This is a genomic window from Collinsella sp. An268 (genome assembly GCF_002159765.1).
Classification (GTDB): Bacteria; Actinomycetota; Coriobacteriia; order Coriobacteriales; family Coriobacteriaceae; genus Coprousia.
Genome location: NZ_NFJH01000009.1, coordinates 57,672 through 112,335, shown reverse-complemented (window position 1 = coordinate 112,335; position 54,664 = coordinate 57,672). Strand labels below are relative to the sequence as shown.

General features: G+C 65.9%; 55 protein-coding genes, 1 tRNA gene and 1 pseudogene (1 of these 57 running past the window's edge). 15 read left to right on the top strand and 42 right to left on the bottom strand.

From position 1 onward, the window contains the following. The 7 genes from B5F70_RS08190 to B5F70_RS08160 all read right to left on the bottom strand — a co-directional run. Positions 1–241: hypothetical protein (locus tag B5F70_RS08190; protein WP_143753945.1), on the bottom strand; the 241-nt coding region annotated here is incomplete at its 3' end. Between the two features lie 181 nt (positions 242–422). Further along, positions 423–1,052, bottom strand: a complete 630-nt coding sequence (locus tag B5F70_RS08185) for a recombinase family protein (protein WP_087205075.1) — start codon at positions 1,050–1,052, stop codon at positions 423–425. A gap of 92 nt (positions 1,053–1,144) precedes the next feature. Further along, a complete protein-coding gene (locus B5F70_RS08180; protein ID WP_087205074.1) occupies positions 1,145–1,927 on the bottom strand; it encodes a Cof-type HAD-IIB family hydrolase in 783 nt (260 codons plus the stop codon). 86 nt (positions 1,928–2,013) lie between these two features. Beyond that, positions 2,014–2,565 carry a hypothetical protein gene (locus B5F70_RS08175; protein WP_087205073.1) on the bottom strand — a complete coding sequence of 184 codons (552 nt, stop codon included), beginning with the start codon at positions 2,563–2,565 and terminating at the stop codon, positions 2,014–2,016. A 141-nt stretch (positions 2,566–2,706) separates the two neighbouring features. Further along, positions 2,707–3,390 carry an orotate phosphoribosyltransferase gene (gene pyrE / locus B5F70_RS08170; RefSeq protein WP_087205072.1) on the bottom strand — a complete coding sequence of 228 codons (684 nt, stop codon included), beginning with the start codon at positions 3,388–3,390 and terminating at the stop codon, positions 2,707–2,709. Between the two features lie 147 nt (positions 3,391–3,537). Continuing rightward, the gene (locus B5F70_RS08165) at positions 3,538–4,497 is read right to left on the bottom strand and encodes a nucleoside hydrolase (protein ID WP_087205071.1); all 960 of its coding nucleotides are present in this window, start codon (positions 4,495–4,497) and stop codon (positions 3,538–3,540) included. A gap of 55 nt (positions 4,498–4,552) precedes the next feature. After that, positions 4,553–5,494: a ribokinase gene (locus B5F70_RS08160; RefSeq protein WP_087205070.1), complete on the bottom strand. Its 942-nt coding sequence runs from the start codon at positions 5,492–5,494 to the stop codon at positions 4,553–4,555. 261 nt (positions 5,495–5,755) lie between these two features. Here B5F70_RS08160 and B5F70_RS08155 point away from each other — a divergent pair, with 261 nt between their 5' ends. Beyond that, on the top strand, positions 5,756–6,385 hold the full coding sequence (locus B5F70_RS08155) for a TetR/AcrR family transcriptional regulator (RefSeq protein ID WP_087205069.1): 630 nt from the start codon (positions 5,756–5,758) through the stop codon (positions 6,383–6,385). Here the strand turns inward: B5F70_RS08155 and B5F70_RS08150 are convergent. The 3 genes from B5F70_RS08150 to hypB all read right to left on the bottom strand — a co-directional run bounded on the left by B5F70_RS08150 (position 6,348) and on the right by hypB (position 10,436). Beyond that, positions 6,348–6,827, bottom strand: coding sequence for a hydrogenase maturation nickel metallochaperone HypA (locus B5F70_RS08150; protein ID WP_241145950.1), 480 nt, complete (start codon positions 6,825–6,827; stop codon positions 6,348–6,350). The genes B5F70_RS08155 and B5F70_RS08150 overlap by 38 nt on opposite strands. 16 nt (positions 6,828–6,843) lie before the next feature. Next, positions 6,844–9,636: an FAD-dependent oxidoreductase gene (locus B5F70_RS08145; RefSeq protein ID WP_087205068.1), complete on the bottom strand. Its 2,793-nt coding sequence runs from the start codon at positions 9,634–9,636 to the stop codon at positions 6,844–6,846. 113 nt (positions 9,637–9,749) lie between these two features. Then, complete coding sequence (gene hypB / locus B5F70_RS08140; protein ID WP_087205067.1) at positions 9,750–10,436, bottom strand: hydrogenase nickel incorporation protein HypB; 687 nt, start codon at positions 10,434–10,436, stop codon at positions 9,750–9,752. Positions 10,437–10,613: 177 nt separating this feature from the next. On the opposite strand from hypB, the gene B5F70_RS08135 reads away from it, so the two are divergent. Next, complete coding sequence (locus B5F70_RS08135; RefSeq protein WP_087205066.1) at positions 10,614–11,600, top strand: DUF5692 family protein; 987 nt, start codon at positions 10,614–10,616, stop codon at positions 11,598–11,600. A gap of 298 nt (positions 11,601–11,898) precedes the next feature. Here B5F70_RS08135 and B5F70_RS10535 read toward each other — a convergent pair whose 3' ends face one another. The 7 genes from B5F70_RS10535 to B5F70_RS08105 all read right to left on the bottom strand — a co-directional run bounded on the left by B5F70_RS10535 (position 11,899) and on the right by B5F70_RS08105 (position 18,076). Then, entirely contained in the window at positions 11,899–12,090 is a 192-nt protein-coding gene (locus tag B5F70_RS10535; RefSeq protein WP_241145949.1) for a hypothetical protein, read from the bottom strand. Between the two features lie 11 nt (positions 12,091–12,101). After that, positions 12,102–12,905 carry an alpha/beta hydrolase family protein gene (locus B5F70_RS08130; protein WP_087205065.1) on the bottom strand — a complete coding sequence of 268 codons (804 nt, stop codon included), beginning with the start codon at positions 12,903–12,905 and terminating at the stop codon, positions 12,102–12,104. A gap of 32 nt (positions 12,906–12,937) precedes the next feature. After that, positions 12,938–13,405, bottom strand: coding sequence for a hypothetical protein (locus B5F70_RS08125; RefSeq protein WP_087205064.1), 468 nt, complete (start codon positions 13,403–13,405; stop codon positions 12,938–12,940). Between the two features lie 4 nt (positions 13,406–13,409). Then, on the bottom strand, positions 13,410–14,066 hold the full coding sequence (locus tag B5F70_RS08120) for an HAD family phosphatase (protein ID WP_087205063.1): 657 nt from the start codon (positions 14,064–14,066) through the stop codon (positions 13,410–13,412). Positions 14,067–14,207: 141 nt separating this feature from the next. Beyond that, positions 14,208–16,835, bottom strand: a complete 2,628-nt coding sequence (gene clpB, locus B5F70_RS08115) for an ATP-dependent chaperone ClpB (RefSeq protein WP_087205062.1) — start codon at positions 16,833–16,835, stop codon at positions 14,208–14,210. A 185-nt stretch (positions 16,836–17,020) separates the two neighbouring features. Beyond that, positions 17,021–17,296 carry a hypothetical protein gene (locus B5F70_RS08110; RefSeq protein ID WP_087205061.1) on the bottom strand — a complete coding sequence of 92 codons (276 nt, stop codon included), beginning with the start codon at positions 17,294–17,296 and terminating at the stop codon, positions 17,021–17,023. A 60-nt stretch (positions 17,297–17,356) separates the two neighbouring features. Then, entirely contained in the window at positions 17,357–18,076 is a 720-nt protein-coding gene (locus tag B5F70_RS08105; protein ID WP_206383530.1) for an HAD family hydrolase, read from the bottom strand. Positions 18,077–18,594: 518 nt separating this feature from the next. Between B5F70_RS08105 and B5F70_RS08100 the strand changes: the two genes are divergently transcribed. From B5F70_RS08100 to B5F70_RS08090, 3 genes are all read left to right on the top strand, one after another. Beyond that, a complete protein-coding gene (locus B5F70_RS08100; RefSeq protein WP_087205060.1) occupies positions 18,595–19,038 on the top strand; it encodes a hypothetical protein in 444 nt (147 codons plus the stop codon). A gap of 72 nt (positions 19,039–19,110) precedes the next feature. Further along, on the top strand, positions 19,111–19,599 hold the full coding sequence (locus tag B5F70_RS08095; protein ID WP_087205059.1) for a sigma-70 family RNA polymerase sigma factor: 489 nt from the start codon (positions 19,111–19,113) through the stop codon (positions 19,597–19,599). Continuing rightward, complete coding sequence (locus B5F70_RS08090; RefSeq protein WP_087205058.1) at positions 19,596–20,510, top strand: hypothetical protein; 915 nt, start codon at positions 19,596–19,598, stop codon at positions 20,508–20,510. Before B5F70_RS08095 ends, B5F70_RS08090 begins: the two co-directional genes overlap by 4 nt. Positions 20,511–20,556: 46 nt before the next feature. On the opposite strand, the gene B5F70_RS08085 is transcribed toward B5F70_RS08090, so the two are convergent. The 5 genes from B5F70_RS08085 to B5F70_RS08065 all read right to left on the bottom strand — a co-directional run bounded on the left by B5F70_RS08085 (position 20,557) and on the right by B5F70_RS08065 (position 23,574). Continuing rightward, a complete protein-coding gene (locus tag B5F70_RS08085) occupies positions 20,557–20,910 on the bottom strand; it encodes a cyclophilin-like fold protein (protein ID WP_087205057.1) in 354 nt (117 codons plus the stop codon). A 78-nt stretch (positions 20,911–20,988) separates the two neighbouring features. After that, positions 20,989–21,825, bottom strand: coding sequence for a transporter substrate-binding domain-containing protein (locus B5F70_RS08080; protein WP_206383529.1), 837 nt, complete (start codon positions 21,823–21,825; stop codon positions 20,989–20,991). 35 nt (positions 21,826–21,860) lie between these two features. Continuing rightward, complete coding sequence (locus tag B5F70_RS08075) at positions 21,861–22,607, bottom strand: amino acid ABC transporter ATP-binding protein (protein ID WP_087205087.1); 747 nt, start codon at positions 22,605–22,607, stop codon at positions 21,861–21,863. Between the two features lie 12 nt (positions 22,608–22,619). Further along, positions 22,620–23,294 (bottom strand): amino acid ABC transporter permease, encoded by a 675-nt coding sequence (locus B5F70_RS08070; RefSeq protein ID WP_087205056.1) that lies wholly within the window; start codon positions 23,292–23,294, stop codon positions 22,620–22,622. Then, positions 23,287–23,574 carry a hypothetical protein gene (locus tag B5F70_RS08065; protein WP_239463206.1) on the bottom strand — a complete coding sequence of 96 codons (288 nt, stop codon included), beginning with the start codon at positions 23,572–23,574 and terminating at the stop codon, positions 23,287–23,289. Before B5F70_RS08065 ends, B5F70_RS08070 begins: the two co-directional genes overlap by 8 nt. A 215-nt stretch (positions 23,575–23,789) precedes the next feature. Here B5F70_RS08065 and B5F70_RS08060 point away from each other — a divergent pair, with 215 nt between their 5' ends. Beyond that, the gene (locus tag B5F70_RS08060) at positions 23,790–24,542 is read left to right on the top strand and encodes a YdcF family protein (RefSeq protein ID WP_087205055.1); all 753 of its coding nucleotides are present in this window, start codon (positions 23,790–23,792) and stop codon (positions 24,540–24,542) included. Between the two features lie 81 nt (positions 24,543–24,623). Here the strand turns inward: B5F70_RS08060 and B5F70_RS08055 are convergent, their stop codons facing one another. From B5F70_RS08055 to B5F70_RS08040, 4 genes are all read right to left on the bottom strand, one after another. After that, a complete protein-coding gene (locus B5F70_RS08055; protein ID WP_087205054.1) occupies positions 24,624–24,923 on the bottom strand; it encodes a cysteine-rich small domain-containing protein in 300 nt (99 codons plus the stop codon). Positions 24,924–25,133: 210 nt separating this feature from the next. Continuing rightward, the gene (locus B5F70_RS08050; protein WP_087205053.1) at positions 25,134–25,886 is read right to left on the bottom strand and encodes a carboxymuconolactone decarboxylase family protein; all 753 of its coding nucleotides are present in this window, start codon (positions 25,884–25,886) and stop codon (positions 25,134–25,136) included. Positions 25,887–26,040: 154 nt separating this feature from the next. Further along, complete coding sequence (locus B5F70_RS08045; protein ID WP_087205052.1) at positions 26,041–27,015, bottom strand: AEC family transporter; 975 nt, start codon at positions 27,013–27,015, stop codon at positions 26,041–26,043. After that, entirely contained in the window at positions 27,012–27,473 is a 462-nt protein-coding gene (locus tag B5F70_RS08040) for a cyclophilin-like fold protein (protein WP_143753944.1), read from the bottom strand. Before B5F70_RS08040 ends, B5F70_RS08045 begins: the two co-directional genes overlap by 4 nt. Before the next feature lie 77 nt (positions 27,474–27,550). Here B5F70_RS08040 and B5F70_RS08035 point away from each other — a divergent pair, with 77 nt between their 5' ends. Continuing rightward, the gene (locus tag B5F70_RS08035; protein ID WP_087205050.1) at positions 27,551–28,441 is read left to right on the top strand and encodes a LysR family transcriptional regulator; all 891 of its coding nucleotides are present in this window, start codon (positions 27,551–27,553) and stop codon (positions 28,439–28,441) included. Positions 28,442–28,648: 207 nt separating this feature from the next. Here B5F70_RS08035 and B5F70_RS08025 read toward each other — a convergent pair whose 3' ends face one another. The 4 genes from B5F70_RS08025 to B5F70_RS08010 all read right to left on the bottom strand — a co-directional run bounded on the left by B5F70_RS08025 (position 28,649) and on the right by B5F70_RS08010 (position 31,212). After that, positions 28,649–28,846 carry a hypothetical protein gene (locus B5F70_RS08025; protein ID WP_206383528.1) on the bottom strand — a complete coding sequence of 66 codons (198 nt, stop codon included), beginning with the start codon at positions 28,844–28,846 and terminating at the stop codon, positions 28,649–28,651. A 146-nt stretch (positions 28,847–28,992) separates the two neighbouring features. Then, positions 28,993–29,460, bottom strand: coding sequence for a flavodoxin (locus B5F70_RS08020; protein ID WP_087205048.1), 468 nt, complete (start codon positions 29,458–29,460; stop codon positions 28,993–28,995). Positions 29,461–29,835: 375 nt separating this feature from the next. Beyond that, positions 29,836–30,858, bottom strand: coding sequence for an aldo/keto reductase (locus B5F70_RS08015; protein WP_204556899.1), 1,023 nt, complete (start codon positions 30,856–30,858; stop codon positions 29,836–29,838). A gap of 21 nt (positions 30,859–30,879) precedes the next feature. After that, the gene (locus B5F70_RS08010; protein ID WP_087205047.1) at positions 30,880–31,212 is read right to left on the bottom strand and encodes a putative quinol monooxygenase; all 333 of its coding nucleotides are present in this window, start codon (positions 31,210–31,212) and stop codon (positions 30,880–30,882) included. A 259-nt stretch (positions 31,213–31,471) separates the two neighbouring features. Here B5F70_RS08010 and B5F70_RS08005 point away from each other — a divergent pair, with 259 nt between their 5' ends. From B5F70_RS08005 to B5F70_RS07995, 3 genes are all read left to right on the top strand, one after another. Continuing rightward, positions 31,472–32,113 (top strand): TetR family transcriptional regulator, encoded by a 642-nt coding sequence (locus B5F70_RS08005; RefSeq protein ID WP_087205085.1) that lies wholly within the window; start codon positions 31,472–31,474, stop codon positions 32,111–32,113. Positions 32,114–32,231: 118 nt separating this feature from the next. Next, a complete protein-coding gene (locus B5F70_RS08000) occupies positions 32,232–33,077 on the top strand; it encodes an MBL fold metallo-hydrolase (RefSeq protein ID WP_206383527.1) in 846 nt (281 codons plus the stop codon). Positions 33,078–33,100: 23 nt separating this feature from the next. Next, positions 33,101–33,727: a histidine phosphatase family protein gene (locus B5F70_RS07995; protein WP_164476601.1), complete on the top strand. Its 627-nt coding sequence runs from the start codon at positions 33,101–33,103 to the stop codon at positions 33,725–33,727. 74 nt (positions 33,728–33,801) lie between these two features. Here the strand turns inward: B5F70_RS07995 and B5F70_RS07990 are convergent, their stop codons facing one another. Continuing rightward, positions 33,802–34,383 carry a xanthine phosphoribosyltransferase gene (locus B5F70_RS07990; protein WP_087205046.1) on the bottom strand — a complete coding sequence of 194 codons (582 nt, stop codon included), beginning with the start codon at positions 34,381–34,383 and terminating at the stop codon, positions 33,802–33,804. Positions 34,384–34,810: 427 nt separating this feature from the next. Between B5F70_RS07990 and B5F70_RS07985 the strand changes: the two genes are divergently transcribed. After that, entirely contained in the window at positions 34,811–35,689 is an 879-nt protein-coding gene (locus B5F70_RS07985; protein WP_087205045.1) for a LysR family transcriptional regulator, read from the top strand. On the opposite strand, the gene B5F70_RS07980 is transcribed toward B5F70_RS07985, so the two are convergent. Then, positions 35,686–35,931, bottom strand: a complete 246-nt coding sequence (locus B5F70_RS07980) for a hypothetical protein (protein WP_087205044.1) — start codon at positions 35,929–35,931, stop codon at positions 35,686–35,688. The genes B5F70_RS07985 and B5F70_RS07980 overlap by 4 nt on opposite strands. A gap of 268 nt (positions 35,932–36,199) precedes the next feature. Continuing rightward, positions 36,200–37,450 carry a hypothetical protein gene (locus B5F70_RS07975; RefSeq protein ID WP_241145948.1) on the bottom strand — a complete coding sequence of 417 codons (1,251 nt, stop codon included), beginning with the start codon at positions 37,448–37,450 and terminating at the stop codon, positions 36,200–36,202. 190 nt (positions 37,451–37,640) lie between these two features. Between B5F70_RS07975 and galE the strand changes: the two genes are divergently transcribed. Both galE and B5F70_RS07965 read left to right on the top strand, forming a co-directional pair. Further along, positions 37,641–38,702 (top strand): UDP-glucose 4-epimerase GalE, encoded by a 1,062-nt coding sequence (gene galE / locus B5F70_RS07970; RefSeq protein WP_087205043.1) that lies wholly within the window; start codon positions 37,641–37,643, stop codon positions 38,700–38,702. Positions 38,703–38,835: 133 nt separating this feature from the next. Next, positions 38,836–39,849 (top strand): polyprenyl synthetase family protein, encoded by a 1,014-nt coding sequence (locus B5F70_RS07965; RefSeq protein ID WP_087205042.1) that lies wholly within the window; start codon positions 38,836–38,838, stop codon positions 39,847–39,849. A 99-nt stretch (positions 39,850–39,948) separates the two neighbouring features. Here the strand turns inward: B5F70_RS07965 and B5F70_RS07960 are convergent, their stop codons facing one another. The 3 genes from B5F70_RS07960 to B5F70_RS07950 form a co-directional block, all read right to left on the bottom strand. Then, on the bottom strand, positions 39,949–40,749 hold the full coding sequence (locus B5F70_RS07960) for a VTT domain-containing protein (RefSeq protein WP_087205041.1): 801 nt from the start codon (positions 40,747–40,749) through the stop codon (positions 39,949–39,951). Between the two features lie 164 nt (positions 40,750–40,913). After that, positions 40,914–42,680, bottom strand: coding sequence for a HAMP domain-containing sensor histidine kinase (locus tag B5F70_RS07955; RefSeq protein ID WP_158094968.1), 1,767 nt, complete (start codon positions 42,678–42,680; stop codon positions 40,914–40,916). Further along, positions 42,677–43,504, bottom strand: a complete 828-nt coding sequence (locus B5F70_RS07950) for a response regulator transcription factor (protein ID WP_241145947.1) — start codon at positions 43,502–43,504, stop codon at positions 42,677–42,679. The genes B5F70_RS07955 and B5F70_RS07950 overlap by 4 nt, the downstream gene beginning before the upstream one ends. Before the next feature lie 260 nt (positions 43,505–43,764). Between B5F70_RS07950 and B5F70_RS07945 the strand changes: the two genes are divergently transcribed. Then, positions 43,765–44,667, top strand: coding sequence for a peptidoglycan-binding protein (locus tag B5F70_RS07945; protein ID WP_204556911.1), 903 nt, complete (start codon positions 43,765–43,767; stop codon positions 44,665–44,667). A gap of 60 nt (positions 44,668–44,727) precedes the next feature. Next, positions 44,728–44,801: transfer RNA gene (locus tag B5F70_RS07940), tRNA-Gln, on the top strand. 421 nt (positions 44,802–45,222) lie between these two features. On the opposite strand, the gene B5F70_RS07935 is transcribed toward B5F70_RS07940, so the two are convergent. The 6 genes and pseudogenes from B5F70_RS07935 to B5F70_RS07910 all read right to left on the bottom strand — a co-directional run. After that, positions 45,223–47,061 carry a carbon starvation CstA family protein gene (locus tag B5F70_RS07935; protein WP_087205039.1) on the bottom strand — a complete coding sequence of 613 codons (1,839 nt, stop codon included), beginning with the start codon at positions 47,059–47,061 and terminating at the stop codon, positions 45,223–45,225. Positions 47,062–47,432: 371 nt separating this feature from the next. Further along, positions 47,433–49,430, bottom strand: coding sequence for an acyltransferase family protein (locus B5F70_RS07930; RefSeq protein ID WP_241145946.1), 1,998 nt, complete (start codon positions 49,428–49,430; stop codon positions 47,433–47,435). A gap of 367 nt (positions 49,431–49,797) precedes the next feature. Beyond that, positions 49,798–51,055, bottom strand: a pseudogene (locus B5F70_RS07925) (divalent metal cation transporter). A 12-nt stretch (positions 51,056–51,067) separates the two neighbouring features. After that, positions 51,068–52,951 carry a CBS domain-containing protein gene (locus tag B5F70_RS07920; RefSeq protein WP_087205037.1) on the bottom strand — a complete coding sequence of 628 codons (1,884 nt, stop codon included), beginning with the start codon at positions 52,949–52,951 and terminating at the stop codon, positions 51,068–51,070. Positions 52,952–53,232: 281 nt separating this feature from the next. Then, positions 53,233–54,408 carry a polysaccharide deacetylase family protein gene (locus B5F70_RS07915; protein WP_158094967.1) on the bottom strand — a complete coding sequence of 392 codons (1,176 nt, stop codon included), beginning with the start codon at positions 54,406–54,408 and terminating at the stop codon, positions 53,233–53,235. Positions 54,409–54,651: 243 nt separating this feature from the next. Beyond that, positions 54,652–54,664: the final stretch of a polysaccharide deacetylase family protein gene (locus B5F70_RS07910; RefSeq protein ID WP_241145945.1), read on the bottom strand. Its footprint extends 1,373 nt past the window's final position; only the last 13 of its 1,386 coding nucleotides appear in the window; the start codon falls outside the window, past its right edge; the stop codon is at positions 54,652–54,654.

The window sequence follows — 54,664 nt, the reverse complement described above, 5'->3', positions numbered from 1 at the left end:
AGGTGTAGCCGGCGGGCAGGCCGAGTGCACTCGGGTCGATGTTGCCGTTCTCGTCCGCGACCGTGGCGACCTTCTTGCCGTCGTAGGAGAAGGTCACGTCGATCTGGGCGGCGACGCGCGCATTCGCGGCACTGCCATCTCCCTCGGCGTAGACCGAGCTCACCGTACCAACCACCGGGCTCAGTGCCAGCACGGCGCTCAAGCCCGCCGTGATCGCGATGTGCTTACCTTTGATTTTCATGTAACGCGTCCTCCTTAGCCGCTGCCAGAAAAGCAGACTTTTACATAAGAGAGGGTTAAGATTGACGCGTTTCCAAGGGGGATTCCTATCTATCGTGCATACCTGCACCTTTGTGCGGAGCCCTTGAGGGAGAAAAAAGAAAGGGAAGCGTAAAGACTCGGTGTAATAAAAGTCTAGGTTTTTAGACAGTTTCTTCGCAGTTTGCTAACACGTGCAAGTCTTGCTTAAGCCATTTGTCCAGCGTAGCACGGCTAATGCCGAGTCGTTCGGCAGCTGCCATTTTTGTGGTGGCGCCGGCACGGACCTCATCCAAAACCGCCTCTGCGCCATCGGGACGCCGCTTCTCAGGCCGCCCGAACCGCGCGCCCCGTGCTCTGGCGGCGGCGATGCCCTCGGCTTGACGGCGCCGGATGTTCTCGCGCTCCACCTGGGCCACATACGAGAGCAGCTGCAGCAGCAGGTCCGATATGAACTTCCGCGTCACATCGTTTTCCACCGCGCCGCGGGCGCGCGTGTCGAGCAGCGGCATGTCGAGCACCACGATGTCGATATGCCGCTCATAGGTCAGCCGACGCCACTGCTGGATGATCTCATCGTAGTTACGGCCCAGCCGGTCGATGCTCGTCACCACCATCACGTCGCCCGGGGCAAGCTTGCGCATCAAGCTGAGGTAGCGCGGACGCTCGAAGCTCGCTCCCGTGAAGTAGTCGGTGTAAATCCGACGTTCCTCAAGAGGAAACGCCCGTAGCGCATCCAATTGGCGATCGACATTCTGATCGCGCGTCGAGACCCGCGCATAGCCGTACTGCATCGTAACAACCTCCTGTCAACGGGAATATGACAGGAGCATTGTCCCCGGGGACAGCGAAGTCGCATGAGGTGCGACGGCGGAGCGGAACCGCGTTATATGAGGCCGAGGTCCTTGCAGGCGACGTATAGGCCGTCCTCGTCGATATCGGGTGCGACGTGGGTCGCCGCCGCCTTGACCGCATCGGACGCGTTGCCCATCGCGACGCTTACGCCCACGCACCCGAACATGGGCACGTCGTTGCCGCCGTCGCCAAATGCGATGCAGTCCTCGGGCGCGATGCCCCAGCGCTCGAGCGTGGCCGCGATACCGGCGGGCTTGCCGCCGCCTGTGGGAATCACATCGCAGGACGCGTCGCACCAGCGCGTGTGCGTCACGTGTGCGCACGCGTCGGCAAACACGTGCTCCTCGCCCGGATCGACAAACGCGCAGAGCTGATACACCGGTTCGTCGTCGATGTGCGAAAGGTCCAGCACCGGGGTGATCTCCGCCACATTCGCCTCGGCGCGGGAGACGCGCTCGCTGCGGCGGTTGACAAACGTCCGGCTGAGCTGCATGACCTGCAGATCGAAGAGACCCGCATCCGCCTTTTCGGCAATGGCGTGCACATCGCGCACATCGAGCGGCACGTCGCGATATACGGTGCCATCGGCCGTGTAGCAATACTGACCGTTGAAGGTCAGATAGCCATCGAAGGGAATCTCCTCGGCAAGGCTGCGGATCACCTGCGGCACCCCATGGGACGAGCGTCCTGTGGCGATGAACAGCCGCACGCCAGCCTGGCGAAGGCGACGCAGGGCCTCGCGTGCCGAAGCGGCCACCCCATGCGTGCAAAAGCTCACCAAGGTACCGTCGATATCGAAAAACGCCGCCCGCACCGCAAGCGCCCCTAAGATACGAGGCGGGGCGCCGACCGCAGCCGACGCCCCGCCGTCATCTCAGTTGCATGCGCCCCGATAGCGCGCTAGCTCATGAGCGCGTTGGTGAGCTCGGTGGCTGCACTCTCGTCTGCGCTCCACTCGCCCTCGTCGTCCTGCGAGTACGTAAAGTTGCAGGTTACGTCTTTGAGCTCGGCGGCGTTGGTGATGTCCAGCATCATCTGCCCGGCGGCGGCGTACAGGTCGTCCTCCGTAATCGTCGAGAGGTCGACCGTCGACATGTAGTCGGCAAACTGGAGATTGAACTCGTTCACGATGTCGCCCATCGACTTCACCTTGAGGGTGACGGTCGCCGTGGCGGTGGTGTCCTCCACCACGATCTCGTCGATGGAGTAGTCAAAGCCGTCGAGATACGCCTGCGCGAAGGCGGACGCATCGATGCCGAGCTGGTCGAAACTGTCGCCCGCGCTCTCCTCCAGTCCCTCGATGAAATCTTCCTCACCGCTCTTGACCTCGTCGAACTGCGTCGTCAGGTCCTCGCGGATGAGCTCCTCGACCGACGGGCCGCCGCAGCCGCTCAGCACCAGAAGGCAAGCGGCGAAGAGCGCCATCAGGGCTACGGTGAACTTCTTTCTCATGGGTCCTCCCCAAAACGAGCGCTCATGTCGAGCGCGACCAGTCCCGCGCGCGCACCGCCCCGGCGCCGTCGGTCCAACGGGTGCCGCCTGCATGCAGCCGCCCCGACAGATCCAAGACCAGCGCCCGCGCCGGCCTCTTCCCTATTCCTTGGCGCCGTACTCGGCGTAATACGCGTCGAGCGCCGCCTTGATTCGATCGTCGATCACCACGCGGCCGTCGACCTCGCGGTTGTAGAGCACCTCGCACACCTCGGCCATCGACACGATCGACGCCACGGGGAACCCGTACTTGGCCTCGATCTCCTTTTGCGCCGTCGTAACCCCGCCCTTGCCGACCTCCATGCGGTTGAGGCTCACGATAAGGCCCTTGACCTCGACGTCGGCCGCCGCCATCAGCTTGGGGTACGTCTCGTCGATGGACTTGCCCGAGGTGGTGACGTCCTCCACCATCACCACGCGGTCACCGTCTTTGAGCTCGTAACCGAGCATGCCGCCCTTGTCCGCGCCGTGGTCTTTTACCTCCTTGCGGTCGGAGCAGTACCTGACCTCCTTGCCGTAGAGGTCGTGGAGGGCGATGGCCGTCACGACCGCCAGCGGAATGCCCTTGTACGCCGGGCCGAAGACGACGTCGAAGTCGAGGCCGAAGTTGTCGTGGATCGCCTGGGCGTAGTACTCGCCGAGACGCTTCAGCTGCGCGCCCGTCACATACGCCCCCGCGTTCATGAAAAACGGCGACTTGCGGCCGCTCTTGAGCGTGAACTCGCCGAACTTGAGCACGTCGGACTCGACCATAAACTCGATAAACTCCTGCTTATAAGCCTCCATGCACGGGCTCCTTTCATATATGTACCAGTGCATCTAAGGGTACCAGACTCACCCTCGCGCGCGTGCGGGGACGCGCCTCTCGGCGCCCCTTTGGCGCGCAGGGCCGCCGCGTCCCGGATGCGCACCCGGCGGCGGCAGCGCGCCGCGTCACCCGAGCGCCCGGAGCATCCGCTCGCAGAACCGCTCCACAAAGCGCGGCGCGTCGACGCTCACCGCCACCCGCGAGGACTTCTGCGGGTCGTGCAGGCGCAGCGGGTCGCCGATGGTGCGGCCCCGGAACGGCCCGTCGAGATCGACCTTGAGGTTGATGTCGAGCATGCCAGCGAGCGCGGGGTCGAGCGCGATCGCCACCGCAAGCGGGTCGTGCAGGGCGCACCCGCCGAGATAGCCCTGGTGCTCGAGGTAGAAGTTGAAGTAGTAGCCCACGATATCGGCAAACGCCGCTCCCGCCGGCGTGCCGAGCGCGCGCCACCGGGCGAGCTCGTCGAAGGGAAGGATCGTCTGGTGCGTGACGTCGAGGCCCACCATGGTCACCGGCACCCCCGAGCGCAGGACGGCATCCGCCGCCTCGGGGTCGTTGGCGATGTTGGCCTCGGCGCCGGGCGTGACGTTGCCGGGAATGGTGAGGGCGCCGCCCATGAAGACGATACCGCCGATCGAGCGCATGGCCTGCGCATCGCGCTCGATGGCGCGGGCGAGGTTGGTCAGCGGACCGGTGGGCACGTAGATGAGATCGCTGCCCCACGTGCGCGCGGCATCCAGCAGAAAGTCGACCGCGGCGCCGCCCGCGGCATCGGGCGCGCCCATGCCCGCGCGCGCCGGGACGGGCAGCTCGACGCCGCCGATGCCGTTGTCGCCGTGCACATCGACCATCGTGGCATACGGCTCCCGCGCCGCAAGCGCCCGGTCCGCGCCGGCCACGACCGGCACCTCGGGATGGCCGAGGAGTTCGAGCACGGCCAGGCAGTTCGCGACCGACTGCGCGCAGGGCACGTTGCCGAACACCGTCGTGATGCCGATGAGCTCCGCCTCGGGGCTCGCCAGCGCATAGGCGAGCGCCATGGCGTCGTCGACACCCATATCCAGATCGAGAACGAGCTTCTTCATCTCGGTTCCTCCCCCTGCGTCCTCACCGCCCCATGCCGGCGCGGCGCCGTATTCGCTACCAGCCCATCATCCAGGCGACCACCTCGTCCCACGTGGGGATGGACGGCTGCGCCCCCAGGCGCGTGACCGCGAGCCCCGAGGCGAACGACGCCTGCACCATGCATTCGAAGATGAGCTCGCCGGCGGCGCGCGCGGCGGCGAACACGCCCAGGTAGGTGTCACCCGCGCCCGTGGTGTCCACCGCCTCGCAGCGCTGCGCGGGCACGCGCATGAGCTCGTCGTCGATACGTGCGACCGACCCGGCGGACCCGAGCGTGATCACGCCCATGCCGCCGTCGGTGAGCTCCTCGAGCCTGTCGAGCGCCGCCGTGCAGGAAGTGTCGTCTGCAGGCGCGATCCCCGTGATGGCCGCGCACTCGGTCTCGTTTAGGCACACGAGATCGACCTCGCGCCACGCCTCGTCGGGAAGCTCGCAGGCGGGGGCCGGGTTGAAGATGGTGAAGAGCCCGTGGCGGTGCGCGCGCACGATCGCCGCCGCCGTGGTCGCGAGGTCGCACTCGCCCTGGGCGATGAAGACGCTGCCCATGGGGGCGGCGCCAGAAGTCACCAGCTTATCGATCGCGCGCTCGACATCCTCGGGCGTGCGCACCGCGTTCGCGCCCGCCGAGAGCACGATGCGGTTGTCGCCGCCGCTGCGCAGGATGGTCGCGGTGCCTGTGGGAACGTCGGCGAGGCGGGCCACGTTCGCGCAGTCGACGCCCGCCTCCTCGAGGCCCGCCGTGAGCTCGCGGCCAAAGCCGTCGTCTCCCACCGCCGCGATCATGTAGGTCCGGGCCCCGCGGCGCGCCGCGGCGACCGCCTGGTTTGCGCCCTTGCCTCCCGCCGCCGTGAAGAAGTCACGGCCGGCGATCGTCTCGCCCGCCTCGGGGATGCGCTCGCACGCCACCGAGAGGTCCATGTTCATGCTGCCAAACACCACGACGCTACGCTCGTCCATAACGGCCCCCTCATCCCGGCGCTCGACCGCCCAAATGGGCGGCCACTCGGCTTCCTCCATCATACGCGCGGCGCACGCGTCCGGCCGCCGCGACTCGGGCAGACGGTCGGTCTCACAGGCGGATGGCCGGGACCCTCCGCGTCGCGCCCCGGGGCGTCCCCAACCGTTGCGGCGAATATTGACGCGACGTAAATATCACGGCAAACTAAAAGGGTAGTCCGCCCTCAAGCTGGGGGCACGCGCCCCGATGGGGAGGTCACCATGGCCGATACGCATGAGCATAGCCGCACCCGGCATTCTCGCGACGAGCGCCGCGACGAGATCCTGCGCGCTGTGATCGACGTCTGCGCCGAGCAGGGGCTCGCCCGTCTCTCCGTCTCGAGCGTGACCGCGCGCGTCGGCTGCACGCGCTCGCTGTTCTACCATTACTTCCCCAGCAAGGAAGCCGCCTTCGATGCGGCCCTCGAGCTCACCATCGACGCCTTTATCGACCGGCTGCGCGCGTGGGACCGCGAGCGCATACCGGGCGATATCGAGGGCGCGCTCGATGGCATATCCGCCCTGCTCAAGACCCTCGTGGTGGAGACGCCCGACCTCTCGCGCTCCATCGCCGCCGACGGCGACGCCGTGCTCTACACCGCGTTTGTCGACCGCGTGGCCGAGCGCTGCGCGCGCTTTATCTGCGAGACCACCGTCATCGACTTCTCGCGCTACCACGACGTGCTCATCGATCATGTCTACGAGACGTTCTACGTCCTCATCAGCGGCCTCATCCTCTTTATCCGCACGCACCCCGATGTCGAGGTAACCGTCATCAAGGACATCATCGCGAGCACGCTGCACATCGAGGGCTTTACGCAGAAGTACCCGGAGCGCCGCCCGGAGCGCTGAGGTCCGCGCGAGGCCGCTCGCCGTCGCCCGGACCCTCGTCGGGCGTGGCAATCTCTTTGATGACGGCCTCGTCGCCCTGCACGAGATAGGTCCTTTCGCTCCCGCACACCGGGCAGGTGCGCCCATGGGCCACCGTCTCATACGTCGCCCCGCACGCCTCGCAGTACGTGCGGGCGGGAATCTCTTCGATCACCAGCTCGCAGCCGCGCATCACCTCATGCCTCTCGCACGCCCAGCGCCAGCAATCCTCGAGGTAGTGCGGGATGATGCCCGACACCTCGCCGAGCTCGAGCGTCACCGCCGAGACCCGCCCGATGCGGGCCTCGGCCGCGATATCCTCCACGCTTTTGATGATATGAAAGACGATGCCGAGCTCGTGCACGCCGCTCCCCTCGCCATGCGCGCCGCCCGCACGGGGCGGCGCGGTATACCAAATCTGCATCCCGCGCCGCGGAAACCTACTTCTTGCCGAACTTGATCTTGATGGCCCGCTTGAGCGCGTACTTGCCGATGGCGGGCAGCTTGTCCTCGTACTTGATCATCGTGCTCGCCTCGGGGTGCTCGCGGTGCAGGTGGATCGCGTCGAAGGCGCATTTGGTGGTGCAGAGGCCGCAGCCGATGCACTTGTTCTCGTCCACAACGCTCGCGCCGCACCCCAGGCAGCGCGCGGTCTCGGTTTTGACCTGCTCCTCCGTAAAGGTACCGGTGTAGGCCCGGAAGGGCGCCGTGTCGCGCCCGAGATGCGCTTCGGTGGCCGGTTGCTCGCGGCTCGCGGTGTCGTAGCTTGAGAGGTCCGCCGCGTCCTTGTCGAGCTCGCGGTAGACGCGCGGGTTGCGCCCGATGGTGAGCGTCGCGCCCTGCACGTACCGATGGAGCGAGACCGCGGCCTCATGGCCCGCCGCGATGGCGTCGATGGCAAACTTGGGGCCCGTATAGACGTCGCCGCCTACAAAGATATCGGGCTCGGCCGTCTGGTAGGTCTTCGCGTCGGCCTCGGCGGCGCCGCCTCGTCCCCGCACGACCCGCGTGCCCTCGAGCAGGCTCCCCCACGCGATGCTCTGCCCAATCGAGAAGATGACGCGGTCCGCCGCCACCGTGCGGAGCTCGGCGTCATCGTATACGGGAGCGAAGCGCCCCTCGTCATCGAAGACGCGCACGCAGCGGCGGAACACAACCTCGCGCACGCGCCCGTCTTCACCGGCGCGGACCTCGGCGGGGCCCCAGCCATGGCTGATGGCGACGCCGTCCTCCGTGGCCTCGCGCACCTCCTCGGCGCTCGCCGGCATCTCCGCCTCCTGCTCGAGGCAGAACATCTCCACGTGCGGCGAGCCCAGGCGCGCCGCGGTGCGAGCCGCATCGATGGCAACGTTGCCGCCGCCCACCACGATGGTGCGGCCGTCAAGCGCCGGTGCCGCGCCGCCGCCCAACTGGGCCTCGGCAACCCCGCGCAAGAAGTCGACGGCCGTGGTGGCGCCCGCCGCGCTCTCACCGGGAATGCCCGGCAGGCGCCCGGCCTGGCAGCCAATCGCCACATAGAACGCTCGGAAGCCCTGCGCGCGCAGATCGGCAAGCGTCACATCGCGGCCCACCTCTACGCCGTAGCGGATGTCGACCCCTAACGCCTCTATGACGGCTACCTCGGCCTCGACGATGTTCTTCTCAAGCTTGTAGCTCGGGATACCGTAGGTGAGCATGCCGCCCGGGCGCGCGCTTTTCTCAAACACCACGGGGCGGTAGCCGCGCTCCGCCAAGAAGAACGCGCACGACAGGCCGGCGGGACCCGCGCCGATGATGGCGATCTTCTCGTCAAACGCGCCCGCCACGCGCGGCACGACCTTGGGCGGGATATAGCGCGTCTCCGCATCGAGGTCGCGCTCTGCCAAGAACTTCTTGACCTCGTCGATCGCCACGGCCTCGTCCACGCGGCCGCGCGTGCAGGCGTCTTCGCAACGGCGGTTGCAGATGCGCCCGCAGATGGCCGGCAGCGGGTTCTCGCGCTTGATGAGGGCGAGCGCCTCGGTGTAGCGGCCCTGCGCCGCGAGCTTCAGGTACCCCTGCACGGCGATGTGCGCTGGGCACGCCGTCTTGCAGGGCGCCGTGCCCGTGTCGTAGGTCTCGATTCGGTTCTTGTTGCGGTAGTCGGGCGACCACTTCTCCGGCCCCCACTTGACGGCATCCGGCAGCTCCTGCTTGGGGTAGGCGGGCACCTTGCCCGTCGCCTTCTCGCAGAGCTTCTGCCCCAGCTTGACCGCGCCCGCCGGGCACACCTCCACGCAGCGGCCGCACGCGACGCAGGATTCAGCCTCGGTGCGCGCCACGTAGGCGGAACGCGAGAGATTGGGCGTGTTGAAGAGCTGCGAGGTGCGCAGCGCATAGCATACGTTCACGTTGCAGTTGCAGATGGCGAAGATCTTGTTCTCGCCATCGATATTGGTGATCTGGTGCACAAAGCCGTTGTCCTCGGCCTTCTTGAGGATCTCCATCACCTCGTCGCGCGTGATGTAGCGCCCGCCCTTGCCGGTCTCCACCACGTAGTCGGCCATATCGCCCACCGCGATGCACCAATCTGCCGGATCGTCGCCGCACGCCTCGCCCAGCACCGTGCGGCTCATGCGGCAGCTGCACGGGCTTGCCGCGTACTTGCCGTCGTATTTGTCGAGCCAGTGGCTGATATGCTCGATCGAAACGCTCCGATTCTCGGTCTCAATGGCCTGCTCGACGGGGATGACGTGCATGCCGATGCCCGCACCGCCCGGCGGCACCATAGGAGTGATGCGCGAGAGCGGGCCCTTCGACGCCTGCTCGAAGAACTTCGCGGTCGCGGGATGCTCCATCATCTGCTCCCAGCGCATGTTGAGAAACTCGGCGGAGCCGGGCACCAAGATGGGGCTCACCCACTGCTTGGTGCGCGTGGGGTTCTCCCAGTTGTACTCCAAAAGGCCGATCTCGCTCATCTCGTCGAGAAGCGGGCCGAGCACCTCCGCCGAAAGCCCCGTCGCCCGCCGTACCTCCTCGAAGGTGTAGGGACGGCGGACCTTGAGCTTCAAGAGCACGTCCGCCATCTCATCGGTCGTGACGCCCTCGAACGCCCAGTACTCGTACGGCAGCAGGTTGCCCTTGCCAAGGGTGCGGTTGGTGAGGTGACGGCAGAGCGCCACGATCTTCTCGCGCGGGTGCTCGGGCAAAGGCGGCACAAACTCCGCACCGATGTCGGGCTCGGTAAAGGAGATGCCGGGGCCGTTCAGAATCATGCTCGTTCCTTTCACGAACGGGGACGGATGAGGAGAGGGGCCGCTATCGACCTCAGCGCGACCGGCGGGCCCGCGAGCCGGCACGCCCCATGCGGCTGAACACCGGTGCGCGCTCACGCATCGCGCTTCCAGGCTGCCACGCGCCCGCGGAGCCAGGCCGCCCACCGGTCGATGCCCTCGCCTGTCTTCGCGCAGATGGGGATGACCTCGGCCTCGGGGTTACGCGCCGCGATGTTTGCACGCACGCGGTCCATGCTGAACGCGTCGAAGATGGGCAGGGCATCGATCTTGTTGATGAGCACCACGTCTGAGACCGAGAACATGAGCGGATACTTGAGCGGCTTGTCGTCGCCTTCCGGTACCGAGAGGATCATCGCGTTGGCGACGGCGCCCGTATCGAACTCCGCCGGGCACACGAGGTTGCCCACGTTCTCCAAAACGATCAGGTCCGGCTGCGCGGGCGCCTCGGCGGCAAGCGCGTCAAGCCCCTGCTCGGTCATATACGCATCCAGGTGGCACATGCCGCCGGTGTGGAGCTGGATGCTTTGCACTCCGGCGTCGGCGATGGTGCGCGCATCGACGTCCGAGTCGATATCCGCCTCCATCACCGCCATCGAGAGCTCGCCCGAAAGCGCCTCGATGGTCCGCATCAGCGTCGTCGTCTTTCCCGACCCCGGGCTCGACATAAGGTTCAGCAGAAACGTGCCCTCTCGTTTGAGGCGGGCACGCAACGCATCGGCCCTGCGGTCGTTGTCGGCAAATACGCTCTGTTTTACCTCAATGGTGCGAAAAGCGCCCATGGTCACCACCGTTCGTCGGAAAGTGTTGACGTTTCGTCAAATTATAGATTGACATATCGTCAACTCCGGTCAAGACTGAAATCGGCGAGCTGCTGGGCTGCCACGGGGAATGGTATGCCCCGCGCGCGACGCTCGCCCGCAACCGCGCCCGCACCGGGCATGTTCGAAGGAGGCTGCATGCTGTTCCAAGTCTATGGGGAAAACGCCCTGTTTCAGTGGCTGGGCTGGGCGATGGTCTTCGCCGCCCTCATCCTCGCCAACGAGTTTGCCCGCCGCTCAAAACTCGGCGGCATCCTCTGCTTCCTCGCGCTTCCCGCGGCGCTCACTGTCTACTTTGTCGCCATCTACGTCGGCGCCGCCGCCGGTGCCGAGTGGGCGCTCACCAATCCCACGTACGTGCACATGAACAGTTGGTTCCACTACGCCAAGCTCTATGCGGCAACGGCCGGCTGCATCGGCTTCATGATCTTGAAGTACCGCTGGGGGTCGCTCGGCAAGAGCCACTGGTTCCGCGCGTACCCGTTTGTGATCGTGGCCATCAATATCCTCATCGCCGTCGTCTCCGACTTTGAGAGCGCCTTCCGCGCATGGGGCACCACGTGGGTATCGAGCGAGGGCGTCACCCTTATGGGCGGCTGGCACAACGTCTTCAACGGCATCGCCGGCATCCTGAACATCTTCTGCATGACTGGCTGGTGGGGAATCTACACCTCCAAGAAGCGCGACGACATGCTCTGGCCGGACATGACCTGGGTCTTCATCGTCGCCTACGACCTCTGGAACTTCTGCTACACCTACAACTGCCTACCTACGCACGCCTGGTACTGCGGACTTGCGCTCCTGCTCGCCCCCACCGTGGCGAACTTCTTCTGGAACAAGGGCGGCTGGATTCAGAACCGCGCGAACACGCTGGCGCTCTGGTGCATGTTCGCCCAGGTGTTCCCCATGTTCCAGGACTACTCGGTGTTCTCCACCGACTCGGTCAACGACCCGAGCGTGAACCTCGTGGTATCCGTAATCGCCCTCGTCGCCAACGTGGCGGCGCTCGCCTACATCATCTACCGCGCCAAGAAGCTCGGTGTGAACCCCTACAAACAGGAGGTCTTCAAGGGCACCCGGGACTATGAGAAGGCCCTCGCCCGCGCCAACCTCACCGTCGAGTAGCTATGGTGCGCATCGGCCGGCTTACCCGCCCCTAAATCCGCTGGATAAACTACAGTCCAAAGGCACGTTGATAAATCGCCCGCATCGCTGTCCTTTCCAGCGGCGCGGGCGATCAATCAAAAAGTCAGGTATTTCAATAATCTACACGGCGCCGGCGGAGTAGAGACGTATACATCACATTCCCACAGGCCCTGTGACCTGCGCTGGAACCTTTCCGCCCTGAAGTTATACTTTCGAACGGCTGCAGAGATTATTGAATACTCGAAAAAACGCCGCCTAAGAATCCAAATACCAGGAATCAGCCCCATGGATCGCGCTCGAAGAGCGGCTCCGGCTCGGGCCGACGGTCCGAATAGGGATCGTAGCCGTCGTCGTCCTCGTTCTCCGCCCGAATGAACGGGTCGCGCGGTGAGCCCTCGTGCTTGGGCAGCGTCTTCTGGGGATGCTGCTCCGCCAACGTTCCGTTCTGCGCGCTAGGCATCGGTGTCATATACCCCACCCCTACACCGAGCGCTTGCCCATCGCTGCGTACACGTCATCGCGCGGGATCCAGTCGAGGAACTTCTCCACCTGCATGTCCCAGAAGCGCCACTCGTGCCCAAAGCCGGCGACCTCATCCCACGTCACGTCCGCACCGAGCTCCACCAGGTGGTCGCGGAAGTCAACGTTTGCCTGGTAGAGGAAGTCCTCGGTACCGCACGCGATGTAGAGGGGCGGCAACGTGCGACCGGCCGCGGCGGCGTCATCCGCAAGCGCGGTGAGGTCGTACTCGTGCGGCAGCGGCGCCTCCTCACCTGTGGAACCCATGGGGTCCTTTACAAACGTTACCGGGTTGATGCCCACGCCGCCCGAGAACGAACCGATGGCGCGATAGCGCTCGGGGTGCGTGATGCCGTGCAGAAGCGCCCCAAAGCCGCCCATGGAAAGCCCTGCGATATAGGACTCCTCCGGCTTGTCGGAGACGGGGAAGTAGTTGCAGACAAACTCGGGCAGCTCCTCGTCCACAAAACGCATGAAATCGTCCGCGCCCGAATCTGCATAAGCCTTGTTCTCGGCGGACATAGTCACCACGGCGATGCGCTGCTCCTCAGCGTACATCTCGACGTTGGAGTACCCGAGCCACTGCGCATGGTTGTTACCAAAGCCGTGGAGCAGGTACAGCACGGGAAACTTGGCAGGAAGCTCGTGCGTAGGCGTGATGCCCGCCAGCCCAAGCGACTCCGGGCAGGTGACCGACGGCACCACGACCGAGATATCGACCGCGCGGTTCAGCACATACGAGTAGAAGTTGCACACCGTTCTCATGAGCGCTCCTCACATCGAGGTGGTTGACGCCCCTATTGTAGGCCGAGCGCGCGCAGAATCGTGAGGACAAGCTGCGTTGCAAACAGAACGATGAAGCCGCCCGCCACCATAAGGCCAATGTGCTTGAGGCCAGACACGAGGTATGCCCCGCGCAGAGAGGAATTAATCTCGTTGACGTTTTGGACCTGCGCCCAAGCGCGCTTTCCGCACTGCGGGCAGGTAACCTTCTTGGCAAAGGAACGATAGGTGGGCTCGTCTACCAGCGCGGCCCCCTCGCGGCGCGTGCGCGTCACGCTCGCCGACTTGGAGAACCATGTATCGGCAAGTTCGCCAGCAGGAAGGTCAAACGTCGCACTGCAGGACTCGCAGGTAAGGTGTGCCGTAAGGCCGCTCGTGCGCAAAAGGACACGGCCGCTGCGCACGAAGTGCACGGCACAGGCGATAATCCAGCTAAAAAGGGTAACACCCATAACGATAAGGACGATGACCGACGCGCTCATGGCCCTACCTTTCTGCAAGAACAAGCGCCGGCAGCTCGTGTAGGCTGCCGAGCACCGCGGCGCACTGGGCTGTGAGCTCGGGCGTAGGCGCCGCCCACTCAGGCACGAGATAGGTGCGCATGCCAGCAGCCACGGCGGCACGGGCGCCGTTGACGGAGTCCTCCACCGCGGCACAGGCAGCGGGGTCGAGCGAAAGGCGCGAGGCCGCCTTGAGGTAGATATCGGGCTCGGGCTTAGCGCGCTCAATCTCGTCCCCAAAGGTCATGCTCGTAAAAAAAGGCACCATACCAAAGCGGTCGAGGGTGGGAAACGCGTGCTCGCGCGCCGTCGAGGTGGCAAGGGCAAGGGTCATGTTCGCCTCGGAGAGAGCCGCGAGCGCCTCCAGCGCACCGGCGCAGGGCTCGAGTGCCTCGTCTTCGATCTGGAAAAACAGCTCGCGCTGATGGGCAAAGAGGCGGTCGGTGAGCGCCGGGTCGCCAAACTCGGCGTTGATCATCGCGCGGGCGTTGGGCAACGAGCAGCCCACAAAAGCATGCCAGATGCGCTCCGGCACGTTGAGGTCAAAGTCCGCCGCCGCACGGCGCCACGCGGTCTGGCTCACACGCTCGGTGTCGACGAGCGTGCCATCCATGTCAAAGATCACTGCCTCGGGTAGCGCCATGCCAATCCTTTCCTAGGTGTGTTGAGGGTGTATTGTAGCGAATCCAACCAGCACAAAACAGCCGGGTACGGCCAAAATCCGTACCCGGCTGCACTTGTTTAGCGGTCGCACCCTCGACGTGTAAGACGCCTCTCGGGATCTTTACGCCTCCGGCACCTCATAGGTCGGGGCGGGGCCGGTTGCATCCTCCACCACGTAGAACGCGCCGTCGGTATCCACATCGACCGTGATCTCGTCGCCCTCGCGCACCTTGCCGTCGATGATGGCACGCGCGATCACGTCCACCACCTCGGTCTGGATGAGGCGCTTCAGGGGACGCGCACCATAGACCGGATCGAGGCCGCCCACCGCGAGCATCTGCTTGGCGCCCGGGGTGATATTGAGCGTCATGCGTTCCTTGGCGAGGCGCTCGCGCACGTCGGCGAGCTGGATGTCGACGATCTTCTCGATCTCGGCCATACCGAGCGGATGGAAGACCACGATGTCATCGATACGGTTCAGGAACTCGGGGCGGAACGTCTGCCGCATCGCCTCGTCGACCGCGCGCTTCATGGCCTCGGCGTCCTTGTCGGAGTACGTAGCGATGGCATCGCTCGCGACGTTCGACGTCATGATGATGATCGTGTTCTTGAACGACACCTGCCGGCCCTGGCCGTCGGTCAGACGACCATCGTCGAGCACCTGCAGAAGCACGTTGAAGACGTCCGGGTGCGCCTTCTCCATCTCGTCGAGCAGAATCACGCTGTAGGGACGCCTGCGCACCGCCTCGGTCAGCTGACCGCCCTCCTCGTAGCCCACGTATCCCGGAGGCGCACCGATGAGGCGCTGGACCGAGAACTTCTCCATGTACTCGGACATATCGATGCGCACGAGCGCGCGCTCGTCGTCAAAGAGGCAGGTCGCGAGCGCCTTGGCGAGCTCGGTCTTGCCCACGCCGGTCGGCCCTAGGAAGAAGAAGCTGCCGATGGGTTTGTCCGGGTCGGCTAGACCCGCACGGCTGCGGCGCACGGCGGCGGCGACAGCGGAGACCGCCTCGTCTTGGCCGATGACGCGCTTGTGCAGCTCACCCTCCAGATCGCGGAGCTTCTCGAGCTCGCCCTGCATCATCTTCGACACGGGCACGCCCGTCCACGCGGACACGACCTCAGCGATCTCATCGGAGGTAACCTGCTCGTTCAGCCCCGCGCCATCGCGCTCGCGCTGAGCGGCAAGCTCGTCCTCGGCCGCCTTGATCTCCTGCTCGAGCTGCGGGATCTTCGCATACCGCAGCTCCGAGGCACGGGCGAGGTCACCGTCGCGCGTGGCGCGCTCCTCCTCACCGCGCGCGTCGTCGAGCTCGCTTTTGAGCTCCTGCACGTGATCGATGGCGTTCTTCTGGTTGAGCCAGCCGGCCTTCTGCACGTTGAGCTTCTCCTGCACCTCGGCGATTTCTTGGCGAAGCGCTTCCAGGCGCTCCTTCGAGGCGGCATCGGTCTCCTTCATGAGCGCCTGCTCCTCGATCTGCATCTGGGTGAGGTGACGCTCCGTCTGGTCGATCTCGACCGGCATGGAGTCGAGCTCCATGCGCAGGCGGCTCGCCGCCTCGTCCACGAGGTCGATGGCCTTGTCCGGCAAGAAGCGGTCTGCGATGTAGCGATCGGAGAGATCCGCCGCCGCCACCAGCGCGCCGTCGGTGATATGCACGCCGTGGAAGATCTCGTACTTCTCCTTCAGGCCGCGCAGGATGGAGATGGTGTCCTCCACCGAGGGCTCGCTCACCATCACCGTCTGGAAGCGCCGCGCGAGCGCTGCGTCCTTCTCGATGTACTTGCGGTACTCGTCGAGGGTCGTGGCACCGATGGCGTGCAGGTCGCCGCGGGCGAGGGCCGGCTTCAGGATGTTGCCGGCGTCCATAGAGCCCTCGGTCGCGCCCGCCCCCACGATGGTGTGGAGCTCGTCGATAAAGAGGATAACCTTGCCGTCCGACTTCTCGACCTCCTTGAGCACGGCCTTCAGGCGGTCCTCGAACTCGCCGCGGTACTTGGCACCGGCGACGAGCGCGCTCATGTCGAGCTCGATGAGGTCGCGGTCGCGCAAGGTCGAGGGTACGTCACCCGCTACGATGCGCTGCGCGATACCCTCCACGATGGCGGTCTTGCCCACGCCCGGCTCGCCGATGAGCACGGGGTTGTTCTTGGTGCGACGCGAGAGCACCTGGATGGTGCGGCGAATCTCGTCGGTGCGGCCGATGACGGGGTCGAGCTTGCCGGCGCGGGCGAGGTCGCAGATATTGCGGCCGTACTGCTCGAGCGCCTCGTACTGCGGCTTGGCGTCGGCCGAGGTCACACGGTCGTCGCCCCGGAGCTCCCGGTAAACCTCCTCGATACGCTCGCGCGTCACCCCGGAGGCCTTGAGCACTTGGCCGGCCTCGCCCTTGTCCTCGGCGAGCGCCATGAGCAGGTGCTCGGTCACCACAAAGTTGTCCTCCATCTTGGCGGCGTGCTTCTCCGCGCGCTCGAGCACGCGCACGAGGTCGTGCGAAAGGCCGATCTCGCGCCCCTCGCCAGAGACCTTGGGCGCCCGCCCGACTGCCTCGGCGCAGGCGCGCGAGAGCTGCGCCGAATCGGCGCCGATGCGCTCGATGATGACGGAGATGTTGCGCTCGCCGCCGGTGAGCAGGGCCTGCAGCAGGTGCAGGGGCTCCACGGCGCCCGCCTCGGCGTCGCCGGCGATGCCGATGGCCGCCTGCAGCGCCTCGCGCGAGGTCATTGCCAACTTGTCGATCCTCATAAGAATCACCTCTCTTGGGTGCGCTGCCACATGCGAGGCGCCGCGTGTTCTGCGCGCCGCGCGCAGCAGCCTGCCGCCTGCGGGCGGCATTCGTCTGTTCGAGAGGTATTGTTACCGGCGAGACACCGTTCTATACACAAATCTAAGTGTCTCTATATAAGATTTTCTGAGTCGCTATATACGAACTAGTCGCTCGTTGAGGACTGGCCGCCAGCACTTTGACGCGCAAAGATGTTCTCTTCGAGCTCGCGGTCGCGCTGCTCGATCTCCTCAGCGTTGATGCGCTCCCAGCGTGCGAGCGGTGTCTCGTGTACAAACACCAGGTAGAGACCGCCCGCGATGAGCACCAGCGCGCACAGCGCCACGATGCCCCACGTGCGCGCCCGCGGGAAAAGCACGCAGGCAATCGCCAGAAACACCAGGCAAAACCCGATGATTGCCACCAGCGCCACCAGCTCCATCAGCGCACTCCTCCCCGCCGCGCCCTACCGGCGCGCACCGCCCGCCCCCCCCATCTTACGTCAAGGCGCGCCCGCGCATGAGCGTCGCGGGCGCGCCGGGGGCCTTACGTTCAGACAGGCCGATGTGGTTGCAGCTAAGGCGGGCCGAAAAGTCAACGCCCTAGGCAACTTGGCGGGCAAGCGCAGGCAGCTCCGCCATGGTACGAATGACCGCATCGGCGCCGGCCGCACGGAAGACGCCGGCCACCCGTGCGCAGGCCCCTCGCGCTGCGTCTGGTCGAGCGCGGCGTACTCGGCCTCAGAGAGTGCCATCTCGGAGCTGCCCTCGATCACACCGACGGAGATGACGCCCGCGGCCTTGCCCTCGCGAATATCGGATACGGTATCGCCGACCTTGATGACGCAGCGCACATCCGAGACGCCGAGCGCTTCCATGTTGCGGAACATCATGTACGGGAAGGGGCGTCCCTTGCCACCGACGGCGTCCGGGGTGATGGAGAAGTCGGGCGCGTAGCCCGCCTCGGCGGCCTTGGGCTCGACGATGGCCATCATCTTGTCGTTGTAGCCCGTGGTGGAGCCGATTTTGACACCGGCGGCGCGGAGCTCGGCCACGGCATCGAGCACGTGGGGCCTGGGGTCGGCGAACCGGTCGAGAATGGAGAGCAGGCGCTCCTCGTAGGGACCGTAGAGCTCCTGAACGTCATCCTCGGTGGGGGCGGCGCCGTGCACGCGCTCCCACGCGGCGGCAATTTGAAGCACGCTCCAAGTCAATAACTGCACGCTCCGGTCGTCTTAACCCCTGCATAGCACATTGGCGCGTACATTGCCGCGCGTTTTGCCCGGGCCGCGGGACATTTCTCGCGACAAAGAACCCGGCAATGTGCGCGCGAATGTACGGTCGGCAAAACCGCAGGTAGCGAGGCGTACAATTCTCGTCGCAATGTACCCGTCCGCCGGTTTCGGCCCCCGCAGCGCACATCCGGGTTCATTGCGCGGAATTATGTACAGGTGCCCCGGCAAAAGGGCTTGCAATGTACGCGGTAATGTACACGACGGCGAACCCGCCCACGAGCGCGGCGGCAAAGCCGCACGGAGAACGTTGATAGGGGCCTGCGCTTCACCCGGCGGTTGGACGCCGGCCTTGTCAAGGACCCGCGAGGACAAGGGGCGAGGCGCCCACGTTGGAAGGAACGCGCGCAAAAAAGATGCGCGCCCGTGCAAGGATGGGTGCCCGCCGCTCGTGTTATCGATAGAGGGAGACCGTCCGAGGTCTTTCCACGACCGAAAGGATGATGGGCATGCGCAAGAACATCGGCAAAGGCCTCGCCATCGCAGCTGCCGCCGCGCTCGTGATAGGCGGCCTCACCGTCACCGCCCCGCAGCTGGCCGCAGCCGCTCCGTGGTGCACCAACGCTGCGGCGCGCACGTGCACCGCATCGGCAACGCGCGCGGCGGCCGCCGTCTCGACCGGGGCGACCACCTCCGCGGCGGCACGGACAACCGCCTGTCCAAACTATCGAGATGCCGACGGCAACGGGGTATGCTACAACCGCGACTGCCCGGGCTACCAAGATGCAGACGGCGACGGGGCGTGCGACAACTGCGCCGCCCTCTCCGCCGCGGGGTCGGGAATCTGCAACAATAACGCTGACGGAAGCTGCAGGCACCGCCACACCCATGGCTGCGGGAACACGGGCGCGGGCTGCGGCAACGGACACGGTCGAGGGTGGTGCCGCGGGTAGCTGCCGCGACAGGCATCGTCGCATGCGAGACGGCACGCAGCAGCATTACGGAAGCGGGGGAAGGAGCCGGCCATGCGCACCGCGCGCGACATAGAGCATGTCCTCGATCGCTATGGCGACGCCGTGTGGCGCGCCTGCCTCCTCTACCTTCCTCCCTCTGACGCCGAAGACGTCTTTCAGGACACCTTTCTCAAATACGCCCTCCACGACAAGGCTTTTCACGACGGCAACCACACCAAAGCCTGGCTGCTGCGCGTCGCCATCAACGCGTGCAAAGACGTCCTCAAGGCGGCCCGGCAGCGCAACTCCTCGGTTGAGGAGCTCGTGGAGGCGGGGCGGGAGGGCGCCCTCGGCGTTGCCGATGACGAGGCCGCGCACCGCCTCGCCGAGGTGACCGACGCTCTGAATGCGCTGGGCGACCCACCCAAGACGCAGCTCTACCTCGCACTGTACGAAGGTTACTCCGCCCGCGAGATCGCCGAGATGACCGGCATGCCCGAAGGCACCGTGTACTCGTGGATATCGCGCGGCAAGAAGAAGCTGAGGGAGGTCCTGACATGACAAACGGGCGCGACCGTCGCGTTGAGGATAACCTGCGCGAGGCGTTTGACGCCGTCCACGCACCCGCGGACCTCACCGCGCGCACCCTCGCGCATATCGAGGCCGAGCGCGCGCAGCAGCCGTCCGCAGGCCCGGCGGCACCTGCTACCTCTCAGAAGGCGCCGCGCCGCGCCGCGCGAAGGCGCGTGCGGCGGCGCACCCTCGCGCTCGCCGCGTGCCTTGTGCTTGCGACGCTCGGTATCGGCGGCTTTATCTGGGCATGGCAGCCGACGGCATATGTGGCGATCGACATCAACCCCTCGCTCGAGCTCGGCATCAACCGCCTCGACCGCGTGGCGAGCGCCCGCGCCTACAACGAGGACGGCGAGGCCGTGCTTGCCGAGACCGCCCTCGTGGGCAAAACGTACGAGGAGGCGCTCGATGCGCTCGATGGCGCCCTCGACAGCTACCGCACCGACGACGCGGTGGTCGCGCTCACCATCGTGTGCGACGACCAGGCGCGCGCCGCCGCACTCGAAACCGTGGGCAGGCGCTGCCTCGAGCACGGATCGGGGAGGGGCGTGCAATGCGCGCACGCAAGCGAAGAGGAGCATCACGAGGCCGCGGCCGCCGGCATGGGGCTCGGCAAGTACCGCGTGTGGCGGGCACTCGTGGCGGCGGGAGACGACCTTTCCGCCGAGGAGGCGTCTAGCCTGACCATGCGCGAGCTGCTAGACCGGGCGGAGGCCATCGGCGCGGACCTCTCTGCGGGAGAGGACGGCACCTCCGGCAGGGCGACCGCCGCGCACGCCGCCGATGCGTCCGGTGCGTCGGCCGCCGCGGAAGCGGACACCTCCGCTACGGGCGACGGTACCTCAGCGGCTGCGGCGGGCGCGGGCCATCACGGTGCGCACGGCCGCCACGCCGGCTGAGCGGGCAGCAGCAGCCCCGCCCGCAGGCCGATACGTCGCCGCACCGCTACGCGCGCTCCCACACGACCTGTGCCGAGCCGCACCCCAACGCCTCGGCCAAGCCAGACGCATCGTCGAGACGGCCGATCGGGGTGTAGCGGTACCCGCTCGAAAACGTCTCGTAGAAGAGCACCAAGCAATCGCTGCCAAAGAGCATGATGTCGCCCGCGTGGATGGTGCCCGGCCGCGCCGACGCTGCTGGCAGGCTCTCGTCCAGATAGACGTACTTCTCGTTGCCGTTGAGCTCATCCATCGTGACCGTCATCGGGAGGCGGGTTGCGAGGACCTGCGCCGCCTCTGTATCCTCGAGCGTTGCCGCAAAGGCGACGCCGTTGACCGTCACCGTCAGCTTCTGCGCCATGCCGTCATCCTCTTCTGCTCTGTCGCCCTCTTCGGCGCCGTCACCCTCTTCTGCCTGCGCCGACGCCCGCTCCGCGCTTCAGGAAGCGCTCGTGATATCGATACCGAAGAACTCGTTGGAGAGGCTCGCGAGCGTACCGTCGGCACGCAGGGTGTCGATGGCCTCGTTCATGGCCTCGCGAAGCGCCGCCGTCTCCTCCCCCTTGCGCAGCGGGAACGCCACGTGCGTGGGCTCGGCGTTTTCCGCCGCAATCTTGAGCGGTGCGTCCGGGTGCGCATTCATATAGTCGTAGAACACGACCTCGTCGTTGAGCGTGGCGTCGATACGGCCCTGTTCCAAGAGCTCGATGGTCTGGTTGAAGTCGTCGACGCCCGTGTTGGTGGCGCCATAGCTCTCCGCGAGCGTGGCGTAGCTCGAACCGAGCGTGTTGGCGGTGCGCATGCCGTCGAGATCCTCCAGAGAATCGATGGCGGAGTCCTCCATGGTGATGACGACGATGCGGTTGTATGCGTAGGGCTCGGTAAAATCGTACTGCTCCTCGCGCTCCGGGGTCACGCTGACGCCGTTTGCCATGGTGTCGAAGCGCCCCGAGTCGAGACCGGCGAGCAGACCGTCCCACTTGCCCTCGGCAAACGTCGCCTCGACGCCGAGCTCGGCGGCGACGGCGCGCGCCACCTCGATGTCGAACCCGGTGAGCTCGTCGGCCTCGTTATGGAACGTCCACGGGCTCCACGTGCCCTCGGTGGCAAACGTCATCTCGCCCCGGTCCCGGATAGCCTCCAGCAGGTCGCCGCTCGCAGCGGTCGACCCCGCGCCCGCGTCTTGGCCGCTGCAGCCCGCAAGGCCCAGGCCCGCGAGCGCGGCGAGCGCGCCCGCGCCGGTAAGAAGCGTACGACGAGTAATAGTGCTTTGCATGAGGTAATCCTTTCCTGCGGGCAGCCGCCCGCGTCCTAATCCCGCATCGTCACGTCGACCGTGCGCAGAAACGCGCGCACGCGGTCATTTGCGGGATGTTCAAAAAAGTCACGCGCCGGCGTATCGGCCACCACGGAGCCGCCCTCCATAAAGACGACGCGGTCGGCCACATTGCGCGCGAAGCTCATCTCGTGCGTCACGACGAGCATCGTCATACCGTCCTCGGCGAGGCGCCGCATGACGGCGAGCACCTCGCCAGTGAGTTCCGGATCGAGCGCCGAGGTGGGCTCGTCGAAGTAGATGATCTCGGGGGCGGTCGCCAGAGCGCGCGCGATGGCGACGCGCTGCTGCTGGCCGCCGGAGAGGGCGGCCGGGTAGGCATCGCAGCGGTCGGCCATTCCCACATGCGCCAGCGCCTCGCGGGCCCGCGCCTCCGCCTCGGCACGCGGCACGTTGCGCGCGATGATAAGCCCCTCGGTCACGTTGCCCAGCACCGTGCGGTTGCGAAAGAGGTTGTAGCCCTGAAACACAAAGCCCGTCCGCTTGCGCACCGCCGCGATCTGCCGCCGCGTCGCATGGGCGAGGTCGATGGTCTCGCCCGCCAGCGTGAGCGTGCCGGCATCTGCCCGCTCGAGGAAGTTCGCGCAGCGCAGAAGCGTGGTCTTACCCGACCCCGAGGGGCCGAGCACCGCTACGACCTCGCCTTTGGCAACCGTGAGATCGATGCCGTGCAGAACCTCGGTTTGGTCGAACGCCTTGTGGACGTCTTCTAACCTGAGCATCTCGGCCATGGTCTACCCCCTCTCCATACCCTGCGCGGCGAGCTTGCGCTCACCTACGCGCTGCAACCACGTAAGCACCGTCGAGAACAGGAGGTACACGAGGGCGACCTCCAGATACAGCGGCATGGTGACCCATTCGCGGCTGACGATCTCCTGCGTGGCGCGGAACATCTCGGTCACCATGATGCCCGAGGCGAGCGACGTGTCCTTAACGAGCGAGATGAGCTCGTTGGACAGCGGCGGAAACGCCGTGCGAAGCGCCTGGGGCAGCACGATGCGCCGCATGACCTGCAGATAGCTCATCCCGACGCAGTAGCCCGCCTCCACCTGGCCCGCCGGAACGCTCTCGAGCGCGCCGCGCATGGTCTCGGCCGAATAGGCGCCCGTGTTGATGGAGAGCACGAGGATCGCCGTCGGCAACGGGTCGAGGGTGATGCCCAGATCCGGCAGCCCGAAGAACACGATGTAGAGCTGCACGAAAAGCGGGGTGCCGCGCACGACCCAGATGTAGAAGCGCGCCACCTGGCGCAACACCGGCACGCGGGCGTACTGGACGAGCGCCACCGCCGTCGCGATGACGAGCGCGATGGCAAACGAGACCAGCGCCAGGGGTAGGGTGACCGTCACGCCCGCGATAAAGATCTTGGGCAGCGCATCGACGAGGAGCTCGAGCGTCGCGCTATCCATCGCGCCTCACCTCGTCCGTCGCAGGGGAGCCAGTACCCGCTGCCTCCGCACCTCGCGGGACGCATTCGCAGCTCACCCGATGCAGCATATGGTCGATGGCATCGATGCCGCGCTGCCTTTTGTGCACCTCGTCGAGCAGGCGCTGGCGCTCGGAGAGGAGCACCCGCTTGGCCTCGCGGGCGCGGCCCTCCTCGCACGAGCACTTCGCCCGCTGGACGCGCTCGGCATCGCAAGCGCAGTCGCAGAGGCAGCGCTCGACGTCAGAACTTAAGTCGCCCATGGCATTCTCCTTTCTGACAGCTATACTAGAAGCCCTCTCGTTCCATGTAAAAGACCTATATCGTATGGCTTGCTATAGCTAGTAAGCATAGTGTGCCCACGGGGTATATCTCAGGGTGACCCCGATGCCGGCGACACGCACGCACCACCGAGACCGCGGGCCGCCCAAACACAAGCGACGGCCGCCGGCACGCGCACCCCAAAAGGAGGCAACCCATGAGCATCGCCCTCATCTGCGCCGGCGCCGCGTGCGCGCTCTACGGCGCGAGCATCATGCGGTTGCGCTCCGGCTCATCGTTCTACCGCGTCTGGTATGCCCTCGCCGCCGTCCTGCTTATCGCGGGTGCGGCAGGCCTCATCGCGCAGGACGGATCGCATGCCGAGCCTCTCGTGCGCACCGCGCAGCGCATCGTCGCCGCAGCCCTTGTCCTCGGCGTCGCCGCGGTGGGCGCCGTCGGCTGGCGCATCATGACCCTCGCCCACCGGGAACCGCCCGACGACCTCGCCTATCTGATCGTGCTCGGCGCCCAAGTGCGCGCGGACGGCACCCCGTCCGGCTCCCTGCGTCGCCGTCTCGAGAGCGCCCTCGCCTACCTGCGCGCGCACCCCCGCACGAGGGCGATCGTATCCGGCGGCCAGGGGCCGAACGAACCCTGCTCCGAGGCACATGCCATGCGCGCATGGCTCCTCGACCGCGGCATCGCCGCCGACCGCGTGCTCGCCGAGGCGCAGTCCACCACCACGGCGGAGAACCTCTCTCGCACCGGGCGGCTCATCGACCCCGCGCGCGAACGCGTGGGCATCGTCACCAACGACTTCCATCTGTATCGCGCCCTCGCTATCGCCCGGCACGCCGGCTACGCGCACGCCTGGGGCATCCCCGCCCCGTCACGCAGGTGGTACCTGCCCAACAACGTGCTGCGCGAGGTTGCCGCCCTCGTCAAAAACAAGCTGCGGAACACCATGTAGCGGTCGGGTGGGCACGCCATCTGGGCGCCCGCCCCGGCAGTGCGCCCCGGGCATAGGCCAGCCCGACCCGCCGGCGCGCCCCTATGCGTCTGCCGCAGGCGGCGCCGCCAGCTTCTGTATCTCCGCATAGCGGCTCATCAGGTAGTCGTAGTTCTCGCGCCGATGGGGCAGCGTGCACGCGCTGCAGTCCTTGATGTCGCGGTGCTCCCCCACGTAGCGGTACGCGCCGCCGCACGCAGGACCCAGCGCGTACAGCGGGCAGAAACAGAACAGGCAGTTGAGATCCTCGGGCGGCATATCGTGGCAGGGATAGAACTCGCAGGCCGCATGGTTGAAGAACCGGTAGCGCGCCGTCCCTTCCGTCGGTTGCGCCTCTGCCATACCATCGCCTCCCGCACGCCGCAACGCGTGCGGCCCCTCGTCTCGTCTGCGCAGCTATCGTACCCCCCGAAGCCGAGGAGCAGGCTTTGAGGGGCCGCGCACATGCAAAAAACGATGGGGTGCCCGCCGCGACATGCAGCGAGCACCCCCGTCTGCCGTCACCGGGGCGGGCTACCCAAACCCCGCCCGGCGCCGCCCGCTCCGGCGTGTCTATGCCTGCGGATATTGGTCGTCGCTTACCGGCTCGAGCCACTCGTTCGAGCAGTTCTCACCCGGCACGCCGTAGGCGATGTGGCTCATCCAGCTGTCTGCCGCGGCGCCGTGCCAGTGCTTGACGCCCTCGGGGATGACCACCACGTCGCCGGGGGCGAGCAGCTGCGGCTCCTTGCCCCACTCCTGGTACCAGCCACGGCCGTCGGTGACGATAAGCACCTGGCCGCCGCCCTTGTCGGCATGGTGGATGTGCCAGTTGTTGCGGCAGCCCGGCTCAAACGTGACGTTGGAGAGCGCCACTCCCGCGGTATCGGCCGAAGTCAGCGGGTTGAGATACGAGTTGCCGATGAAATACTGCGCAAAGGCATCGTTGGGCTGGCCCATGCCGAACATCGGCTTGAAACTCGCCTGCGCGCCCTCGTCCTCCTCGGCGCCATAGACCTTGAGGACCATGCGGAACGCCGCCCACGCGTTGGGCCAGCCGGCGTAGAACGCCTCGTGGGTGAGGATCTCGGCAATCTCATCGCGCGTAACGCCGTTGGCCTTGGCGGTCATGAGATGGTGCTCGAACGAGCTGTCGAACATACCCTTGGCGACAAGGGTCACCACCGTCACGATAGAGCGCATCTTGAGCGGGAGCTTGTCCTCGCGCGCCCACACCTCGCCAAAGAGCACATCGTCGTTGAGCTCGGCGAACTTGGGCGCCACCACGCCCAGCTGATTGCGCCCGGCTGTCTGCTTTACTGCCATTTCTGCTCCTATTCTGCCGGTATTCGGAGGCGCCGGCCTGCCTGTGGACCATGATAAAACCTTGAGTACGCTCCAGGTGAAGGGCTCCTCCGAGACGCACCGCCTCGACCAGACGCGAGGGCGAGGCGGCCTCCGGGGAGCGGCACCCGCCCCGTCACATGCGCATCACCACCATGAGCACCGGCACAATGGCAAACGAGGCGAGCGTGGCGACGATGGTCCCCTGAGCGGGAAGCTCGGCGTCCCGCCCATAGGTGGCCGCAATGGGCGCCGCCATGGACCCCGTGGGCATGGCGAGCATGACCGTGAAGACGCCGAGGGCGAGCTCGCTGGGCACCACGGGAGCCAGCAGCAGGTACGCGGCGAGCGGCGCGAGCAGGAACCGGACGAGCGTAAAGACCCAGAGACGCCCCTGCCGGAGCACGGCGCCCAGATGGGCGTCGGCGATGGAGAGGCCCACGAGCATCATGGCGAGCGGCGAGGTAATGCCGCCCGCCATATCCGCCGCCCGCATGAGGGGCGCGGGCACGGGGATTCCCGCGAAGAAGATCACCATGGCGACCAGGCTCACCACGAGCGGAACGTTGAGCATATCTTTCAGCATGCCGCGGACGTCGACGGTGCGCCTGCGGCGGGCACCACCGTGCGCGGAGCTCTCGGCATGCGTCGAGCCCGAGCGCAGCGCCGCGACGCCGATGCTATAGATAAACACGTTAGAGATGGCGATAAAGATGCTCCCAAGAAACACAGATGCCCCGCCAAAGATGGACTCGAGCACCGCAAACCCGATGAAACCCGTGTTGGTAAGCACGCTCATCCAGAGGTACAGCGCGCGTTCTCCGCGCGGCGTGCGCAGCACGAGGTTGGCTAAGGCCCCGGCGGCGAGCATCACAAAGAAGAGGGCCGCTCCCAGCACGAGCGACCAGGTGATGGCGTCCGTCCCCGTGGCGGGATCGACCTCCCCCACCGACGCGAGAATGGTGCAGGGCAAGGTGATGTTGAAGATGAGGCCCGATATCTTGGGTCGGATGTCCGCGGTTAGAAATCCCACCTTAGCCGCGATGTAGCCCATGAGCGTCACGATGATGAGGGAGAGCATGCTCCCGAGGGTCGAAGCTATCTCTGTCATGCGGTCGCCTCCCGTTGCGCTCCCTCGTCCGCCATGGCCGAGCCAGATGCGCGCACGATTCTGGCGGCGTGCGCGCCCGTCAGGCGACCCAGGCGTTCGAGCGAGCCCTCGATGTGGCCTATGGTGCACTGACCGCCGTAACGGCCAGAGTTTTCCTCGTCGCCGCAGAGCACGGCGAGCCACCTGCCCTGCACGCTGTAGTTGATGTCTCCGTCGCGCCAACCGCAATGGATAGGCGCGTCGTCCCAAGGGAGCTCGACCGGCAGAGGCGCGCACAGCGCGATGCCCGTCCCGATAAAGGTGAGGTCGAGCGGCAGGAGCCTTGCGAGAGCGTGGGCGGGCAGCGTGTCGTTCAGCTCTCCCGCTACCGCACAACCGTCCATGGCAACCGTGATGCGCACCGTATCCACCCCCTCTTGGACGAATCCGTTCTTGCTCGCTTTGTCTGTCCGCTCCATTGTGCAGCTCGCCAAGATAAAATACTATTGCTTATGTCTTATAGTGCGTTATGAGTGTCTGTTATAGGTGATGCCCCATGGAACTCCGTACGCTGCGCTACTTTCTCACCGTGTGCCAAGAGGGAACCATGTCGCGCGCCGCCGACGTACTGCACGTCACCCAGCCGGCGCTTTCGCGCCAAATCGCCGCACTCGAGCGCGAGCTCGGCACGCCGCTCCTCGAGCGTCACGCCCGAAGCGTCACCCCTACCGAGCGCGGTCTCTACCTGCGCCGGCGCGCCGAGGAGATTGTGGGGCTCGCTGATCAGACCACTGCCGACTTTACCCAACCCGACGAGATCGTTGCCGGCGACATCCACATCGGCGCTGGCGAGAGCGAGGGGATAAGCGTCGTCGCCCGCGCCGCCCACGCGTTTCGCGCCCGGTACCCCGGCGTGCGCTTCCATCTGCACAGCGGCACCGCCATCGACCTCATCGAGCGCCTCGAGCACGGGGTGGACGACTTTGCCGTCCTCATGTCCTACACCGATATCGACCGCTACGACCACCTGCGCCTGCACCCCACCGACGCGTGGGGCGTGCTCATGCGCGACGACGACCCGCTCTGCGCCCAAGAGACCGTGGGCCCCGCCGACCTTTGCGACCTGCCCATCCTGCTGCCCGAGCGCTTCTGCCGCGACAACGCGCCCGCCGGTATCCTCGGCACCTGGTTTGGCGAAAACGCTGCGGAGCTCGACATCGCCGGCACCTTCAACCTTAATTACAACGCAGCCGTATTTGTTCGCGAGGGCATGTGCCGCCTGATCAGCCACGAGAGCATCACGGCGACGGGCGGCGACACCGGCCTCGCCTTCCGGCTGCTCTATCCACCTGCAACCTCGGTTATTGACGTCGCATGGAAACGCGGTGTGGCGCTGCCCCATACCGCGCGGCTGTTTCTACACGAGCTCAAAGGCTCGTGCGCCTAGCACCACCCACCCGCGCCCCGCGATACGGCACCACCCCAGCAAGCATCAACGAGATCTCGGAGGAGCTCGACATCAACGTCGCGACCGTTCGGCGCGACATGCGGAGCCTCCTTGAAGCGGGCTATATACGAGCGACGGCGCCCGCCCAGAGCAAGCGCCGCCGTTACCTTTTGGCCTAAACGCCCCGCGTCGAGGGGTGCCCGTGCGTTAGCACTCCACGATGGTGCCATGGACCTCATCCACCATCGGCTTCCAAAACTCCGGCGTGAGGTAGTTCTGGTTGCTGCGCTCGCCGGAGTGAACCTTTACGGCCACCTTGCCAGGAAGCTCAATGGCGAGCTTGCGATAGAGCGCCACCACGCTCTCGGGCGAAACGTCACGGGTGAAGTATACGGTTGCTGCCATTCGTACCTCCGATCGTTAGGATGGGAGCATCCCATCGTCGTGCCCCGCCTCGCGCGCGCCGCGGCTGAACTCATCGACCATGAGGGCGGTCGACCCCTTGGCGTTAGGGCTCCCCTGCAAGATGACGATATGCATACGCACCTCCCCTACAGCGCGTACCCGCCCGCCCACGCGCCGGCATCAACACCGTTGAGCAACTTGCCCGGCCGCCATGCGGAGCCCGGGCAGAGCCCGTGCAGGCGCTCTTCCGCCCGGCCGATGCCGCTCCCACCCGAAGTGGCGAAGGGGATGACCACCTTGTTGGCGAGGTCCGCCCCCTCGACAAATGTGTCGACGATGCGCGGCTCGACGTACCACCAGATGGGAAAGCCTACAAACACGGCGTCGTACCCCGCCGTATCGGGCAGCTCGACGGCGAGCGCCGGTCGGCAGGCGTCATCCGCATGCTCAAGAGAGGTGCGGCTCTGCGGGTTCCTCCAATCGAGGTCCGCCGCCGTATAGGGCTCCTGCGGTGCGATCTCATACAGATCGCCGCCCGTCGCGCGCGCGATGTCGCCTGCGACACGCTCCGTCGTCCCACTTGCCGAGAAATACGCAACCAATACCTTACGCATAGCGATACCTCCTCGTTCAAACCTTCGAGGCAAGATATTCCCTTTGAGTCGACTCCAGGTTTCAGCTCGTCAACCACTGTTTTCGCTTCTCTCCACCGGAAACTGAAGGAACGACGCAGGGATACAGGGGGTTATTCATTCTAGTGTCTACTTTGGCGCCCTTCCTCAAGGTAGAAAGCACGCGATGCTCCAAAGAAAGGGCTGGTCAGAGGCGTGCTCGAAATCACGGCTACTCGCGGTGCCCTCCGTAAAGTAGGCACTAGAATGAATAACCCCCTCACCGGGAGGTCGAGAAGGGCGCGCCGCGCCGCCACGACCTCCACACGGCGCCCAGCTAACCGCCGATTCGCCGTTATCCCCGCCCCGTCCGTTGGATTAGCGCTTGTTGGGATCGTTGGTGCCCGCCAGCGGCTTCTCTCCGGGGCGCGCCAGAGGACCCACGAGCTCATGCGCCACATAGGGCTCTTCAAGATAGGCCACCTCTTCTGGCGCGAGCGCGATATCGAGTGCCGCGACCGCATCGTCCACGCGCCTCGGGCTCGAGCAGCCGATGATGGGCGCCTCCACCCCGCGCGCAAGGTGCCACGCAAGCGCGATGCGCGCCATCGGAACACCCCGGCGCTCGGCAACCTCCGCCACACGCGCCACGATGGGCATATCACGCTTACGGTCGGCATCGTACTTCTGGCGCATGGTGCCATCCGTCGCGGAGCGCACCGAGTCGCTGTCCCACGTCGGGCGGCACAGATGCCCCGACGCAAGCGGGCTGTAGGGGGTGAGCGCCATATCAAACTGACGACACACCGGAATCATCTCGCGCTCGTCCTCGCGATACAGAAGGTTGTAGTGGCACTGCATGCTCGTAAACGTCGTCCAGCCGTTGTGCTCGGCCACAACCTGCATGTTGTGCAGCTGATAGGCGTACATCTCGCTCGCACCGAGCGCGCGGACCTTGCCGGCGCGCACCAGGCCGTCGAGCGCCTCCATCGTCTCCTCGATGGGCGTCGCGTAGTCGAAACGGTGAATGATGTAGAGATCGAGGTAATCGGTGCCAAGCCTTCTGAGCGTCCCCTCGATCTCGCGTTGGATGGCCGCGGCGCCCAGGCGTCCCTCGTTGAAGAACACCTTGCTCGCCAGCACCACATCCTCGCGGCGCACGCCGAGATCGCGCAGGGCGTTGCCGATAAACTGCTCGCTCGTCCCCGCCGCGTAGCAGTTGGCCGTGTCGATAAAGGTCAGGCCGAGCTCGAAAGCACGCTTCACAACCGCCGTCGTGCCCGCCTGATCGAGCGTCCACTGATGCCCGCCGGGAATGCGCTCGCCAAAGCTCATGCCGCCAAGGCACAGGCGCGGAATGCGAATCCCTGAGTGTCCAAGTGCGGTATATTGCATGTCCATGCCTCCCCCTGGCTGAGACTCCTATTGGCGAATGAACGCTTGGTCGTGCGCGGGCAGGCCTGCCTCATCGGTGCGGTAGCGCTCCGCCGTCATGTGCAGGTCGTACTTGTCGCGCAGCTCAGCGATCTTGGTCATCATCGGCGACGCATGATGCACGTCGAGGGCCTCCTGGCTCTCCCACGCGTCGATCAGCAAAATGGTCTCCGGGTCGTCAAGCGGCTGAAAGTACCGATAGCGGACATTGCCCTCTTCGGCGCGGATGGCATCGGCCGTACCGGATGCCTCCATCTCCTCGACGAACTTGCGCGCCGCCCCATTCTCGCCGGTGTAGTACAGATTCACGGTAATAGCCATACTGACCTTCCCCTCCGCCGGCTGTTCCGGCATGGTCGCGCGCCGGGCCGCAACGGCCCCTCGCATCTCCGAAGCGCTTCATGCCGACTATCGGGCACGCATTCAAGCGACGTCGGTTGCTCGCGCTCCTTGTCTGCAATATACGCTACGCTACGTCACTTGACAAGTATTTTTCTTTTCTTTCGTTGTCTAATTGTCTTTTTACGAGAAGATTGTTACCATCTGGAACCAACATAATCCAGGGAGAGTGAAGCGCCGCATGACAGACTTTATCCGCGCACGCAGCGACGAGCAGAAAGGGCAGCGCATGGCCGAAATCAAGCAGGCCACCGCAGAGCTCTTCGCCGAGCACCCCTACCACGAGATAACGCTCGCCGCCATCGCGGAGCATCTCGGCTGGTCGCGCGCCGCGCTCTACAAATATGTGACCACCAAGGAGGAGATCTTCTTGGAGCTCTGCGCCGATGCGCAGGACGCCTATACCACCGACTTGCTCGCGGCCTACCCCGAGGGCAGCACCTACTCCCCCGCCGTGCTCGCCGAGGTCTGGACCGAGCAGCTCGTGAGCCATCGCGACTATTTTCGCTACAGCGACCTCTTGTTCACCATCATCGAGACCAACTGCACCGTCGAGCGTCTTGCCGCGTTCAAGGCGCGCTACTACGCCGGACAGGACGCCCTCGTCACGCGCTTTTCCCACAATCTCTCCGCCGATCCCGAACGCGTGGCGCAGATGCTCTTCTCCGTCTGGTGCCATGCGGTGGGCGCAAGCGGCTGGTGCCATGAGAATCCGCTCGTGATTGAGGCCATCGAACTCGCGGGCCTTGCACGGCGCACCATCGATTTCCGCACGGAGATGCGCGACTTCACCGGGATGTGCCTCGCTCACTACACGCACTGACGCAATCATCTCGCGGGCAGCGCGCGGCGGCCGCACGGCGCTTCCCGTCTCTATAGCCCCTTAACCCCGCGGAGACCGAGCGGCCGCCGCACCATCCCTCCTACCGAAAGGAAGCACCGTGTCAAACCGCACCGCCCCCGCAGTCGATCCCGCCCAAACCGTCGCCACCAACGCGCGCGGCCAAGCCGTGCCAGTCGGAACCGCCCCCATCACCGCGGACGCCTTTGCACCGCGCGATGACACTGCCGTCACGTGGCTCGGGGGTGCGGGCCTCCTCATCAACGCCCGCGGCACCCGCCTGATGATCGACCCCGTGCTCGAGGGGTTCGACATGCCCGTCGTCTTTGAGGCGCCCATCGCGCCCGCGGACGTCCCCGCGCTCGACGCCGTCCTCATCACCCATATCGACAACGACCACTTCAGCCGCACCACCTGCCGCGACCTTGCCGGCGCGTGTCCCTCCTATCACGCCCCGCGCTATGTGGCAGAGGTCGCGCGCGACAAGGAGCATCTGCCCGCCATCGGGCATGCCATCGGCGACACGTTTGCGGTCGGCTGCGTGACGGCGCGCCTCACGCCAGCATGGCACACGTGGCAAAACGACTCCAAGAAGTGGGGCTACCGCGTCTGGCAGCGCGAGGATTACTGCGGCTACTGGTTTGACACGCCGGATGGCACGATCTGGCTCCCCGGCGACTCCAAGCTCCTGCCCGAACAGCTGGAGATGCCCGAGCCCGACCTCATCCTGCTCGACTTCTCGGACAACGAATGGCACATCACCTTCGAGGGGGCGGTGCGGCTCGCCAACGCCTATCCGCACGCGCGCCTGCTCTGCATCCACTGGGGCACCGTCGACGCGCCCGATTGGTCGACGTTCAACGGCGACCCGCGCGTTCTGGCTGACCATGTGGATCGCCCCGAGCGCGTGCTCGCACCCCTTCCGGGCGCAGCCGTCACCCTGTAACGACGTTTTGGGAGGTGGAAAGCTTGAAGACGCTCTATCTCATGCGCCACGGCGAGACCATGTTCAACCGTCAGCACCGCATCCAAGGGTGGTGCGACTCGCCTCTGACCGACCGCGGCCGGGAGCAGGCCCGCGCCATGGGAACGCTCCTGCGCGAGCGCGGCGCGCATTTTGACGCGGCGTACTGCTCTACGGCGGAGCGCGCCTCGGACACGCTCGAGCTCGCGCTCGCCGAACTCGAACCCGCCCGCCGGCCAGATACCTACGAGCGGCTCAAAGGCCTTCGCGAGATGTTCTACGGCGATCTCGAGGCGCAGCAGGATTTCTTGGCCGAGAACGATCCGGAGGCATGCCGCACGTACTACCTGCAGTTTGGCGGCAAGTCCTCGGATGCCGTGCGCGACCGCATGGTCGCCACCCTCACCGAGGCCATGATGCGCCCCGGGCACGACGCGGTGCTCGCCGTCGCCCACGGCGGCGCCAACTTCAACTTCCTGCGTGCCATCGAGGACCCGATGCCCGTCCTCAACGCCGGCTGGGGCAATTGCACCACGTGCGTCTACACCTTTGACGAGGCGCGCGCCGACGAGCAGCCCGATGGGGCGGGCGCCGGCCCCTGGCGTCTCGTCGAGGTGCTGCGCCTACCCTAAGGCCTCGCGTGCCGGCACGGCACGGCAACGGGGCCGGTCGCACCCGGCCGGCGCCACCGCCCCGTTGCCCGCATCTAGTGACGGAACGACACCGTTCCCGCCGCCGGGTCCATCGACTCCACGATGGCGAGCGACTGCAGGTCGTAGCCGCGCTCGCGCAGCTTCTTGCCGCCGTCCTGGAAGCCCTTCTCGATGGCGATGCCGATGCCCTCGACGATGGCCCCCGCCTCTTCGCACAGCTCGATAAGACCGTTCAGGGCGCAGCCGTTGGCCAGGAAGTCATCGATCAAGAGCACGTGCTCGCCCTCATGCAGGAACTTCTTGGCCACGATGACGTGGAAGTCCTTCTGCTTGGTGAAGGAGTGAATGGAGGTGCAGTACTGCTCGCCGTCGAGGTTGATGGACTGATACTTCTTGGCAAACACCACCGGGACGTTGCCAAAGTGGCGCGACACCACGCATGCGATGCCGATGCCGGAGGCCTCGATGGTGAGAATCTTGTCGATCTGCTTTCCCGCAAAGAGCCGCGCCCACTCGGCGCCCATGCGGTCGAAGAGCTCCACGTCGCATTGATGGTTGAGGAACGCGTCGACCTTAAGGACGTTGCCTTCCTTTACCGTGCCGTACTGGGCGATGTACTCCTCGAGCTCCTTCATTGAACCTCATCTCGTCGGCGCGGGCAGCACTGCCGCAGGCGCGTTTTCCTTGCCGAAATTATACGCGCTGGCACCCCGTTACTTACGGCGCAGCGAAGACTTTTGGAAGAGACGCGAAAGAACCCCTCCTGCTCGACCGTCCGTCGCCGATCCCCACCGACCGCCCGTCCTCAAGGAAACCGCGCTTAGGCCCGTTTTCCGCGCCCCTAGAGGGCCTTAACGCGAGTTCCTGCAAAGAGCGGCCTCGGCGGAACGTGAGCCGGCAGATTGGACCCGCCCGGGAGGACATCCCTTCGCCGTCGCAGGTTCGGCCAGGGTGCAAGCAGATTGATACAGCCCACCCGCCATGCGCAACAGGTATAGTTGATGAGGTTCTATTCGTAACGCCCTAGGCAACGGCCGCGCTCAGATGTTGGAGGGAAAACCAATGGAGCTCCGCCACCTGCAATACTTTCTCACCATCGCGCGCGAGGGCACCATCTCGGGCGCGGCGCAGGCGCTGCACCTCTCGCAACCCTCGCTGTCGCGCCAGATGCAGGACCTGGAGCGCGAGCTCGACGTCAAGCTCTTCAACCGCGGTAGCCGCCACATCGAGCTCACCGAGGAGGGCATGCGCCTGCGCCGGCGCGCCGAGGAGATCGTCGATTTGGTGGGCAGGACCGAAGCCGAGCTGCGCGTCTCCGCAGAGACCATCGCGGGCGAGGTGCGCATCGGCAGCGGCGAGACGCCCGCGATGGACCTCGTCGCCCGCGTGATCGCCGAAATGCAGAGCACCTATCCCTTAGTGCGCTTTGCCCTGCACAGCGGCAACGCCGAGGACGTGCGCGAGCGCCTCGAGAAGGGCCTCATCGACTTTGGCCTCTTTATCGGCCAGGTCGACCTTGCTCGCTACGAGACACTCGCCCTGCCCGCCTGCGACCGTTGGGGCGTCTTTATGCGGCGGGACGACCCGCTCTGCGCCCGCGAGGTCCTGCGCGTGGAGGACCTGGTCGACATGCCGCTCATCCTCTCCGCCCAGGGCAATAGCGAGCTGGGCCCGTGGTTTCATCGCGACGCTGGCGAGCTCGACATCGTCGCCACCTACAATCTGCTCTACAACGCGGCCGCACTCGCCCGCGCCGGCGTGGGCTACGTGGTGAGTCTCGAGGGCATCGTCGAGACCACGCTCGCCACGGGCCTCACCTTCCGCCCGCTCGAGCCACCCGTGACGGCCAGCATCACGATCGCGTGGAAGCGCTACCAGGCGCTCTCCCCCGCTGCGGAGGCGTTTCGGCGACGCATCACGGACCTTTGGGGAAGCGCCTAGCCCTGCGACGATTCCGCTGCTGACGCGTCCTCTGCCGCAAGAAAGCGCTCGGCGACCTCTTTGCCCTTGCGCGTGGCGCGATACGTGTTGCCCAGCTGCGCGCCGCTCGCGCCGTACACGGGCTCGGTGGATACCAGCCCTTCGCGGCGCAAGCGCGTAACGGAGCGGTCGAGCGAGCGGGTGCTGCAGTCGAGGCTCCGGGCGAAGTCAGCCTTGCTGATGTTGAGCGAGCCGCGCGCCACGGTCTCGCGCGCGATCAGGGCGAGTACGCGCTCGTGGATAACTTCCTCCCCTTGGATGTTGATTGCTATGGCAACGCTAGCGAAAAACCGAGCCGCCCCGCCAAAACGTTAGCTCGATACAAGAAAGGGCGTCCGTTATGGGGACGCCCTTACGATTTCGTCAGTTCTTGATGGCACGCAAAGGTAACGTTTTTGACCACGCGCGCCTGCGGCGCTGCAGCGGGCCCGCAACGTGCGGCAAGGCCGCCGGTCGCCGCACGCCGAGTGCTTACGCCGCGAGGTTGATGCCCATGGCCCAGCCCCAGCGCGGGGTCACGGTGTCACCGTAGTAGTTGCACCAGCTGTCGAGGTTGTTGGTGTTGATGTAGCCGATGTTCTCCATGACGCGGTTGTCGCCGATGTAGATGCCCACGTGACCCCAGATCTGACCCGCAAGGTTCTTGCTGTAGGTCGAGACGGCCACGATCATGCCCACCTGCAGCTGCGCTTTGCTGGAGTACGTGCAGTAACGCGCGTACATATCGTTGGCGTTGCCGCCCATGTAGGAATACCCGGCACGAGAGAACACCTGCGACACCCACATGGCGCAGTAGTTGGCACCGGGCGAGGGCGTGGCATAGCAGGCATTGACCACGCGCTTCTGCGCCGCCGTCGCCGCATTGTAATCCTGGCCGCTACCGGCCTCCGGGATATAGCCGCCACCGCCGCCAGAGGAGCTGCCGCCCTGCTGCTGCTGTTGGCGGCGCGCCTCCTCGGCAGCGCGAGCCTCGGCCTCGGCAGCCGCCACAATCTCGGCGTCGCGCTGGGCAATGAGCTCCTGCACCTCGCCCGAAAGGCCGTTCAAGACCTCTTGGACCTCGTTCTGCTTCGCCTGCATCTCGGAGAGCTGCTGCGTCTGCTGCTCGCGGAGCTCCTCCAGATCGGCCTTCTGCGTCTCGAGCTCGCCCTTCTGCTGCTCGAGCTCCGCCTGGATCTGGTTGATCTCCTCGATGGACGCGCGGTCGGCAGCGTTCACCTTATCGATGTAGTAGATGTTGGAGAGCAGCTGGTCAAACGACTCGGACGAGAAGAGCAGGGCGAGGGCGTTGTTGCCGCCGTCCTTGTAGCTCGCCGTCACGCGGGTGGCAAGCTGCCCCTGCTTGTCCGCGAGCTCCTCCTGCTTCTTATCGATCTGCGCCTGCGTGTCGTCAATCTGCAGCTGGACGTCCTCGATCTGCGAGAGCGTCTGCTCCTGCTCGACGGAGAGCGCCTGGAACTGCGAGGCGATCTCGTTGAGCTGCGCCTGCACGGCATCGTACTCAGCCTGGGCGTCTGCCAGCGCATCAAGCGTCTCCTGCGTGGCCTCCGCGGCGCCCGCCGCACGCGGCAGGCCAAACAGCACAGCCGCCCCGGCAAGGCCCATGAGCCCCTTGAGGACGCTCCGGCGCGAGAGCTGGTCTTGGTACGCGATGCTCAAAAAGGCGTTGGTGAGCGCGGACTCGTCCATCCGTTCGTGGTTGGTGTTTGTGCGCTGTGACATACCTGCTCCGTTAGTAGTGTGTGTATATGTCGCCGAACGTAGTATCAAGGATAACGCAATATGCGCCCGTCCGTCTGATTTACATAGACCGTATGCGATGCGATGCGTGCGCCCGCACCGGCCATCCGCCCGCCGCCCCAAGGGTCGCTGCGCTATACTCTGGGGGACCCTCATCGGAAGGAGATCCGCCATGTCTCGCACGCTTTCTGCCGACGAAACCTGCGTCCTCGTAACGGGTGGTGCCGGCTTTATCGGCTCGCACACCGTGGTCGAGCTTCTTGAGCGCGGCTACCAGGTGGTAATTGTCGACGACCTTTCCAACTCGAGCCCCGTCGCGGTGGACCGCATCAAGACGATCGTCGGTCCCGAGGCGGCGCAGAACCTCACGTTCTACGAGGCCAACGTCCTCGACCGCGATGCACTCGAGCGCATCTTCAGCGCACACAGGATCGACCGCGTCATCCACTTTGCCGGCTTCAAAGCGGTGGGCGAGAGCGTGCAGAAGCCGCTCGAGTACTACCACAACAATATCGAGAACACGCTCGTGCTCTGCGATGTCATGCGCCAGCACGGCTGCAAGTCCATCATCTTCTCCAGCTCGGCCACTGTCTACGGCGACCCCGACGCGCTGCCGCTGACCGAGGAGAGCCCCAAGAAGCCCGCGACCAACCCCTACGGCTGGACCAAGTGGATGATCGAGCAGATCCTGACCGATTTCCACACAGCGGATCCGGAGTGGAACGTCGTGCTGCTCCGCTACTTCAACCCCATCGGCGCGCATCCTTCGGGCCTCATCGGTGAGGACCCCAAGGGCATCCCCAACAACCTCGTGCCCTACGTGGCGCAGACCGCCATCGGCAAGCGCGACACCGTGCACGTCTTTGGCGGCGACTACGACACGCCCGACGGCACCGGCGTGCGCGACTACATCCACGTCTGCGACCTCGCGACGGGGCATGTGGCGGCGCTCGCATGGATGAACGGCAAGACGGGCGTCGAGATCTTCAACCTCGGCACCGGCACGGGCACCTCGGTGCTCGAGATCATCCGCGCGTTCTCCGCCGCCTGCGGGCACGAGATCCCCTATGTCATCGAGGATCGCCGCGCCGGCGACGTGACGGCCAACTACGCCGACTGCACCAAGGCCCGCGAGATGATGGGCTGGGAGGCCAAGTTCGATATCGACGACATGTGCCGCGATTCGTGGAACTGGCAGTCCAAAAACCCCGACGGCTACGCCACAGCGCAGTAACCTCACTTGCCTCAAAAACGGGCGCATCTGGCTTGCACGTATCTGCCAGATGCGCCCGTCCTGTTTAGCCCGCCCCGTTCCGAAAGCCCCTCCCCAGAAAGCACCTCTTCCTCATTCCAGAAAAGAGCGCCCCATGCCCAACGCCTTCGCCGCCTATCTAGCCGCGCACCACGGCGACCTCGATGCGTACCTCGGTTCGTTTTTTGAGGACAAGACCGACCGCGCCGACCTCGACGACTACCTTTACGGGCCGCTTCGGGCCTTTACGGCAAACGGCGGCAAACGGCACCGCCCGCTCATCTGCCTCGCGGCGTGCCGTGCGGTGGGCGGCGACCCCGCACGGGCGCGGAGCGCGGCGGCGGCAATCGAGCACTTCCAGAGTGCCGCCCTCATCCACGACGACATCGCCGACCACGGGGAGCTCCGCCGCGGGAAACCGTGCCTGCACCGGGTAATCGGCGAGGGGCTCGCCATAAACGCCGGCGATTACGGGCTCATCCTCGTCACCGATGTCGTACTTCGCGACGCGGGCCTAGCCGAGCATGTGAAGCTCCGCGTACTTGGCGAGCTTACCACCATGACGCAGCGTACCATCGAGGGGCAGGCACTCGACCTTGGCTGGGTTCGCGACGGCCGGTTCGATCTTACGGTTGACGACTACCTTGCCATGGCGACGCTCAAGACGGCGCACTACTCGGGCGCGGTCCCGCTCGCCGTGGGCGCGATCATCGGCGGCGGGAGCGACGAGCAGGTGGAAGCGCTGCGCTCGTTCGGCCTCGACACGGGCCTTGCCTTTCAGATTCAAGACGACCTGCTGAACCTTGTGGGCGACGCGGGCGACAAAGACTACCGCTCCGACATCACCGAGGGCAAGCGTACGCTCGTCGCGGTCTACGCCCTGGAGCACGCCGCGCCTGCGGTGCGCAAAGAGCTGGAGGCTATCTTACGCGCCGGGTCAAGCGATGAGGCGGTTCTCGATCGCGCCGTGGCGATTTTCGAGGAGACCGGGGCGCTCGCGGCGGCGCACGAGCGGGCACTTGCCCTAGTGGCGCGCGCCAAAAAGACGCTCGCGAGCGTTGAGCTCGACAACGCGGGGCGCTCGCTCTTTATGGATATGGCAGACTTCTTTGTGGAGCGGCTACAGTAGCATAGTGCTCAGCACGCTCAACCTACTCCGATTATAAGAGCGCCGATTCGATTGCCCCGTGTGTTACCAGCGGTGATGTTCGGGCGCGTACGCCATGGTTTATACGAGCTCGTGCGCCTCGAGCCGCTTATAGGCAACGCCGCCCGCCACGATGAGCACGCCGGCCACCACCACCGCCGCGATAGCAGCTGCGTAGTTGCCGTCGCCAAACGCCGACGCCGCCATCGTGGACGTTACGATCGAGGGGATGCGCCCCAACGTGGTGATCGCGAGAACCGGCAGATAGCGCATGCGGGTGAGTCCCGCGAAATACGTGAGGAAGTCTTTGGGCGTGCCGGGGATGAGAAACACGATGAGCATCACGAGCTCGAGCTTGCGCACGTTGTTGAGCCATCCGAAGCGCTCGAGATGGCTCCGATCGAAGAAGAGCCCCACCACGCGCCAGCCCCACGCGCGCACCGCCGCAAAGATGGCCGTCGACGCAACCGCGCTCGCCACGAGACACAGCAGCGTGCCCTCCAAAAAACCGAAGGCGTAACCGCTCGCGAGCTCCACCGGCTCGCCGGGGAGGAATGCCAAAAGCACCTGCAGCGCGTTGATGCCCACCATAGCGAGGCGGCTGAGCACGGCGTGGTCGGCCACATACGCGCGCACGGCCTCGGCATCGGTAAGCCACGCGTACACGCCCGGCAGGTACTCCCAGCAGGCGACACCTATTGCCGCAAGCACGAGCACGGCCACGGCGATAACGAGCGCGCGCCGCGTGCCGCGTGATAAGCGCCGAGTGGACCGAGCGGCATCCGCCGTCTGCACCGTAGGGCCACCGTCCGCCGGCAGATGCGCCTCAGCCGTGGCGAGGGGCACCTGCAGCGCCGCGCCCGTTGCGGGAGTCTTATCCATCGCTATCTCTCCTACCATCCGGCAGGTCTCCTCTCCTCGCGCTGCCCGGGAGACGATGCGGCGCCCGCAGCACCTCGCCCCGCCGACGGCGCCCGTGGCACCGGGATCGCAGACGTATGTCTTGAGTGTAGAGAAGAGCCTGTTATCTACTGTATAAGGGACTGTTAAGGTTTTGCTAACCCCCGTGGAGGAAGGGGCTCCGGCGCGTCCGCGTCGCACGCCCCCACATCCACGGTTGCCGTCACCCGCGCTCCCCCCGAGGGCCCGTTGGCGAGCTCGACGGAGCCGCCGTGCAGCCTGATCAAGGTCGAGGCGATGGCAAGGCCCAGCCCGAAGTGCTCGGCAGACTTCGCCTCGCCAAAGAACGCATCGCACCCATGGTGCAGCGCCTCTGATGAGAAGCCCGGCCCGTCGTCGGCAACTGTCATGCTGAGCCATGCGCCGCCGTCCCGGGTATACGCCCGCAGCTCAAGCGCTACCACGTGCTCGGCATAGCGGCTCGCGTTGCTCACCATGTTGCCGAGCACCTCGTCCGCAAGCGCCACATCGACCATGAGGGGCGCCTCGCCAGATGCCGCGACGCCCGCGGTCGGACCCGCTCCCCCTCGCACGCCGGCACGCGGCGCGCCGCTGTCACGCTCATCGACAGTGTGCACATCGAGCCTGAGCCCCGCGCGCTCTACCATGGGGCGCGCCGTCTGCACGAGCTCGTCCCCGAGCTCCGCAAAGGCGATGGGCTCCGGCCTCACGGGGCGGTCCTCGAGCTTGGTCACCCCGGTCATCGCCTGCGCATACGCCTCAAGCCGGCTCACCTGCGCCGTCAGCGTATCGAGCACCGTGTCGGGCACCACACGCGCGCCGTCAGGCGCCTGGCCGGGCTCCTCCGCGGGCGCATCGAGGGCGCGCGCCATCTCGAGCGTTCCCTTGAGCACGGTGACCGGCGTGCGCAGATCGTGCGCGAACGCCGCGTTGAGCCGCCGCCGTGCCTCTGCCGTCTCCCAAAGTTCGCTCTGAGCCCGCACGAGGGAGCCGCGCATGCGCTCGAACGCTTCCGCCAGACGGCCGAACTCCCGACCGCGGACCTCGTCCACCGTGAAATCGAGATCCTGCACGGCGATGCGGTCTGCCGCGGCGTGGAGGGCCCCCAGCGGCTCGGCGAGGCGCATGCGGTAGAACCGCCGGAACGCGATCACCGCAAAGACGCCCAGCACCACGAAGGGCGAGAATCCCGCCGCCAAGCGGAGCCCCAACATGAGGAGCGACTCGGCACTCTCCGCCGACTGCGCGACGTAGTACGCCACGTTTGACACGAGCACGTCGTCGTCCGCTGCGTCCAGCCGCCCGATGGTATCCCCGAGCTCGTCGGTCACCTGGGCGCGCTCGGCCCGCTCGCGGGCATCGTAGGACGCAAGATCGCCCACCGCGAGCGGCGAGGGGTCGTACGGATTGCCGCCCGCCTCGGCATAATCCTCCTCAACGTAGTTGGCGCCCCAGTCCATGATGCTGAGCGTCGCGTCGTCCCGCAGCATATCGAGCGTGGCGTAGACCACCTTCTGGCCCGTGTCGGCGAGATAGACCCCCGGGCCCCTGCCGCTCACCTCGACGCTTGCACGGCCCGTCCCGCCACGGAGTCCCAAGAACAGGATGCGGTCCCCAAAGCCGCTCGCCAAATCGATGGACACGGCCGGCACGAGCTCGTCGGTCGTCGCGTCGTACACGTAGGGGCCGCTATCGACCACGAGGCGCTCGGCGTTGCGCTCGTAGTCGAGGTGATCGTACGCGGTCATGAGCACCTCGATCGCCACCAGCGATACCACGCCCGCCGCTAGGATGCAGATAACGGTGTAGCAGGCAAAGGCGCGCATGAGGGGAAGCCCGCGCCACCAGGCGCCCAGGCGCGCGCGGAGCGTGCGCTTCGTGCGGGGCGTCATGATGCCACCCACTGATATCCCACGCCCCATACCGTGCCGATGGGGTCGACCGACCCGCCCGCCTCGGCAAACTTGCGGCGGATGCGCCGCACGTGCTCCCGCACGATACCCGGGTCGCCCCCGGCATTCCAATCCCAAACCTGCTCGTAGATTTGGAGACGGTCGTACACGCGCCCCGGGTTTTTGGCCAGAAGCGCCACGATGTCGAACTCCGTGCGCGTCAGCTCGAGGGAAACCGGCGCCGCGGACCCCGCAGGCCGCACCGTCACCGCGCGCCGTCCAAAGTCAACGGTGACCTCGGAGAAGATGCGCACGCTCTCCGCCTGGGGAGGACGGCGCGCCTCGCGCGCCAGATGCGCCCGGACCCTACCGCCGAGCACGGCGAGCGAGAACGGCTTGAGCACGTAGTCATCACCGCCCGCGGCGAAGCCGTCGAGCTGGTCGGCGTCCTCCACGCGCGCGGTGAGAAAGATGATCGGGCACGCCAGGTGCTCGCGGATGCGGCGGCAGAGCTCGAATCCGTCCATGCCCGGCAGGTTGACGTCGAGCAGGACGAGGTCGATACCCCCTGCCCGCGGCAGCGAAGCCGTCGGCGCCAAAGCCGGCTGTCCCGCGCCCGTCGCGAGCGTCGTCTGTCCGGCGGCCTTTGCCGCGTGCGCCGCGGCCTCGTTTACCAAAGCGAGCACCTCCGCCGCGGAACCCGCGCACACCGTGTCGTACCCCTCTCCGGTAAAGTACGCGTCGAGCATGCTCACGATATCCGGCTCATCGTCCACGATGAGCAGCCGCCTGCGCGGCGCGTCTGTCTGATGCGGCACCATCATCGGCTCTCCTCTCGTCCCCATCCATTGTGCCAGCCAAATGTCGACAATCTTCCTAGAGGGGCGCAAATCGTCGCGCCGCCCCGGCACGCAATCGCATCTGCAGAGGACCGGGCACGCCGACATGGAATCTTTCTTGAACGAGAGGCCGCGCGCGCGGTCTCCCAACCGGGATGCGCGCGTAATTGCTAGACTAACGTAAACTGGATTCGTTTTGCCCGCACGGCCCACCCCGCGCGGGCGCCACTGAGTTAAGAGGCCATATGGAACCGATCACCCCAGGCATGCAGGGACCTGCCGTCGAGGACGTGCAGACGCGTCTCGCCGCGCTCGGGTTCGCCATCGACGATGCCGAGACCGGCGCGCGCGAGTTTGGACCGTCCACCGAGTCCGCCGTCCGTGATTTCCGCGCCCAGCAGGGGCTCGCGGCGGATGGCTCCGTCGACCTTACCTGTTGGAGCCAGCTCGTCGACGCTTCCTACCGCTTGGGCGACCGCACCCTCTACCTGCGCCTGCCCAACTTCCACGGCGCCGACGTGCAGACGCTGCAGGACGCCCTCAACGCCCTCGGCTTTTCCTGCGGCGAGGCGGATGGCTACTTTGGCCCGCACACCGAGGCGGCGCTCCAGCAGTTTCAGGAAAACGTCGGGCTCTTTGCCGACGGCATGGCCTTCCAGGACACCTTCAGCTATATCAAGCGCTTGCATCATGTGTGGGGCGGCAAGCCCTCGGTGAGCGAATCCGAGGTGCGCACCGGCTTCGCCCGTGCCGCGAGCGTTCTCGAGCGCTGCCGGATCGCCGTCATCGGCGAGGACCCCATCTCGCGCAACGTTGCCTCGCGTATGTGGAACATCGCCTCGGCGACGACGGAAAGCAGCGGCTTCACCCTGTGCGACGACGTCGTGCCCGACGATGTCGATCTCGTGCTCGAGATCGCGAGCACCGAGCTCCCCGAGGATGCGCAGCCCCGCGCCACCATCGACCTCGCCTCGTGCACCAACCTTTCGCGCCGGCTGCGCACGGCGTACGCCGCCGCGGAGAAGGCTCCGGCGCGCATTCGCATCGAGCTCACCGGCATGACGCGCATCGGCTCCTTTACCACAAGTGACGCGCAGGCGCTCGCCATCCAGCTGCTCGACGGCGTTTGCGATGCGCTGAGCGATTAGGTACACTGGTTGGACCGCGCATCGCCGGCCACGCGCAAGGCGACGCGCAGCAACGCACAGTGGGGCATCGTCCAGCGGCAGGACCCCGGTTTTTGGTGCCGGTTACGGGGGTTCGAATCCCTCTGCCCCAGCCACAAACGCATGCAGCTCAGAGCAAAAGCCCTGAGCTGCTTTCTTTTTTTCGGGCCCTGTAGCCTGAGGGGGCGACAGGGGCACATGATATGCAACCAAAGCTAAAAAACTCCCGGAACGGCCGCTCGTCGCTCGCTTCACAGGGGGTTATTAATTCTAGTGCCTAGTTCCAGAGCGGTTTTGAATGTAGCTCCGCCTCGATGGATGAACAACATCGCAGGTGAGAGCCTTGGCATCTCTTCGGGCTACTTCGCGCACCCCGTCCCAACTAGACACTAGAATGATTAACCCCCTCCCCGGGGGCCTACAGCCTCTTGCAGAATCCCGAGCGCAGGGGCCCAGCCGATGGTGCGGCCGGGCCCCTGCGCTGTGCGCTGCGCGCATCTTCGCGTGTCATGCAACGTTAGTCAGCTTGTGCAAACCTTATGCCTGAGCGTGCGCGGCGTCGGCGGCGGTATCCGACGTGTCGGCATGGGCGCAGCGGGCACGACCGAGCTCCGTCCACTCCGGCTCCTCGTCGGGCAGCGAGCCAGCCTCCTTGGTGAAGAACTCCTTCAGGCAGTTGTAGGCCACGATAACGCCGAGCACCATGAGCAGGATTGCAAACACGAGCTGCAGGCCGGATGTGGCGACAACCGCCATGCCGCTCGTCTGGAGCGCCGTGATGCACCCGAGCGTAGACTGCACAAGCGACGTGAACGTGGAGCACAGCAGGAACACCACGGGCACGTAGAGCATGAAGCCCTTGCGGCCGGTGCACTTGCAGAACACCGCGAGCATGATCATCGTCATGCCGCCGAGCAGCTGGTTGGATGCACCGAACAGCGGCCAGATGTTGGTATAGCCGCCAAATGCGAGCGCAAGACCCAGAGCCAGGGTCAGCACGGTGGCAACCCAGGTGTTGGAGAGGACCTTGGGAAGGCCCGTGAGCTCGGCCTGCTCGTCCTCGAGGGCGTCGTTACCCTGCGCGAAGAACTCCTGGAAGGAGAGGCGGCCGATGCGGGCGACGGCATCCACCGAGGTAAGTGCCAGCGCGGAGACGCACATGGTCATGAAGACCGTGGCGAGCGTGCCGTCCACCCCAAACGCCGTCATACCGCGGGCAACGCCCTGACTGAAGATCTGGAACGGCGTGCCCACGAGCGCGCCGCCCGCACCCGAGGTGTTCATGGTCGTGAACATGATAGCGGCAAATACGATGGCGAGCACGCCCACGAAGGACTCGAGCACCATGGCGCCGTAACCAACGACGACCATGTCGCGCTCATCGCGCACCTGCTTGGAGGAGGTGTTGGTAGACACGAGGCTGTGGAAGCCGGAGAGGGCACCGCAGGCAACGGACACGAAAAGCAGCGGGAAGACAAAGCTGCCGCCCTCAGCGAGCGCACCGAAGTCGGCAACCATGGGCGCGGTCATCTCGGCCTCGCCACCAAGGGCGAGCACGAAGATGCCCACCACGGCGCAACCGATCATAACGAGCATCATGATGCTGGTGAGGTAGTCGCGCGGCTGCTTGAGAACCTGAATGGGCATGGCCGCCGCAAAGAGCAGATACACGGTGATAACGGCGAACCAGCCCATCTTGTCGAGATAGACGGGGAACTGCATGCCAATGGCGAACATGGCAACAAAGAGCACCACGCCCACCAGAAGCTCGCGCCAACCGTCCAAGTTGAAGCGGCGGCACACCCAGCCGAAGGCGATGGCCACAAAGGTGAAGAGGATCGAGATGGTGCCCGCGGTGCCGCCGTAATAGGAGGCGGCGGTGTCGACCGCGCCCGAGGCGTCCGTCACCGTCATGAACGTGCCGGCGACCATATCGACAAAGGCAGCGATGACGATAATGGTGAACAGCCAGCTGAACAGCAGGAACAGCTTGCGCCCCGTTCGACCGATGTACTTCTCGATAAGCTGGGCGAGCGACTTGCCGTTGTTCTTAACGCTCGCGTACAGAGCACCGAAGTCGTGCACGGCGCCGAAGAAGATGCCTCCCACGAGCACCCAGAGCAACACCGGCAGCCAGCCGAACATCATAGCGGCGATCGTGCCCGTCACGGGGCCGGCACCGCAGATGGAGCTGAACTGATGCGAGAACGCCGTGAAGCATGAGGCGGGCGAGAAGTTCTTCCCGTCCTCCATGCGGCGCGCCGGCGTGAGCGCCTCGGCGTCCACGCCCCACGTGCGCGCCAGCCAGCGACCGTACAGCACGTAGCCGACGGCCAGCACCACCGCCGCTACCGCAACCACTACCAAACCGTTCATTCTGACAATCCCCCTTCTGGATCAGACCTCGGCATAAACAAAAACGGGGCCGCCGATATGTTCGACGACCCCGTATCGAGCCGCCCCGCGAACGCGCGCGGGACGGTGTGGCACCTGCCCGCGCTAGGCGATAATCTCGATAGCAATGGATAGGTGGCGTACGTTCATGTGAGATGACCCTCTTACCGGTTGGTGCCGAAGCATTTCCGGCACGTCTCGTTAGGACGTTGGTCAGTATGCCGCTTTAGTTTGATGGAGTCAACGCACAGGGCGCGCGTGTTACCACTCTGTTGCAGATGTTACGGTTATGTTGCCCCGCCGGTGCGCCTGGCGCGCAGGAGGCGCTTGCGCTATGGCGACGGTGCGCCGCGCTACCGGTCGCCCGCACCGAGCGCATGGGCCTTCGGCGCGAGCGCCGCCGCCGACTGGTTCAGGGCGTTGTGCACGGCCACCACAGCCGGGTCGTTGGCGTGGTCCTCGGGATGCAGGGGCAGGTCCGCCTTGACGTTCTCGTATATGAGATTGACGTATTCCTGCGCGCCCGACGCCGAGAGATGCGTGCCGTCGCCGTCGAAGAGGTCGTTGCGGCCCGCGGAATAGCCGAACCAGTCGATGACGCGCGCGTTGGCGTAGCGCTGCGGAGCGCGTGCGAGGGCATCGTTGGTTGCCTGCACCCACGGCTGGGGGCTCCGCGTGTTTACAAATACGGCGATGCGGTCCTCTCCGACGGTTGCCATGAGGCTGTCGATGGCCTCGTCGGTCACGAGTCCGTTGGTGCCGAGGGCAAACACGGCGATCTTGCCCGCAAGATTTTGCTGCACGTAGCTTGCGTACGCCTCCGCACCGGCTGTGAACTGCCGGCTCTTGGCGGCATCGATGTGGCCGTGGGGGAAGGCGGCGTCAAAGGCCGAGACCGCGCGAAGCGACACCGAGTCACCGATCATGAGGACGTCGTAGGACCCTGCGGGAAAGCCGCTCGCATCGCCTTCGGGGGCCGCTTGCGCCGCGCCCTCGCCCGAGGCGGCGCCGTCGGCATCGCCTGCGGACGCCTCGCCCGCAGCCTCGTTACCGGCACCCGCATCATCGGCGACCGAGGCCTCGCCGTCGGCGAGCAGCGCCGCACCCTCGGCGGAGAGCGCCGAGGTGGGAGGCACGAGCGCCAGCCCGCCGAGCGCCACGGCAAACACAAGGCCGACCACCGCGCTGCGCACCGGATACGCCCGCACGATGCCTGCCGGCCGCACCCCCTCGGCGCGCACGCGACGTACAAACGCCCCCAGGGCGCCCTTTCTGAACGGCGTCTCCACCAAACGATAGGAAAGCTCGGCCGCGGCCACCACCACGGCAAGCTGGATGAGGGTCATCCACCACGGCGTCTCGTTGATGTTGGCGACGGGGTTCATGAGGAGCAGGAGCGGATAGTGCCACAGATAGATACTGTACGAGCGCTGGCCGAGCCATACCAGCGGCGGCAGCGACAGCACCCGGGCAACGAGGCCGCCCTCCTGCACCGCCGCCGCGATGACCATCATGGTCAGAAGCGTGGTGAGCAGCATGCCTCCCTGGTACTGGAAGGAGGTGTAGCCGTTGGTGAAGACCGTGACGAGCGCAAGGCCGACGAGCCCCACCGCACCCATCGCGTCGGCCTGCCAGACCGGGTCCCCACCCGCCGGAGCGGACTGCCGGCGCACCAGGCGCAGCAGATGGGCCGGGCCCATCGAGCGCTCGGGGACAAACGCGAGCCATGCGCCCAAAAGAAGCGCAAACGCCCGCGTATCGGTTCCGTAGTAGACGCGGCTTGGGTCGAGTGCCGGGTTATACAGCACCATCATGGCGGCGGCGGAGACGACGGCGAGCCCCAGCACGACGCGGCGCACCATCTGACGGCGCGCGCCGACGCGAAGCATCGCGAACAACAGCGGCGGCCATACGAGGTAAAACTGCTCCTCGATGGCGAGCGACCAGAAGTGGGTGAGCGGCGAGGGGTCGCCCAGCGCGTTGAAGTACGAGACGTTGTTGAAGATCTGCCACCAGTTGTTGAAGAAGAGGAGCGAAGGCACGATGTCAGGCCGCATCTTGGTAAGCATGACGTGGTTGAACAGCGTGCAGAGCAGCGCCGTCACCACCACAACGGTCACGACGGCAGGCACCAGGCGCCGCACGCGGCGAAGCCAGAAATCCTTGAGGTCGATGCGGTGCGCCTGGTCGTATTCCGCCAAAAGCAGGCGCGTGATGAGATAACCGGACAGCACGAAGAACATCGTGACGCCCAGAAGGCCGCCCTGCGCCCACGGCAGATTGAGATGGTAGAGCACCACGGCGATGACGGCGAGCGTCCGGATGCCGTCGAGCGCGGGAATGTAGCGCATGCGGCGCTGGCGAACGGGCTCGGCACCGTTCTGTGCGGATGCCGCGCGCTCCCCCTGCGGCGCGCGCCTCCCCTCCGCGCGCGCATCCGCCGCGCGGCGTGCGCCCGGGCGACTGCGCGCAGCGCGCGTCGGGACGGCGCGGGCGTCATGCGCGTCGCGCGCGCTTTCCGCGCGACGCTGTGGGGTTACCTGCCGGCGATGCGGTCGACCGGAAGAAGGGGGCGGCATGGGCAAGATTCGGTCCGTTTCTCTCGTGACACACCCTCCTACTTTAGTCCGCAAAACCGGTTATGCCATCCACGTTGACGGAAATGACAGAACCTCAATCAACCGTGAAGTGGCCGCGAGGTGTAGGTAGGCGCCCCTCCTAGAACCCCAGTATCTGCAGGGCGAACATGATGACGGTGAGCACGGTGATGAGGGCGATGGTCGCCCACGTGAGAGCATTCCACACGCGACCGTTGCGGTAGGTGCCCATGATGATCTTGTCACCCGCGATGAACACCAGGAAAACGAGCAGCACCGGCAGCAGCACGCCGTTGATGACCTGGGCGGACATCATGATCTCAAACAGGTTGACGCCGGGCAGGATCACCAGCAGCGCCGAGAACATGATGATGGCGCTGATGATGCCGCGATAGACGGGTGCCTCCTCCCAACTGCGATCGGCTCCGCGCTCCCATCCAAAGGCCTCGCAGATGGCGCTCGACGTCACGCCGGGGAGCACGCAGGCGGCCAAGAAGCTCGCCGCCACCAGGCCGGCGGCGAACAGCACCGTCGACCAGGGGCCCACGATGGGCTCGAGCGCCAGCGCCGCATCCGCGGCATCGGCCACCTCGATGCCGGCGGGAAACAGCACCGATCCGGTCGTCACGATGATGAACCACGCGATGGCGCAGGCGATGACGGAGCCCGAGACGGTATCGACCCGCTGCAGCGGGATATCGGTCTCGTCGGCGTTTTTATCGACGACGTTGTTCTGCGCGAGAAAGATCATCCACGGCGCGATGGTGGTGCCGATCGTCGCCACCAGCAGCGACACGTATTGGGGGCGCGCCACGAGCTGCGGCATCACCGTCGAGGCGGCGACGGCGCCCCAGTCGGGCCCCACCATGAACGCCGCGATGACATAGGTCACAAACACGCAGCTCACCGCAAGCAGAATGCGCTCGATGCGCCGGAAGCTCCCCGACATGGTGAGCAGCCAGATCGCCAAGCCCACCAGCGGCACCGAGATGGTCTTGGGCACCCCGAAGAGCGCAAGCCCGCTCGCAAGGCCCGCGAACTCCGAGATGGTAACCGCCGTGTTGGCGATGAGCAGCGCCGCCATGGCGAGCGCGCTTTTGCGCACGCCGAACTTCTCGCGGATGAGCGAGGCGAAGCCCTTGCCCGTGACGCAGCCGCAGCGTGACGCAGCCGCAGCGCGCCGCGGTCTCCTGCACTACGATGAGAAGCACCGCCATGATCGGCAGGATCCAGAGCGTCTGGTAACCAAAGGACGCGCCGGCGCTCGAATAGGTGGCGATGCCGCCCGCGTCGTTTCCGGCGAGCGCCGCCAGAAGCCCCGGCCCCATAGCGCCGAGCACGGCGGCAAGCGTCAGTTTCTGCTGCGTGCGATGAGCCATCGGGCGCCCCGCTTACGCCACCAGGGCGACGACGGAAAGCGTCGCGGCGACGGAATAGAGCACGCAGGCAACGAGCACCGCCGATACGGAAAGGGCCGTGCCCGAGGTGTTGCGATCGTGCTCGTCGCGCCAGGCGAGGAGCTTGAGGTAGGCGACCGACGTCGCGCACGAGAACGCCGTCACCGCCGCCGCGCATATGAAGCAGCGCGTGAGCGCCGCCGCCGCAAGCAGCTGGCCGGCGAGCTCGACGCGGTCCCCCGCCTGTGCCATCACGTCCTCGGGAACGGCCGCCCCCAGCACCAGCTGCCCGCAGAGGTAGATGACGGCGGCGAGCGCGATGCCGATACCGGTCGTCTGCAGGAAGAACCCGAGGTACGGCCGCTCCTCGCCCTCGTGCTCGTCACGCTCCAGATAGTAGCCGCGCACATACGAGATCACGCGCGCCGCGGCGATGAGCACGACGGGCATGACGCACATGGGATAGATGAAGTACCGCTCGAGGTCACCCATCCAACCCAGCGCCGCCGCGATGATGCCCGAGGCGATGGCCCACACCAAGATCCAGTATTGATGCCGGGCGAACCACGAGAGGATGTGCGTCGGCTCGCCCGGAGCGCTCTCGGCCGCGCCCACGCCGGCGATCTGCAGGTCCTCCTCATGCTCCTCGGCGATGACGTCGAGAGCGTCGTCGACGGTGACGATGCCTAGGATGTGGCGCGCCTCGTCGCACACGGGGATGGCGGCGAGGTTGTACTTGGTCATCTCGTCCGCCACGTCCTCCTGATCGAGGTCGGGGGCGACCCACACCACGTCGCGATACGCCAGCTCGGAAAGGCGCTCGTCGCGCTCGGCAACGATGAGCGCGCGCAGGCTGAGCACGCCCGTGAGCGCGCCGGCGGGGTCGAGCGTATAAACGTAGTACACGCTCTCAAAGTCCTCGTCGAGCGCGCGAATCGCCTCGACGGCGTCGGCCACGGTCGCGGTGGCCGGCAGCGCCACAAACTCGGAGGTCATGATGCGGCCCGCCGTGTCCTCCTCGTAACCGAGCAGGTTGCGGATCGCCTTCTCCTCCTTCACACCCATCAGGCGCAGGAGCTTCTCGGCCTTCTCGTAATCGAGCTCCTCAATGAGGGCGGCCGCGTCGTCGGGGTCCATGAGGGCGAGCATGCTCGACGCGTCGCGGTCGCTCATGCCCTCGAGCACCTCGGCCGCGAGGTCGTCGTCGTCGATCTCGCCGATGGCCTCGGCCGCCTGCGCGGTGTCGAGCTGGGCAAACACCTGCGTGCGCAGGCGCGGATCGAGCTGTTCGATGATGTCGGCGATGTCGGCGGGATGCAGCTCGTCGAGCGTCTTATGCGAGACCGACAACTTGATATTTTGCGTCGAACGGTCGAGCAGGTCCATATAGGACCAGGCGATGATGTCCTCCTTGAGCGGGTGGGCCACCGCGCCGGCAAGTTTGGTGACCACGCGCTCGAGCGCCGGATGGAGCGAGCGCAGAAGGCCGCGGGCACCCACCTCGGCACCGAGCAGGCGCAGCTGGTTGTCGCCCGTGGCGGACAGCTTGATGTCGTTGACGCGCACGACCTTCATGCCCTGCGTGTCCACGATCTGCTTGTTGAGGATATCGCGCGCGAGCAGCACCTCGTCGGGCTGCAGGTAGGAGAAGCGCACGTCGGTGCTTATGGCCTTGAGATAGACGCCCGTCTCGTCCACGTGGTCGACGTATTTGCGCCAGCTGATCATAAACGGCGTCTTGCCCGGGCCCTGAAACGCCAGCGATGTGATATGGGGAAAGACCTCGCCGGTTGCGATGCCGAGATCGTTGACGACACCGAGCTTCTCCCCCGCCTGATCGATGACGGGGAGTTTGAGCATCTCGGATAAGTAGTTCATGGGAGCTCCTTTATGGCTGCGCCTCGCTGGTGCGTGAGCGCAGCGGGGCGCGGGGCATCATAGCCCCAATGGCAGCGACGAGCGCACTCCGCCGCAGACGTCGGTCCGCGCGGCGGATGCGGGTGGGCACCCCGTGCGCGCGCCCCAGAAGAAGCACCCGCAGGGGTTAGCGACTATGCGGTCGAGGTTTGGATTTCACCTGATGCCTTTCTCGTAACCCTTGCAACAACCTAGCTACTATACCACGTTCGACGCCGGTCGAGGTCGCCTGAGCGCACGCGCTAGAGGGCGGGCATCGCCGCGTCAGCCGGCATGGCGACGGCGCCGTCGATAACCTCCTGCGGCACGCGACCGTCGAGCTTCATGAGCTCGCCCACCGTCACGAGCGTGTAGCCGTGCTCCCTCAGGCCGTCGATAATGCCCGGCAACGCCTCGATATCCTGCTCGCGGTTGCCGCCGCCGTCGTGCATGAGGACGATGGCGCCGTTGTAGGCGTTGTCGAGCACCGCACGGGTGATGGCCTCCGGCCCCGGGCGCTCCCAGTCGCGGGTGTCGATGTTCCACAGCACGTTGGCCGCCACCACATCGCCCGCTCGCGCCCATTCGACCTCGGTGAAGGCGCCGTACGGCGCGCGGATGAACGCGGGGCGCACGCCCGTCGCCTGCTCGAGGGTGTCGGCTGCCGAGGTTATCTCCGCACGCAGGCTGTCCCGGTCGAGTGTGGGGAGGTTCTGATGGGCGTTGGTGTGGCTCGCGAGCTCACAGCCCGCGTCCACGATAGCCTGCGCGCCCGCCGGATCTTTGGCCACGCTGGCGCCGAGGTTGAAAAACGTTGCCGGAGCCTTCTTCTCCTTCAGGATCGCAAGGATATCCGGGGTATAGATGCTCGGCCCGTCATCAAAGGTGAGGGCGATGTAGCTACCACCCGCCGGAGCCGGGTTGATGGAGGAGACCACCATATCGGTTGCGGGCTCGATCACGGCGACGTCGACGGTCTCGCCGGAGCGCTCGCCCCGGCGCACGGTTCTTTTGCCCGCGCGCCCCCACTGCGTCACAAACTGGATGGCGCCACCCTCCTCCTTCTGGATGCCCGGCAGAAGCGTCGCCTCCTCCTCATGACTCGGCTCCTCAACATCCACGCCATCTGCCACCGTCAGCTCATCGCCCTCGGCAACGAGCGTGCCGGCGAAAGAGCTCTCTGCGAGCAGGTCGCCGTTATACGTCGCCGTGCAGTCGGTGCCTCCCTCTTCATCGAGCACGTTGCCGGCAACCGAAAGCAGGCGCCCCGGTCGCACGCCAAAATAGCCGTTGTCGGAAAGCAGGGCCGTGAGCGGGGTGTTGACCCGCGCGGCCACCGCCTCGCCGTTGACCGTCACCGTCACATCGCGCAGCAAGAAGTACCAACCGACAACCGCCGCCACCACGACAAGCACCGTAAAGAGGGTGAATACCGCCACTGCAGCGTGCGCCCGCCGGGGATGAAGCCGGGGCATCCGCACCTCGGCTCCCCGCTGATGAGGAGCGCTCGTCCGCACACTCCTCCGGTGCGGGACCTGCGCCTGCCGCGGGGCGTGCCGCATATGGACATCCCTTTGCGCATGAGCGCGCTTTTCCTGAGGCATTGCGCGAACCTCCTCCGCCCCCGCCGGCGCACCGGCCTGCTCGCCCGTCTGCGCGCCGCGGCCCCTAGGCGCCCGCCGCTATTCCGTCGTT

Excerpts from the sequence above, each read along its gene's own strand:
- B5F70_RS08185 (WP_087205075.1), bottom strand. The coding sequence starts at position 1,052 with ATGCAGTACGGCTATGCGCGGGTCTCGACGCGCGATCAGAATGTCGAT.
- B5F70_RS08175 (WP_087205073.1), bottom strand. The coding sequence starts at position 2,565 with ATGAGAAAGAAGTTCACCGTAGCCCTGATGGCGCTCTTCGCCGCTTGC.
- pyrE (WP_087205072.1), bottom strand. The coding sequence starts at position 3,390 with ATGGAGGCTTATAAGCAGGAGTTTATCGAGTTTATGGTCGAGTCCGAC.
- B5F70_RS08165 (WP_087205071.1), bottom strand. The coding sequence starts at position 4,497 with ATGAAGAAGCTCGTTCTCGATCTGGATATGGGTGTCGACGACGCCATG.
- B5F70_RS08160 (WP_087205070.1), bottom strand. The coding sequence starts at position 5,494 with ATGGACGAGCGTAGCGTCGTGGTGTTTGGCAGCATGAACATGGACCTC.
- B5F70_RS08155 (WP_087205069.1), top strand. The coding sequence starts at position 5,756 with ATGGCCGATACGCATGAGCATAGCCGCACCCGGCATTCTCGCGACGAG.
- B5F70_RS08150 (WP_241145950.1), bottom strand. The coding sequence starts at position 6,827 with ATGCAGATTTGGTATACCGCGCCGCCCCGTGCGGGCGGCGCGCATGGC.
- B5F70_RS08145 (WP_087205068.1), bottom strand. The coding sequence starts at position 9,636 with ATGATTCTGAACGGCCCCGGCATCTCCTTTACCGAGCCCGACATCGGT.
- hypB (WP_087205067.1), bottom strand. The coding sequence starts at position 10,436 with ATGGGCGCTTTTCGCACCATTGAGGTAAAACAGAGCGTATTTGCCGAC.
- B5F70_RS08135 (WP_087205066.1), top strand. The coding sequence starts at position 10,614 with ATGCTGTTCCAAGTCTATGGGGAAAACGCCCTGTTTCAGTGGCTGGGC.
- B5F70_RS10535 (WP_241145949.1), bottom strand. The coding sequence starts at position 12,090 with ATGACACCGATGCCTAGCGCGCAGAACGGAACGTTGGCGGAGCAGCAT.
- B5F70_RS08130 (WP_087205065.1), bottom strand. The coding sequence starts at position 12,905 with ATGAGAACGGTGTGCAACTTCTACTCGTATGTGCTGAACCGCGCGGTC.
- B5F70_RS08125 (WP_087205064.1), bottom strand. The coding sequence starts at position 13,405 with ATGAGCGCGTCGGTCATCGTCCTTATCGTTATGGGTGTTACCCTTTTT.
- B5F70_RS08120 (WP_087205063.1), bottom strand. The coding sequence starts at position 14,066 with ATGGCGCTACCCGAGGCAGTGATCTTTGACATGGATGGCACGCTCGTC.
- clpB (WP_087205062.1), bottom strand. The coding sequence starts at position 16,835 with ATGAGGATCGACAAGTTGGCAATGACCTCGCGCGAGGCGCTGCAGGCG.
- B5F70_RS08110 (WP_087205061.1), bottom strand. The coding sequence starts at position 17,296 with ATGGAGCTGGTGGCGCTGGTGGCAATCATCGGGTTTTGCCTGGTGTTT.
- B5F70_RS08100 (WP_087205060.1), top strand. The coding sequence starts at position 18,595 with ATGCGCAAGAACATCGGCAAAGGCCTCGCCATCGCAGCTGCCGCCGCG.
- B5F70_RS08095 (WP_087205059.1), top strand. The coding sequence starts at position 19,111 with ATGCGCACCGCGCGCGACATAGAGCATGTCCTCGATCGCTATGGCGAC.
- B5F70_RS08090 (WP_087205058.1), top strand. The coding sequence starts at position 19,596 with ATGACAAACGGGCGCGACCGTCGCGTTGAGGATAACCTGCGCGAGGCG.
- B5F70_RS08085 (WP_087205057.1), bottom strand. The coding sequence starts at position 20,910 with ATGGCGCAGAAGCTGACGGTGACGGTCAACGGCGTCGCCTTTGCGGCA.
- B5F70_RS08080 (WP_206383529.1), bottom strand. The coding sequence starts at position 21,825 with ATGCAAAGCACTATTACTCGTCGTACGCTTCTTACCGGCGCGGGCGCG.
- B5F70_RS08075 (WP_087205087.1), bottom strand. The coding sequence starts at position 22,607 with ATGCTCAGGTTAGAAGACGTCCACAAGGCGTTCGACCAAACCGAGGTT.
- B5F70_RS08070 (WP_087205056.1), bottom strand. The coding sequence starts at position 23,294 with ATGGATAGCGCGACGCTCGAGCTCCTCGTCGATGCGCTGCCCAAGATC.
- B5F70_RS08065 (WP_239463206.1), bottom strand. The coding sequence starts at position 23,574 with ATGGGCGACTTAAGTTCTGACGTCGAGCGCTGCCTCTGCGACTGCGCT.
- B5F70_RS08060 (WP_087205055.1), top strand. The coding sequence starts at position 23,790 with ATGAGCATCGCCCTCATCTGCGCCGGCGCCGCGTGCGCGCTCTACGGC.
- B5F70_RS08055 (WP_087205054.1), bottom strand. The coding sequence starts at position 24,923 with ATGGCAGAGGCGCAACCGACGGAAGGGACGGCGCGCTACCGGTTCTTC.
- B5F70_RS08050 (WP_087205053.1), bottom strand. The coding sequence starts at position 25,886 with ATGGCAGTAAAGCAGACAGCCGGGCGCAATCAGCTGGGCGTGGTGGCG.
- B5F70_RS08045 (WP_087205052.1), bottom strand. The coding sequence starts at position 27,015 with ATGACAGAGATAGCTTCGACCCTCGGGAGCATGCTCTCCCTCATCATC.
- B5F70_RS08040 (WP_143753944.1), bottom strand. The coding sequence starts at position 27,473 with ATGGAGCGGACAGACAAAGCGAGCAAGAACGGATTCGTCCAAGAGGGG.
- B5F70_RS08035 (WP_087205050.1), top strand. The coding sequence starts at position 27,551 with ATGGAACTCCGTACGCTGCGCTACTTTCTCACCGTGTGCCAAGAGGGA.
- B5F70_RS08025 (WP_206383528.1), bottom strand. The coding sequence starts at position 28,846 with ATGGCAGCAACCGTATACTTCACCCGTGACGTTTCGCCCGAGAGCGTG.
- B5F70_RS08020 (WP_087205048.1), bottom strand. The coding sequence starts at position 29,460 with ATGCGTAAGGTATTGGTTGCGTATTTCTCGGCAAGTGGGACGACGGAG.
- B5F70_RS08015 (WP_204556899.1), bottom strand. The coding sequence starts at position 30,858 with ATGGACATGCAATATACCGCACTTGGACACTCAGGGATTCGCATTCCG.
- B5F70_RS08010 (WP_087205047.1), bottom strand. The coding sequence starts at position 31,212 with ATGGCTATTACCGTGAATCTGTACTACACCGGCGAGAATGGGGCGGCG.
- B5F70_RS08005 (WP_087205085.1), top strand. The coding sequence starts at position 31,472 with ATGACAGACTTTATCCGCGCACGCAGCGACGAGCAGAAAGGGCAGCGC.
- B5F70_RS07990 (WP_087205046.1), bottom strand. The coding sequence starts at position 34,383 with ATGAAGGAGCTCGAGGAGTACATCGCCCAGTACGGCACGGTAAAGGAA.
- B5F70_RS07985 (WP_087205045.1), top strand. The coding sequence starts at position 34,811 with ATGGAGCTCCGCCACCTGCAATACTTTCTCACCATCGCGCGCGAGGGC.
- B5F70_RS07975 (WP_241145948.1), bottom strand. The coding sequence starts at position 37,450 with ATGTCACAGCGCACAAACACCAACCACGAACGGATGGACGAGTCCGCG.
- galE (WP_087205043.1), top strand. The coding sequence starts at position 37,641 with ATGTCTCGCACGCTTTCTGCCGACGAAACCTGCGTCCTCGTAACGGGT.
- B5F70_RS07965 (WP_087205042.1), top strand. The coding sequence starts at position 38,836 with ATGCCCAACGCCTTCGCCGCCTATCTAGCCGCGCACCACGGCGACCTC.
- B5F70_RS07960 (WP_087205041.1), bottom strand. The coding sequence starts at position 40,749 with ATGGATAAGACTCCCGCAACGGGCGCGGCGCTGCAGGTGCCCCTCGCC.
- B5F70_RS07955 (WP_158094968.1), bottom strand. The coding sequence starts at position 42,680 with ATGACGCCCCGCACGAAGCGCACGCTCCGCGCGCGCCTGGGCGCCTGG.
- B5F70_RS07950 (WP_241145947.1), bottom strand. The coding sequence starts at position 43,504 with ATGATGGTGCCGCATCAGACAGACGCGCCGCGCAGGCGGCTGCTCATC.
- B5F70_RS07945 (WP_204556911.1), top strand. The coding sequence starts at position 43,765 with ATGGAACCGATCACCCCAGGCATGCAGGGACCTGCCGTCGAGGACGTG.
- B5F70_RS07935 (WP_087205039.1), bottom strand. The coding sequence starts at position 47,061 with ATGAACGGTTTGGTAGTGGTTGCGGTAGCGGCGGTGGTGCTGGCCGTC.
- B5F70_RS07930 (WP_241145946.1), bottom strand. The coding sequence starts at position 49,430 with ATGCGCTACATTCCCGCGCTCGACGGCATCCGGACGCTCGCCGTCATC.
- B5F70_RS07920 (WP_087205037.1), bottom strand. The coding sequence starts at position 52,951 with ATGAACTACTTATCCGAGATGCTCAAACTCCCCGTCATCGATCAGGCG.